Source organism: Porphyromonas crevioricanis (genome assembly GCF_900167225.1).
Lineage (GTDB): Bacteria > Bacteroidota > Bacteroidia > Bacteroidales > Porphyromonadaceae > Porphyromonas > Porphyromonas crevioricanis.
In genome coordinates this window covers 1-57671 of the sequence record NZ_FUXH01000009.1, presented here as the reverse complement: position 1 = coordinate 57671, position 57671 = coordinate 1, and the positions used below count along the sequence as shown (strand labels likewise).

52 protein-coding genes and 1 tRNA gene (1 of these 53 running past the window's edge) are annotated in these 57671 nt (G+C 44.6%); 15 read left to right on the top strand and 38 right to left on the bottom strand.

The genetic code is table 11. The features are described from left to right. Together yidC and B5D48_RS06100 are read right to left on the bottom strand one after the other, a co-directional pair. Nucleotides 1-682: the beginning of a membrane protein insertase YidC gene (yidC, locus tag B5D48_RS06105; RefSeq protein ID WP_023937561.1), read on the bottom strand. 1205 nt of this gene lie to the left of the window's left edge; only the first 682 of its 1887 coding nucleotides appear in the window; its start codon is at nt 680-682; its stop codon lies beyond the left edge, outside the window. A gap of 20 nt (nt 683-702) precedes the next feature. Beyond that, nucleotides 703-2307 (bottom strand): CTP synthase, encoded by a 1605-nt coding sequence (locus B5D48_RS06100; RefSeq protein ID WP_042120295.1) that lies wholly within the window; start codon nt 2305-2307, stop codon nt 703-705. Between the two features lie 1094 nt (nt 2308-3401). Between B5D48_RS06100 and B5D48_RS06085 the strand changes: the two genes are divergently transcribed. Then, nucleotides 3402-3917, top strand: a complete 516-nt coding sequence (locus B5D48_RS06085; protein ID WP_023937566.1) for a glycoside hydrolase family 108 protein — start codon at nt 3402-3404, stop codon at nt 3915-3917. Nucleotides 3918-4055: 138 nt separating this feature from the next. Here B5D48_RS06085 and B5D48_RS06080 read toward each other — a convergent pair whose 3' ends face one another. Beyond that, complete coding sequence (locus B5D48_RS06080; protein WP_023937567.1) at nt 4056-5141, bottom strand: glycosyltransferase family 2 protein; 1086 nt, start codon at nt 5139-5141, stop codon at nt 4056-4058. A gap of 404 nt (nt 5142-5545) precedes the next feature. Between B5D48_RS06080 and B5D48_RS06075 the strand changes: the two genes are divergently transcribed. Beyond that, nucleotides 5546-7348, top strand: coding sequence for a leucine-rich repeat domain-containing protein (locus tag B5D48_RS06075; protein ID WP_023937569.1), 1803 nt, complete (start codon nt 5546-5548; stop codon nt 7346-7348). A gap of 166 nt (nt 7349-7514) precedes the next feature. Here B5D48_RS06075 and B5D48_RS06070 read toward each other — a convergent pair whose 3' ends face one another. From B5D48_RS06070 to prmC, 4 genes are all read right to left on the bottom strand, one after another. Continuing rightward, entirely contained in the window at nt 7515-8561 is a 1047-nt protein-coding gene (locus tag B5D48_RS06070) for a cation diffusion facilitator family transporter (RefSeq protein ID WP_234985405.1), read from the bottom strand. Nucleotides 8562-8708: 147 nt separating this feature from the next. Beyond that, on the bottom strand, nt 8709-9437 hold the full coding sequence (locus B5D48_RS06065) for a ComF family protein (protein WP_036888683.1): 729 nt from the start codon (nt 9435-9437) through the stop codon (nt 8709-8711). Then, nucleotides 9406-9918, bottom strand: a complete 513-nt coding sequence (locus B5D48_RS06060) for a regulatory protein RecX (protein ID WP_023937577.1) — start codon at nt 9916-9918, stop codon at nt 9406-9408. Before B5D48_RS06060 ends, B5D48_RS06065 begins: the two co-directional genes overlap by 32 nt. 22 nt (nt 9919-9940) lie before the next feature. Beyond that, nucleotides 9941-10816, bottom strand: coding sequence for a peptide chain release factor N(5)-glutamine methyltransferase (gene prmC, locus B5D48_RS06055; RefSeq protein ID WP_023937579.1), 876 nt, complete (start codon nt 10814-10816; stop codon nt 9941-9943). Nucleotides 10817-10836: 20 nt separating this feature from the next. On the opposite strand from prmC, the gene ribD reads away from it, so the two are divergent. Next, nucleotides 10837-11865: a bifunctional diaminohydroxyphosphoribosylaminopyrimidine deaminase/5-amino-6-(5-phosphoribosylamino)uracil reductase RibD gene (gene ribD, locus B5D48_RS06050; protein WP_023937581.1), complete on the top strand. Its 1029-nt coding sequence runs from the start codon at nt 10837-10839 to the stop codon at nt 11863-11865. 357 nt (nt 11866-12222) lie between these two features. Here ribD and B5D48_RS06045 read toward each other — a convergent pair. Then, nucleotides 12223-12295: transfer RNA gene (locus tag B5D48_RS06045), tRNA-Lys, on the bottom strand. Nucleotides 12296-12447: 152 nt separating this feature from the next. Further along, nucleotides 12448-13863 (bottom strand): ATP-dependent DNA helicase, encoded by a 1416-nt coding sequence (locus B5D48_RS06040; protein WP_023937587.1) that lies wholly within the window; start codon nt 13861-13863, stop codon nt 12448-12450. A 94-nt stretch (nt 13864-13957) separates the two neighbouring features. Here B5D48_RS06040 and B5D48_RS06035 point away from each other — a divergent pair, with 94 nt between their 5' ends. Genes B5D48_RS06035 through mnmA form a run of 5 tightly spaced genes read left to right on the top strand, consistent with a single transcriptional unit; the run spans nt 13958 to nt 18935 of the window. Then, nucleotides 13958-14596 carry a hypothetical protein gene (locus B5D48_RS06035; protein ID WP_023937588.1) on the top strand — a complete coding sequence of 213 codons (639 nt, stop codon included), beginning with the start codon at nt 13958-13960 and terminating at the stop codon, nt 14594-14596. After that, nucleotides 14596-15393, top strand: a complete 798-nt coding sequence (locus tag B5D48_RS06030) for a DUF3822 family protein (RefSeq protein ID WP_023937589.1) — start codon at nt 14596-14598, stop codon at nt 15391-15393. Before B5D48_RS06035 ends, B5D48_RS06030 begins: the two co-directional genes overlap by 1 nt. 3 nt (nt 15394-15396) lie before the next feature. Further along, on the top strand, nt 15397-15954 hold the full coding sequence (locus B5D48_RS06025) for an RsmD family RNA methyltransferase (RefSeq protein WP_036888690.1): 558 nt from the start codon (nt 15397-15399) through the stop codon (nt 15952-15954). Nucleotides 15955-15968: 14 nt separating this feature from the next. After that, the gene (gene argS / locus B5D48_RS06020) at nt 15969-17765 is read left to right on the top strand and encodes an arginine--tRNA ligase (RefSeq protein WP_234985406.1); all 1797 of its coding nucleotides are present in this window, start codon (nt 15969-15971) and stop codon (nt 17763-17765) included. A 6-nt stretch (nt 17766-17771) separates the two neighbouring features. Continuing rightward, the gene (gene mnmA / locus B5D48_RS06015; protein ID WP_023937592.1) at nt 17772-18935 is read left to right on the top strand and encodes a tRNA 2-thiouridine(34) synthase MnmA; all 1164 of its coding nucleotides are present in this window, start codon (nt 17772-17774) and stop codon (nt 18933-18935) included. 96 nt (nt 18936-19031) lie between these two features. On the opposite strand, the gene B5D48_RS06010 is transcribed toward mnmA, so the two are convergent. From B5D48_RS06010 to kal, 15 genes are all read right to left on the bottom strand, one after another. Then, a complete protein-coding gene (locus B5D48_RS06010; RefSeq protein ID WP_023937593.1) occupies nt 19032-19946 on the bottom strand; it encodes an outer membrane beta-barrel protein in 915 nt (304 codons plus the stop codon). Nucleotides 19947-19989: 43 nt separating this feature from the next. Next, nucleotides 19990-20349, bottom strand: coding sequence for a DUF6108 family protein (locus B5D48_RS06005; RefSeq protein WP_143742817.1), 360 nt, complete (start codon nt 20347-20349; stop codon nt 19990-19992). Between the two features lie 180 nt (nt 20350-20529). Beyond that, nucleotides 20530-21036: a hypothetical protein gene (locus tag B5D48_RS06000; protein ID WP_023937595.1), complete on the bottom strand. Its 507-nt coding sequence runs from the start codon at nt 21034-21036 to the stop codon at nt 20530-20532. A gap of 20 nt (nt 21037-21056) precedes the next feature. Beyond that, entirely contained in the window at nt 21057-21557 is a 501-nt protein-coding gene (locus B5D48_RS05995; protein WP_023937596.1) for an RNA polymerase sigma factor, read from the bottom strand. Nucleotides 21558-22391: 834 nt separating this feature from the next. Continuing rightward, on the bottom strand, nt 22392-23930 hold the full coding sequence (locus B5D48_RS05990; RefSeq protein ID WP_023937600.1) for a YifB family Mg chelatase-like AAA ATPase: 1539 nt from the start codon (nt 23928-23930) through the stop codon (nt 22392-22394). Nucleotides 23931-23950: 20 nt separating this feature from the next. Continuing rightward, a complete protein-coding gene (locus B5D48_RS05985; protein WP_159445546.1) occupies nt 23951-24652 on the bottom strand; it encodes a hypothetical protein in 702 nt (233 codons plus the stop codon). A 104-nt stretch (nt 24653-24756) separates the two neighbouring features. Beyond that, complete coding sequence (locus B5D48_RS05980; RefSeq protein WP_052115635.1) at nt 24757-25338, bottom strand: M15 family metallopeptidase; 582 nt, start codon at nt 25336-25338, stop codon at nt 24757-24759. Nucleotides 25339-25510: 172 nt separating this feature from the next. After that, nucleotides 25511-25774 (bottom strand): DUF4834 family protein, encoded by a 264-nt coding sequence (locus B5D48_RS05975; protein ID WP_042120273.1) that lies wholly within the window; start codon nt 25772-25774, stop codon nt 25511-25513. Between the two features lie 10 nt (nt 25775-25784). Further along, nucleotides 25785-26558 (bottom strand): CDP-alcohol phosphatidyltransferase family protein, encoded by a 774-nt coding sequence (locus B5D48_RS05970; protein WP_023937606.1) that lies wholly within the window; start codon nt 26556-26558, stop codon nt 25785-25787. Between the two features lie 34 nt (nt 26559-26592). Further along, nucleotides 26593-27267 carry a phosphatidylserine decarboxylase family protein gene (locus tag B5D48_RS05965; protein ID WP_023937608.1) on the bottom strand — a complete coding sequence of 225 codons (675 nt, stop codon included), beginning with the start codon at nt 27265-27267 and terminating at the stop codon, nt 26593-26595. 186 nt (nt 27268-27453) lie between these two features. Further along, complete coding sequence (locus B5D48_RS05960) at nt 27454-29304, bottom strand: AMP-dependent synthetase/ligase (protein ID WP_036888846.1); 1851 nt, start codon at nt 29302-29304, stop codon at nt 27454-27456. Nucleotides 29305-29512: 208 nt separating this feature from the next. Further along, nucleotides 29513-30751 (bottom strand): lysine 2,3-aminomutase, encoded by a 1239-nt coding sequence (gene kamA / locus B5D48_RS05955; RefSeq protein ID WP_023937612.1) that lies wholly within the window; start codon nt 30749-30751, stop codon nt 29513-29515. A 220-nt stretch (nt 30752-30971) separates the two neighbouring features. Next, entirely contained in the window at nt 30972-32012 is a 1041-nt protein-coding gene (gene kdd, locus B5D48_RS05950; RefSeq protein WP_023937615.1) for an L-erythro-3,5-diaminohexanoate dehydrogenase, read from the bottom strand. 53 nt (nt 32013-32065) lie between these two features. Then, nucleotides 32066-32893, bottom strand: a complete 828-nt coding sequence (gene kce, locus B5D48_RS05945; RefSeq protein ID WP_023937616.1) for a 3-keto-5-aminohexanoate cleavage enzyme — start codon at nt 32891-32893, stop codon at nt 32066-32068. 23 nt (nt 32894-32916) lie between these two features. Next, entirely contained in the window at nt 32917-33309 is a 393-nt protein-coding gene (gene kal, locus B5D48_RS05940; protein ID WP_036888699.1) for a 3-aminobutyryl-CoA ammonia lyase, read from the bottom strand. A gap of 496 nt (nt 33310-33805) precedes the next feature. Here kal and kdsA point away from each other — a divergent pair, with 496 nt between their 5' ends. Then, entirely contained in the window at nt 33806-34663 is an 858-nt protein-coding gene (kdsA, locus tag B5D48_RS05935; protein WP_078801697.1) for a 3-deoxy-8-phosphooctulonate synthase, read from the top strand. Nucleotides 34664-34722: 59 nt separating this feature from the next. Here the strand turns inward: kdsA and B5D48_RS05930 are convergent, their stop codons facing one another. The 14 genes from B5D48_RS05930 to B5D48_RS05865 form a co-directional block, all read right to left on the bottom strand. Beyond that, a complete protein-coding gene (locus B5D48_RS05930; RefSeq protein WP_023937619.1) occupies nt 34723-35103 on the bottom strand; it encodes a RidA family protein in 381 nt (126 codons plus the stop codon). A gap of 48 nt (nt 35104-35151) precedes the next feature. Continuing rightward, nucleotides 35152-35892: a 23S rRNA (guanosine(2251)-2'-O)-methyltransferase RlmB gene (rlmB, locus tag B5D48_RS05925; protein WP_023937620.1), complete on the bottom strand. Its 741-nt coding sequence runs from the start codon at nt 35890-35892 to the stop codon at nt 35152-35154. Between the two features lie 17 nt (nt 35893-35909). After that, the gene (gene recN / locus B5D48_RS05920; RefSeq protein WP_023937622.1) at nt 35910-37592 is read right to left on the bottom strand and encodes a DNA repair protein RecN; all 1683 of its coding nucleotides are present in this window, start codon (nt 37590-37592) and stop codon (nt 35910-35912) included. Nucleotides 37593-37604: 12 nt separating this feature from the next. Continuing rightward, a complete protein-coding gene (gene porD, locus B5D48_RS05915) occupies nt 37605-38519 on the bottom strand; it encodes a type IX secretion system protein PorD (RefSeq protein WP_023937624.1) in 915 nt (304 codons plus the stop codon). Then, complete coding sequence (gene coaBC / locus B5D48_RS05910; RefSeq protein WP_023937626.1) at nt 38516-39760, bottom strand: bifunctional phosphopantothenoylcysteine decarboxylase/phosphopantothenate--cysteine ligase CoaBC; 1245 nt, start codon at nt 39758-39760, stop codon at nt 38516-38518. The genes porD and coaBC overlap by 4 nt, the downstream gene beginning before the upstream one ends. A gap of 50 nt (nt 39761-39810) precedes the next feature. Further along, on the bottom strand, nt 39811-40581 hold the full coding sequence (locus B5D48_RS05905; RefSeq protein ID WP_023937628.1) for a 3'-5' exonuclease: 771 nt from the start codon (nt 40579-40581) through the stop codon (nt 39811-39813). Continuing rightward, a complete protein-coding gene (gene dnaN / locus B5D48_RS05900; protein WP_023937630.1) occupies nt 40578-41720 on the bottom strand; it encodes a DNA polymerase III subunit beta in 1143 nt (380 codons plus the stop codon). Before dnaN ends, B5D48_RS05905 begins: the two co-directional genes overlap by 4 nt. 232 nt (nt 41721-41952) lie before the next feature. Further along, nucleotides 41953-42780: a GIY-YIG nuclease family protein gene (locus B5D48_RS05895; protein WP_023937632.1), complete on the bottom strand. Its 828-nt coding sequence runs from the start codon at nt 42778-42780 to the stop codon at nt 41953-41955. A 36-nt stretch (nt 42781-42816) separates the two neighbouring features. Beyond that, nucleotides 42817-43728: a tRNA modification radical SAM protein MnmL/YtqA gene (locus tag B5D48_RS05890; RefSeq protein ID WP_023937633.1), complete on the bottom strand. Its 912-nt coding sequence runs from the start codon at nt 43726-43728 to the stop codon at nt 42817-42819. Nucleotides 43729-43777: 49 nt separating this feature from the next. Continuing rightward, nucleotides 43778-44530 (bottom strand): shikimate dehydrogenase family protein, encoded by a 753-nt coding sequence (locus B5D48_RS05885; RefSeq protein ID WP_023937634.1) that lies wholly within the window; start codon nt 44528-44530, stop codon nt 43778-43780. Continuing rightward, on the bottom strand, nt 44527-45249 hold the full coding sequence (gene ubiE / locus B5D48_RS05880) for a bifunctional demethylmenaquinone methyltransferase/2-methoxy-6-polyprenyl-1,4-benzoquinol methylase UbiE (protein ID WP_023937635.1): 723 nt from the start codon (nt 45247-45249) through the stop codon (nt 44527-44529). Before ubiE ends, B5D48_RS05885 begins: the two co-directional genes overlap by 4 nt. Before the next feature lie 111 nt (nt 45250-45360). Beyond that, nucleotides 45361-46308 (bottom strand): phosphoribosylaminoimidazolesuccinocarboxamide synthase, encoded by a 948-nt coding sequence (locus B5D48_RS05875; RefSeq protein WP_023937636.1) that lies wholly within the window; start codon nt 46306-46308, stop codon nt 45361-45363. Nucleotides 46309-46423: 115 nt separating this feature from the next. Further along, a complete protein-coding gene (locus tag B5D48_RS05870; RefSeq protein WP_023937637.1) occupies nt 46424-47458 on the bottom strand; it encodes a PhoH family protein in 1035 nt (344 codons plus the stop codon). Beyond that, entirely contained in the window at nt 47459-47989 is a 531-nt protein-coding gene (locus B5D48_RS05865; protein WP_143742816.1) for a hypothetical protein, read from the bottom strand. Between the two features lie 310 nt (nt 47990-48299). On the opposite strand from B5D48_RS05865, the gene B5D48_RS05860 reads away from it, so the two are divergent. The 6 genes from B5D48_RS05860 to B5D48_RS05835 all read left to right on the top strand — a co-directional run bounded on the left by B5D48_RS05860 (nt 48300) and on the right by B5D48_RS05835 (nt 57299). Next, complete coding sequence (locus B5D48_RS05860; RefSeq protein ID WP_023937640.1) at nt 48300-50015, top strand: S41 family peptidase; 1716 nt, start codon at nt 48300-48302, stop codon at nt 50013-50015. Further along, nucleotides 50012-50560, top strand: a complete 549-nt coding sequence (locus tag B5D48_RS05855; RefSeq protein WP_023937642.1) for an FHA domain-containing protein — start codon at nt 50012-50014, stop codon at nt 50558-50560. The genes B5D48_RS05860 and B5D48_RS05855 overlap by 4 nt, the downstream gene beginning before the upstream one ends. Before the next feature lie 31 nt (nt 50561-50591). Further along, complete coding sequence (gene gmd / locus B5D48_RS05850; protein ID WP_023937644.1) at nt 50592-51752, top strand: GDP-mannose 4,6-dehydratase; 1161 nt, start codon at nt 50592-50594, stop codon at nt 51750-51752. 3 nt (nt 51753-51755) lie between these two features. Continuing rightward, nucleotides 51756-52838: a GDP-L-fucose synthase family protein gene (locus B5D48_RS05845; RefSeq protein ID WP_023937646.1), complete on the top strand. Its 1083-nt coding sequence runs from the start codon at nt 51756-51758 to the stop codon at nt 52836-52838. A 48-nt stretch (nt 52839-52886) separates the two neighbouring features. Beyond that, nucleotides 52887-54224, top strand: a complete 1338-nt coding sequence (locus tag B5D48_RS05840; RefSeq protein ID WP_023937648.1) for an L-cysteine desulfidase family protein — start codon at nt 52887-52889, stop codon at nt 54222-54224. Between the two features lie 117 nt (nt 54225-54341). Continuing rightward, nucleotides 54342-57299, top strand: a complete 2958-nt coding sequence (locus B5D48_RS05835) for a T9SS type A sorting domain-containing protein (RefSeq protein ID WP_023937650.1) — start codon at nt 54342-54344, stop codon at nt 57297-57299. Nucleotides 57300-57671: the final 372 nt, after the last annotated feature.

The window sequence follows — 57671 nt, the reverse complement described above, 5'->3', positions numbered from 1 at the left end:
TGTACTGGTTTTCAAATTTCCATGACTTCTCCTGGGTGCGCATTTTTTGAGTCCATTCAAGATCTTGGAAACTCATATTTGCAGGCAGAAGCCTATTCAGCCCCTCTCCCCTGATAGAGATACCCAATCTGTAATCATTGCGAGGCAGTGTGTAGGTGATATCCATATGGGATAGACTGTCCACTGGCAGACGCATCGTGAGACTGGTATCGGAGGCATTGAGCACAGAGAAATAAAGATCCTCGGTATTTACCAATCTGTTATCTATGGTCAGAAGGGGAAGATTAACTCTTATATCCTCCTTGGCAAAGAGGTATAGAGGTTTGTCTTCCTGTGCCTTATATTGTAGCAGTTCGGCCTGTACGGGGGATCCCCCCTTTGTGTCGAAGGCAATGCTCAAAAGTTCATTTTTGAGAGTTATCTGACGAGATTCTCCAACAGAAACACCGGATAGGACTCCATACTTTTGCATTGAGGAGGACAGAAGTACGGAGTCAGCCGAGAGGCTATCCATCGGCAGAGTTGTGGCTGGCGTCTGTTGTGCTTTTTGTGAAAGAGCAATGGTATCGCTCTGTGGAATGTTGTCTATTACCGGGGAAGTCTCTTCCGGTTTGTTCAGAATGCTGAAACCGATGATGATAGCACCGATCAGCAGCATTCCCCAAAGGGTATTCTTATCCATCGAGTGGGGTTGTTTGTTTTTTATTTGCTTTTGATAGCTGCCTTTATGAAGCTCAGGAATAATGGATTGGGATTAACCACCGTGCTATTGTATTCCGGATGGAATTGCACACCTATATAAAAGGGATGATCTTCCAACTCTACTGCCTCTACGAGACTGGTCTCCGGATTTTCCCCCACACAGGGCATTCCATTTTCCTCAAAGAGGTTGCGGTATTTGCTGTTGAACTCGAAACGGTGACGATGACGCTCACTGATGAAATCCTTGCCATAAGCTTGAGCGATCTTGGATCCCTTACGCAAGACACAGTCATAAGCTCCCAGTCTCATGGAGCCTCCTAAGTCCGAAATCGTCTTTTGTTCCTCCATCAAGTCAATTACCTTGTCCTTGCAGTTGGGAGACATCTCGGAGCTGTGAGCTTCGGTAAGGCCTAATACATTGTGGGCAAACTCAATCACCATACATTGCATACCCAGACAAATCCCCAGAGTTGGGATCTTGTTGGTGCGAGTATACTTGAGAGCGGAGAGTTTCCCTTCGATGCCCCTTCCTCCGAAGCCCGGGGCAATGAGTACGCCATCCATGCCATGCAGCAACTCAGCTGCATTATCATCGTTGATTTTTTCGCTGTGTATAGAGACCAAATTGAGTTTGCGATTGTTGTATATGGCAGCCTGCAAAAGACTTTCATCGATAGATTTATAGGCATCCTGCAATTCCACATACTTGCCAACCAATGCAATATTGACAACCTCGGTAGCCGCATTTCTCAAAGACAAGAAGTCTTTCCAGCGTTTCAAGTCCGACGTTGTCCCTCCATTGAGTTTCATTTTACGTAATACGGTCTCATCCATTTTCTGTCTTTGCAGCATCAAGGGGACTTCGTAGATTGTCGGAACATCCACACTTTGAACAACGGAGTCCTCCGATACATTACAGAAGAGAGCTACTTTTTTCAGGACTTCCTCCCCCAGCACATGCTCTGTTCGTAAAACCAGAATATCGGGTTGGATACCGACCTCTTGCAGCTGTTTTACAGAGTGCTGAGTCGGTTTGGTCTTCACTTCCCCTGCTGCAGCTATAAAAGGGACATAGGTCAAGTGTACACAAAGACAATTTGTGCCCAATTCCCATTTAAGCTGACGCATACTCTCCAAGAAGGGGAGTGATTCGATGTCCCCCACTGTGCCTCCGATCTCGGTGATCACAAAGTCTACTTGTTGCTTTTGTGCCAGAAGTTTTACGTTGCGTTTAATCTCATCCGTAATATGTGGCACTACTTGCACTGTTTTGCCCAAATAATCTCCTTTGCGTTCCTTGCGGATAACGTTCTGATATATTCTACCGGTGGTGATGTTGTTGGCGCGGGTCATGGAGACATTGAGAAATCTCTCATAGTGTCCCAAGTCAAGATCCGCCTCATGCCCATCGCAAGTTACATAGCACTCTCCGTGTTCGTAAGGGTTGAGGGTTCCTGGATCGATATTGATGTATGGATCGAATTTTTGGATAGTCACCTTAAATCCTCTGGATTGCAACAGTTTACCCAAAGATGCAGCTATGATCCCTTTGCCAAGCGACGAGACGACGCCACCTGTTACGAATATGTGCTTTGTTTCTGCCACGGCTTTTATTCTTTCGATTATCTGTTTGGATGAAAATTCAAAAGGAGAACTGTACATCCACTGATTGGGTGCAAAGGTAATGAATATCCACCGATTTTTAGAGGAATTTCCTCTCGGATCGACACCTATACTCCCTATAATGGAGAGACCGTTGTAGGAGGTTTCAGAAAGGGGATATGAAAGAAGTCTTTGGGAGGCTTTACAGAGTAGAAAGTGTATATGATAGAGGTATATCAAAGCAGATAATCAAACTCAAATATTGGAGACAAGATAGTAAGGATTCTGCTTATAAGAATCTTGAAAGTCCTTGTTTCTCTCTGTCAAATCTGATGTGTTTTGTAAATTTTATACCCATGGAAAAACCGGAAAAATAGACGAAAAAGAGTCTCCAAAAATAAGTGGACGTAACCCTCTTTTGTGGGCTTTATGGTGACCTCCCAGAATGCCGATGAATAGGGCATTCTGAGAGGGTCAAAATTCTCTCCTGTGAGAAATTTTGCTAACACGGGAGAAAAAGTTTGCTCTCACAGGAGAGAATTTTGCTCTCTCCCGTGTTAGCAAAAAATGTCTCCTATCAGGATCAAAAAAGAGAGAAAATACATCCCAAACAGCTCTTGATCTGCGTACAAAAAATACTTCAAAAACAAAATATAAAAACATATAGATAAATGTAAATATACATTTTGGCGTTGCCTATTAAGAGAGGATTGTCTTGGGAGTATTGGTGGAGACTCTCATTTTCTATGGTTCGATAAATGTCGAAGCATACAGAATAACCCTTTTGATCTTGCTGATCCTAATTACTGTGTTTACGATCTATTGCACTATTATTTTCTTCTCCAAATTATGCAATGCTCTTGCTTGTAGTTTCTTCCGAAGGATTTCTCTCTTTTTTTGTGTACACTCCACAGTTGTTTTCTTTCTTATTTGTTTTACATAGTAAAACGAATTTAGATGGATGTTTGAGTTGAATTAACTATATTCGCCTACAAGCAATCTTACTCCGAACCCTTTTGGGAGGATAACGATGTGTCTGTTATTCAAAAAATTGAGGGAGGAGAAAATTATGAACTTTATTTGGAAGGAATAAGAAAATGGCAGATTACAAAGAACTGAAGCCTTTTATTCTTAAGTGGGAAGGAGGCTATGTGAATCATCCTAATGATCCCGGGGGGCATACGAATATGGGAGTGACACTTGCGACTTACGAGTATTACTGTAGACTGAAAAAATATCCGAAACCCACGGTCGAGCAGCTGAAAAAGATGGATGAAAGTACTTGGGATGATATTTTCAAAACTCTTTACTGGGATCGTTGGCGTGCTGATCAAATCAAAGACCAGCGTATCGCAAATATCCTGGTCGATTGGGTCTGGGCCAGTGGTTTGTATGGGATTAAAATTCCTCAGCGTTTGATTGGGGTAACGCCTGACGGGAAGGTCGGCCCGGTCACCATTGCCAGACTCAATAAGCTAATTGATGAGGATAAGAGAGAATTGGCCAATCAATTACTTTTGGAGAGAGTCCGGTTTGTTGATAGGATAATCGCTCGTAATCCTCGTTTGATGGTTTTCCGAAAAGGATGGCTCAACAGGATTAATGGACTCTGAGTTTGTGTCATATTGGGAGAGGGGGAATGGGCACTTTGTTGTCTCTTCGTGATCATTCCTTTGTCTCTCTGAAGAGGCTACAGCTTGGGAATACAAAGGTGGTTGTGAGGTGTTTCTATCATATCTCTGGAATAGTTGCTAACGAGAAGGAGATATGATGGAAGAACCTCGTCCTCTTTGTAAGTGGAAGGTGTGTCCTCTACCTGACAATTTTTTCATATACCCCAGAAGTTCATCGTAGCTGATTTCTGTAGTATCAACCAGTAGATCCAAGTTCGATTTACTACAATATGTCTCGATGTTATTCCTGTCAAAACTTGTATAGGCACAAAGAGGCTTCTTTTTTTCTTCCCCCTTTCCCACAGCGAGACGACACATTCGTATGATCTTGGCTAAAGAGGTGTGCAAAAAAATAGCCAGTGAGACAAAGCCACGGGAGACTCTGCTCATATGGCTGTAGTATTTGTCGAAAAAAAGCTGCATCGCTCCGTAAAAGGATTGTAGATACTTTAGATCTGTGACAGATGCACTCTCTCCTTTATAGTGGAGGATGGGCACAGGTAGGTAGTAGCATTTGTATCCTCCCAAACGGATACGATGAGAGAGGTCTATGTCTTCGCCATACATGAAGAAGCGTTCGTCCAAAAGCCCTACTTTGTCCAAGACCTCTTTGCGCATTAACATGAAGGCTCCTGCCAAAACCTCAATTTCTGCAGCCTGAGTGTCGGGTAACCATCCCATATAGTAACGCCCCATTTTCTTTGAGCTTGGATTGATCTTGTAGAGCTTGCTCAATTTGAAGAAAGAGGCCGAAGGTGTTGGAAATCCACGTTTGCTTTCGGGTAAAAAATCCCCATGCGCATTTATCATTCTCACTCCCAATCCTCCTATTCGAGGATCTTTCTCCATGGCTTCTATCACTTCGATTAGAGTAGTCTCTCCTATCACAGTATCTGGGTTGAGCAGCAGGATGTATTTTCCTTGCGCCGATCTCATGGCTTGATTGTTGGCCTTTGCAAAGCCCAGATTTTCACTGTTTTCTTGATAGTGAAAGTGGGGAAAATTTTTGCGACTCAAGTTCAGTGAACCATCTCCCGAGGCGTTGTCTACTACAAAAACTTCTGTTTCGGCATTTAATCTAGTCAAAGCCTTGTCTACACTATGCAGACATTGCTCCAACATCAGGGGCACACGGTAGTTTACGATGACAATGGATAGCAACATATGTAGGTTCTCGAATGAGGTCTTCGCAAAGATAAGGTATATGCAGTAGAGACTATGCAATGGCTTTTGGTCGATGATTAGGGAAATGTTGCCAACTTTAGCCGTTTATGCTCAATAAACTCACATCGGTCTCTTTCTTCAAGCCTTGCCCTACACCTATTTTGCCTGGTCTAAGCTGATATTTCGATAAATCTGCAAAGCAGTTGTCCCTTGTAGCGGGCTCTGTTCGGAAGATTTTTCGATCTCTTGGGGATATGTACTATACCTACTAAGCGAGAGAGCCGACAGGAAAGGGTATATCACAATATTTGCTTAAATTCAGCAACTAAGAACTTGACAGTATGAACTTTTGAGCAAAAAAAGTGGTAGCATATTTTTATAATTCACCAAAAATAAAAATCATTATGAACATTAACAATCGGTATTTGCTACTTATCTGTGCCTTTTTCTTGTCTTTTTCGATATGGGCACAGGATGGAGGAGATGGTGAGAATCCCTTTTTGGAAGTGGAATTTCTATCCGACAAGCCTTTTGACTATGGCATTCGCCTTTTTGGCGTTGAGGATGGAAAAATGACTGTCGAGTGGGGTAGCGAACAGGAAGTGTTAGATCTGAAAAAGAGTGGTACGTTATTGAAGGGTAAAAGCAAGGGAAAGCTGTTGAAGATCTATGGTAAGGTGGCCATTATCGAGTGCTCTAATGCACCTGTCATGGCCATACGTGTAGATAAGATGCCTTCGTTGCGTGAGTATATCACGAGACGTACAAGCATCGGAGAGGTGGATTTCTCTCAAAATCCCGAGTTGCGTTTGGTCATTATCGAGAATACTAATCTTAGTACAATCGATCTCTCTGCGAACAGCAAAATAGACAGTCTAATAGTGCCATCCAACAAACTGAAATCAATTAAACTGCCTTTGCGATCAGAACTCACCCATCTCAATTGCATGTCCAATGGACATTTGGTAGAGATGAACGTAGAGTCTGCCAATAAGTTGGAACGATTGATTGCAGTACAGACTCAGCTATCCAAATTTGACTTAAGTAAGATGAGTCAATTACGTTTCCTGCATCTGGGGCTGGGTATGAAGTCTATTAGTGAACTCAAACTCCCCATAGAAAGCCAACTCGATACACTCATGATCCCTATGGCAGGGCTGCAACAGATTGATCTTACTCATAGTACAAAGCTTCGTGCTCTATCCGTAGACAACAATTTTATGCTTAGCCAATTGGATATATCCAACGCTCCGGAACTTGTATCCTTGGAGGCTGAAGGGTGTGCTCTTAGAGAATTGAATACGGATAACAATCGCAAGTTGGAAAGTCTCAAGTGCAACAATAATCAGATTTCTCGGCTCAGTTTGAAGAATAACTCCGAATTACTCTATTTGACTTGTTTCGTCAATTTGCTAAGTGAACTTGATCTGAAAGGTTGTCCAAAGCTATTGGAACTCGACTGCTCACAGAATGAAGAACTTACCAAGCTAGATCTTCCGACCACTCTCTATTCGGTGGATTGCAGTGGCTGCAAACTGAGTGTTTTGGAGATAAAGACTCTTGAAGGCCTGGCAACACTCTCTTGCTCAAATAATGGTATTAAAAAGTTGGATTTTGGTAAACATGAAGAACTAACAGCTCTCAATGCGGACAATAATGCTATAGAGCTTATTGATTTGAGTAAACTGCCTGCCCTGCTCAACGTGAATTTATCCAATAACCCGATTAAGGAGTTGAACGTGGAGGCAGCCAAGAACCTTTCCTATCTCTCTATCAATGCTACACAGCTTGATGCCTGTGCTCTCGATAAGCTCTACCGCTCACTCCGAGAAGTAAATGAGACCAATGCGGGGAATCCTCAGATGGAAAATGCTGTGGATGCGGCTTCTGGGAGCAAAACTTCTATCGCTACAGATAAGGGCTGGGTTCTGACTGTGGCAGGTGACGGCAGCGGATGTAAAGAAACGGCGATCTCCTCTCTGGAGAATGTCTCTATTACACTATTTGAGCGAGCAGATGGATTTGTGATTAGTGGATTGGAAGGCAAATCCTATATGGTGTATGTCTGTGATATAAACGGCCTTTGTGTGGCAAAGCAGAGAGTGAGTGCTGACAATGCTTTTGTGTATCTAAGCAATCCGGGTCAATACTTGATCAGTATTGACGGAGTGAAGAATATCAACTGCCTTAAGCACCAAATCAGGTAGATGAGCATTGCTCAACATTGCAGCAAGAGCTGTATTGTGTGCAATAGTTTTGTTTGGAATATCCGCAAAGAAGAGAGGGTGTGCCGAAATCATCTTCGGCACACCCTTTTCTTCTGAAGCCTCGTTCAAGAATTCTTTTTTTCTGAGCTTTTTGTTTGACTCGAATTTAGCAATTCTCCAAACCACAAGAGTGGCCCGGGTAGTCTATCTCTATCGTTGCATGATCTATTCCATAATGTTTGCAACATGCTCGGACGGACTCCTTGAGCTTTGATTCTCTCTCTACATGCGACGTTGAGACTTGGCTGGAACATACCAGATGGACTGTGAGTACATGCCTTTCACCATCCAATGTCCAAGCATGGAGGTCGTGTACAGAGCTAACTCCATCGATGCCGGTAAGTTCGCTTTCCAGAGCTTTCATATCCACCTCCTCCGGAGAGCCCTGTAGCAGTACCCTGAGTGTAGAACGCAGATTACGATAGACATTGTATAATATCCATATCGTAATGGCAATGGAGAGTAGAGGGTCCAGAATGGGCAGATAGACGAAATGCATTACGATACTCACCACCAATACGGCAGCCCAACCCAATACATCCTCCAGCATATGAAGCATTACGGCTCTCTCATTCAAGCTTTCTCCTTTACTCAAACGAATAGCTGCAATGCCATTGATAACTAACCCGAGGATAGCCAGGATTAGCATCCCGGTTTCATTAACATGATCTGTAGGGGTGATAATCCTTTCTATTGCTGCATGTAGAACGAAGAAAGACCCGACAAGCAGAATAACCGATATCAATAGAGCTCCCAACAGAGAAAAGCGTTTGTACCCGTAAGTAAAGTAGGCCGTCCGCTTTTTCTCAGACAAACGCTGCAGTCTCCAGGCAACACCGAGGGAGATACTATCCCCAAAATCATGTAGGGCATCCGATAGGATGGCCACAGAATTAGTCCATAGGCCTCCTATTAGTTCGATGATGGCAAAGAGAAGATTGAGAACAAAGGCTAACAAGAGGTTACCCTCTCCATGGTGGTGATGCCCATGGTGATGCCCATGATGATGGGAGTGGTGGTGTTTGCTTTCACAATGCTCATGGGTGTGCTCCGCAGAGCAGCAAGAGTGTTCGTGATGTTCATGCTTTTGTTCGTGTCCCTCGGAGCAGCAAGAATGCTCATGGTGTTCGTGATGATCTATCATAGGATTCATATTTATTTTAGCTATCACTGGCTGGCTTCGGTGTGGAGAATGAGGAAAGAAAATCCCTACACTACGAAGCCTCTACCTCAAAGGTAGGGACTTTGAGGTAAAGAATGTCATTGTGGGACCCTAAAATACCTACAAAAGGTTAAGGGCCTACAGGGATACGGCTATGGTGAAAGCTTCAATATAAGAGCAGCCGGCTTTGCTCAATATACCTGCAACTTCACTTAGAGTAGCTCCTGTTGTAAGCACATCGTCTACAAGTAAAACACGTTTTGAATGTAATTGATCGGGTTCGACACAATAGAACGCATCTGAAATAGCTGCTTGACGCTCCTCTGCGGAGCGAGAAGTCTGGCTATGGCCATGTCTTTTTCTCTTTATGAGCAGATCCGTAGCTGGTATGCCGCTCTCTTGGCTGATCCCCGATGCAATAGACATCGACTGGTTGTATCCTCGGATAGCTCTATGTTCCGGACTGATTGGAACGGGGATGATGAGGTCTATATTTTCCTTGGACCAGCCAAATCTTCTGGCTGCAATTCGTCCCATTTCAAGCCCGATCCTTCTACGCTTTTTGTATTTGAGCGAATGAATGAGTTGTCTGGTTGTATTGCCTTGGCTGAATGAAAATAACGCATGGAAAGAGACTATGTAGCCATTTCCCTCTATGCGAATTGTGCGATAATCCTCAGAGGTATACCACAGAGGAAGTGCCAGAAAGCAAGGAGGACATATTTCTCTCTCAGAAGAACTGAGCTTGCGCCCACAGACAGCACAGACAGAGGGGTAGAACAGTTCGGAAAAGGCATGCCCAGCACTCTTCAGCCAGTGGAAAGTCGTGTTGATTTTACTCCGGGTATTCATCCAAAACACTTTCATTCGTCTTGGTTATTCTCCTTACTATTTGCTCAGTTTCTTCATATGTGAATCCTTTGCTCAACGCCCAACGCATTAGTCGCACGTATCGCTTTTCTGTGGGGAGAGAGGTCGGTATGGACTGGAGTTTTTTATACAGCAGCTTGACCAATTTATTTTCTCCGTTGGCTTTTTGCTTTGTCCTCTCTCTTTCTAACTCGGCTATAACTTGGGCAATTATGCTACTGTTTATTTGTTTTGCTCTGAGAGCTTGTGCGATTTTAATTGGTCCCCAGTTGTTGAAGCGGTATTTTTCACGGCAAAAGCATTCTGCATATCGCTGATCATCCACAAATCCCTCATCTTTCAATTTGCTCAATATTCTTTGCTGCTCCTCGAGGGACAAGGTTGTAGCCATAAGCTTGCGATTTATTTCGGAGCTGCAATGTTCGGCTTTGCTGCAGTAGTTTGCCAGTTTTTTTAGAGTTGATTCGTAGAGATTCATTGTGGTTGAGAACCGGAGCTAACTAAGAATTGATGCAGTTTACATATACAAATCGCTCTTTTTCTCGCCAGTCTCTCTGAACTTCTGCTGTAAGTTTTAGCTCGTCTTGCATTAGTTGGGCTACCTCTTGTGCCAGAGCTTCGTTTACCTCCAAGTATATTCTCCCTCGAGCTGTCAAATGTTTTTGAGAAAACCGAGCTATATGGCGATAGAAGTACAAAGGATCTTTTGGGGGGGCAAATAGGGCTTGATGTGGTTCGTATTGAAGTACATTGGGGCGCATATGTTGAGACTCTTCAGGACGGATATAAGGAGGATTGCTCACAATCAGGTCGAACTGTAGACCGAGAAGCTGCCGAGAGGGTTGGGATTGGGTGATGTCTCCCTGAAGTAGATGGATATTTTGGTTCGCCACCAACCGACCTGCATTTCGTTGACCAATGATAAGTGCTTCTGAAGACATTTCTAAGCCCCAAACTTCGGCTTTGTGGAGCTTGTTGGCTAAGGTTATAGCAATGCAACCGCTACCACAGCCGATATCCAGAATGCGTAGCCCGGTTTGTCGGTGTTCTTTGCGAATAATTTCATCGCAGAGTAACTCCGTCTCTGGCCGGGGGATGAGCACTCCGGGTGCTACCTCGAAGTCGTAGTCATGGAAATAGGCTTTACCCAAAACATACTGTATTGGTTCATGGGTTTCCAAGCGTTGGAGAGCTGTCACCAGGTGCTCATGTTCGGCAAGGGTCAAAACTCTATCTTTGTCGGTGAGCAACATTTCGGTGTAGCTCAAGCCTAATATTTCGCTCAATAACAAGCGAACAAGTCCGGTCAGTTCGGCCGACTCGTACAATATGCTAAGGCGATTGTAACAAAGATCAGTAGCTGTGCGAATATTCATCGAAAGACAAAAGTAGCAATATGAGTACAAAACAGCAGTTTATGCGTCGAGCACTGGATTTGGCTCGGTTAGCTGAGGGTTGTACTGCTCCCAATCCGATGGTGGGAGCTGTGGTAGTGGATGAGAGAGATGGTCGGATATTAGGTGAAGGGTACCATCACCGAGCCGGAGAACCGCATGCTGAGATTTTGGCAATTCGTGCTGCTTCCGGAAAAGATTTGACACATAGTACTTTATATGTTACTCTGGAGCCATGTTCGCACTATGGAAAAACTCCACCTTGTGCCGATTTGATTATTGAGCAGGGAATTCCGAGGGTGATTATTGCCATGCAAGATCCTTTCCCAAAGGTCTCCGGACGAGGAATAGAAAAGTTGCGTCGGGCAGGGATCGAGGTAGAGATTGGTTTGATGCAAAAAGAAGCAGAGAGCCTCAATCGGGCTTTTCTAACAGCTGTATGCAAGCAGCGCCCTTACATCACTCTCAAGTGGGCCGAGACAGCTGATGGGTACATAGATCGGTTGCGCTATCAACCTGATGAACCCGCCTTGCAAATCAGTAGCCCGTGGAGGCAACGGATGGTGCATAAGTTGCGGTCACAGCATGATGCTATTTTGGTAGGAGGGAATACATTGAGGATGGATAATCCTAAACTGAATAACCGTCTTTGGTGGGGGCCTTCTCCACAAGCTATCGTATTGTCTCGGTCGGCTCGTATCCCCATAGACTGCTTTTTAAGGGAGCAGTCTCGCCTGGCAACTTCATCTCATAAGCCTCTCATAGCTATTTGCTCTGCTCAGGCAGATCAGCAGGATTTGCTTTCCCTTGAAAAAGATAGAGTAGACTTGATCCTGTATGGAGACTCAAACTTACCTCTGGCTGATATTTTGAGACAGTTATGTGAGCGAGGCATTCACAGCCTTTTGGTAGAAGGAGGACGCCAAGTTCTTGACCTATTTATTAAGGAAAGGTTATTTGATCGAATTGAGAGAGAAAAAGGGAGGGAATACCTCGGTCAAGAAGGGATCAAAGCTCCGAATTTGCCTTAGTGTAGTGCGCTTCTCTCAGAAAGAGATCATTGCACAAAGCAGTACTTGTTGTGTCGTTAATTGGCCTTCGGGTCTGGTTGCATGCCCGAAGGCATACTTCTTTTGCCGTTCATTGTCTATGTTTGTCATTACGGGGTTCTGCAGGTTTGACTCAAAGTTTGCCGAAACAGTCTCTTTGTAGCTTGTGCAGAGGTTTCAGGATGTGATTAGTGATTGTTGTCTCATCACAAAATAGATTCATTTGGACGAGTCTCCAAAGAGAAAGGAGAGCAGAGAAGAGAGGAATGATTGTGTAATAGCGTCGGGAGAGGATTTGAGTAACAAAAAAAGGGGCGACAAGCCCCTTCACTCTGTCTGTGAACCGCCTGGGGTTCGAACCCAGGACCCCATCCTTAAAAGGGATGTGCTCTACCTACTGAGCTAGCGATTCAACCAAAAGCCGTGTGAGATAACGTGCCTTCCCAGGTCGATATTGCTCTCACAAGCGGTGCAAAGGTAAGTGAATATTTTGAATATGCAAATCTTGCACTTTGCACATTCCAGTATCAAGTGAAAAAACGGGATTCGGAGAAGTATTGTGTTTTAAGAATGAGAAATCATAGACTCCGGCGTGTTCACGAAAAAAACTTCTTGTGTAGCTCTTGTCAATGCCGTATATAGCCAGCGCAACAGGCTGTTGTCTCTCTCCATTAAGCTTACGAGTCCCATATCAATAAAGATACATGGCCATTGTCCTCCTTGGGCTTTGTGACAGGTGAGTGCATAGGCATATTTCACCTCAAGAGCTTGCCAGTAAGGATTTTTGCGTACCAACTCTCGGCATTTGACCACAGAGGCTTCTTCTTGATAGTCGGCCAAGACGTTTTGGTAGAACGCTTCTCGCTCTCCCTGTGTCATATGTGCACTTTCGGTAGCAAGGGTATCGAGTAGTAGCATTACAGTCAGTTCACTGTCTCTATCCTCCAGATAGATATCTGCTTCTACAAATCTTTTTTCGTACAGTTCGTGATATTTCCCCAGTCGTCGGATTTCTACGATTTCTCCATTCGCTAAAAAATCAGTCTTGTCTCGGTTTTGAGCGTATGCATAATTATTCCGCACGACAACCAATCTATCTCCTCTCACAAGTTCTTCTTCAAGATCCAGTACCTGAGCACGAATACCCAGATTGTAGGCTAAAGCTCGTTTGTTGGAATAACAAACAACGAGTACGTCTTCTCGTCCGTATCGCCGATAGGCCGAATCGATCGACTCTATTAGCTCAGCTCCTCCGATGAAGTGAGTGTCTGCATAGCAGTTGTGCAGCAGTATTTGTTCTCCATTATCTAGTAGATCCCTCAGTAACGTGGCATTGGCTAAGATCCCGGACTCTTGCTTTTGCCGAATTACATCGGTGAGAGAGGCACTGTAGATGTGTAATCCGTATCGATCTGTCAGAAGGTTTGTGTCAAGAGCCGGTGATATATTGGAGCCAACGGGAGGCAACTGTGCTGTGTCTCCCACCAGAATCAGTTTGGCTGTATCAGTTCCGATTACGTATGCCAGCAGATCAGTCAATAAGTCTCCACTTCCAAAAAGCCCCGAGTTACTTCCTTCTTGTCCTATCATGGAAGCTTCATCTACCACATAGAGGCTACCGGAACGCCCTTCTTTAACTAGAGAGAAAGATCCTCCTTCCTCAAGCATGGCAGCAGAAGATTTGTATATGATCCTATGAATCGTATAAGCATCGCGTTTTGCTCTTGTGCTCAAGATCTTGGCCGCACGACCGGTGGGTGCCATTAAGCAAATAGCAATACCGGATATAGAGAGGGTCTGTACAATGCTGGAGACCAAACTTGTCTTACCCGTACCAGCATAGCCGGAAAGCACGAAAACCGAGTAAGGAGATGGGTCGGCAAGAAAGTGAGTAAAGATATCTATAGCGGAGAGTTGCGACACCGTGGGAGTGAAAGGCATATTTCCAACGATTTGTTCGGACAGAGAATGCGCTATCATACTAAAATCATATATTTGCAGTTGCTAAGTTAGTCTTATCTCAAGAATAGGGCTACCCCAGCCATAGACAGAAATAATCAATCAAAGATAACCAATGAACAAGCTGATCAAAGTATTAGTAGGTATCGCAGCCTTGGTAATGATTTACCTCACTGTAATGAGCATCCTTACCCCGGTGCAATTTGACAAGAAGCAGAAAGAGCGTGAAGTACTTATCCAAAAGCAATTGAAGGGTATTGCCACTTTGCAACAGGCTTATGAGGGTATATTTGGAAAGTATGCCGATGCTGCACATTTGCGTTGGTTCTTCCAAGAAGGCCGTATCTACTATATCAACGCCGAAGGTGAGTACACCGATGATATGCGAGACAAAGGTCTGAGTGAGCGTGAGGCTGCACGGCAGGGTCTGCTGCGCCGTGATACAGTCTGGGTACCTGTGATAGATACGTTGCTCGTAGGTAGTGGCATTACTCCTGACAATTTGCTTGATGTACCGGGTTCTTCGGACAAGAAAATTACTATTGAGACCGGTAGTATCAATCAAGAAGTAGGGAATGATACAATCGCTGTTCCTGTATATAGAGCTTATGTGAAGTTTGTAGATTACTTGGGAGATATGGATCATGTAATCCTCCAGCAGAAGATTCGCGCTTCGGAAGAGCGAGTGAAAGGCTTTCCCGGATTGGTTATAGGTTCTCTCGAAGAAGTCAAGAATACGGGTAACTGGGAATAATGTCCCTACTTGCTCGTTTCCCATCTCTGCTCAGAGCCGAGACGGCAGAGCAATATAGTGTGTCCATCCGCTTAAGAGTGGGTGGACTCGCTTTTGTGTTATATAGCAGGGATACCGGAGAGCAGGTCTATTCCGATGAATACTCTCTGCAGTCAGGATTCCCAAGCTATAAATCGGCAGTGGAGGACCTGTATTTTCGTTATCCTTTCTTGAGCTATCCTTATCATTCAGTTCGGGTTTTGTATGAGCCATTGGTTTATACCCTTGTGCCGGCCGACCTCTATCAGGAGGGTAGTGCTGCTCTGTGGCTACGGCCCATTGCTGATGAATATTCGGTAGGTAGGGCTGAGGATTGGGAAGTGTATACCAGTGAACTCCCTGATAAGCAGAAATTGCTGGTTTCTGCTGCCGATAAATCCCTATTGCAGTTTCTTCGTCGCTCCATGCTTGTTGTGGAGCCCGAGGCTTTTCTTTCTCCTTTTATCTCTGAACAGGGACTTTTGGCACGCAAATATGGGCGAAAATTATTGAGTATGATTTTGCGCCCGACAGCTCTGGACTGCCTTCTATTTGAAGAGGGAGAGTTGATCTTTGCCAATTCATTCCCTCTCTCTTTGAGCTTGACAGAATCGGCCGAAGAGTTGCTTTATTATGTGATGTTGCTGTGGCGTAATTATAATTGCAGTCAAAGTGAGGACCGATTGTTCATTCATCCGGATGAGCAAGCTTTACAGGCGACAGCCTGCCGCTTGGAGCAATTATTGGAGAAGTTTATCAGCAAGATTAACTTGGGCTGACTTATGCGTATTATCTCGGGTTTATACAAACATCGCCGGTTTGATGTGCCAAATACATTTAAAGCTAGGCCGACTACTGATTTTGCCAAAGAGAATTTGTTCAATGTGTTATCTAATACCGTTGATTTTGAGGGTATAACAGCTTTGGATCTTTTTAGCGGAACGGGAAGTATTGCTTTTGAACTCATTTCTCGTGGGGCAGATCGGGTGGTTGCGATTGAAGAACGGAAAGAGCATGCCCGATTTATAGCTTCTGTAGCCGAAAAACTAAATTGTCGGGACCAACTCAAATTGGTTGTGGGTGATGCTTTGCGATACATCTCTAAGCGATCCTTTTCAGAGGTTTTCGACTTGATATTTGCTGATCCTCCTTATGCTTTGGAGCAATTACCTTCTATCCCGATCAAGATATTTGAGGCCGGTCTCTTGAAGCCGGATGGGGTGCTGGTTTTAGAACATCCTGGCAACTATTCTTTTCGAGAAATGCCTCAGTTTACGGCTCATCGTAAATACGGATCAGTCAACTTTTCTTTCTTCTCTCCTTCAGTTATTTCAGATTAAATATTCGAACCATGATAAAGATCAATGATATTCTCATTTCCAAGATAAGTGATGCCGTAGAAGCTCTCTATGGTGTACGTCCGGCTGCTGATTTATTGCAGCTTCAAAAAACAAGACGAGAGTTTACTGGTCACCTCACTTTGGTTGCTTTCCCTCTTCTCAAGATTTCTCGTAAGAATCCTCAGCTGACAGCCGAAGAAATTGGCAGTTACCTTTTGAAGAATGCTTCGGATGTAGTTGTTGCCTGTGAGGTGGTGAAAGGCTTTCTAAATCTGACTATTGCATCTCGACTTTGGTTAGCTCTCCTATCCGATATTTTAGCTTCGGAGAGATACGGTCATAAGTGGGTTACAGACCAATCTCCTCTTGTAATGATCGAATACTCATCTCCCAACACAAACAAACCATTGCATCTGGGTCATGTAAGGAATAACTTGCTTGGGTATAGCTTATCTCGGATCCTTGAGGCAGCCGGTTATCGCGTTGTTAAGACCAATATAGTGAATGATAGAGGCATACATATTTGTAAGTCGATGTTGGCTTGGCAGAAGTGGGGTGAGGGTTGTACTCCGCAGTCTTCCGGTATCAAAGGGGATCATTTGGTCGGTGATTTCTATGTGCTGTTCGATAAGCATTACAAGGCCGAGGTTGCCACATTGATGGAGCAAGGTTTGACCAAAGAACAGGCCGAAGTAGAATCCCCTCTGATGCAGGAGGCTCGTCAAATGTTGCGCTTGTGGGAAGCTGGCAATACCGAGGTGAGAGCTCTTTGGGAGAAAATGAACAACTGGGTGTATACGGGCTTCAATGAAACTTATAAAAGATTAGGGGTCGATTTCGACAAGATTTATTACGAGAGTGATACCTACTTGCGAGGAAAAGAAGAAGTATTGAGAGGTTTGGCCGAGAATCTTTTTGTGAAAGATCCTGATGGATCCGTTTGGGCAGATCTCACATGTGATGGCCTCGATCGAAAGATCTTGTTGCGAGCAGATGGAACCTCCGTCTACATGACTCAGGATATAGGTACAGCCAAGATGCGTTTTGCGGATTACCCTATCGACAAGATGATATATGTGGTGGGCAATGAACAAGACTATCACTTCAAGGTCTTGAGTATCCTTTTGGACAAATTGGGCTTTGCTTTTGGCAAGGGGCTAGTGCATTTTAGCTATGGTATGGTAGAACTTCCAGAAGGGAAGATGAAGAGTCGTGAGGGTACTGTGGTGGATGCTGACGATCTTATGGATGAAATGGTTGCAGCTGCAGCCTCTATTGCACAAGAGATGGGCAAAGGGGCTGAGATGGAACCCAAAGAAGCCGCCGAGGTAGCACGTCGTGTTGGTTTGGGGGCCTTGAAATATTTTATTCTCAAGGTTGACCCACGTAAGAATATGACTTTTAACCCTAAAGAAAGCATCGACTTTAACGGCAATACAGCCTCGTTTATCCAATATGCGTACGCACGTGTCCGCTCACTCACAGTCAAAGCCAAAGAACAGGGCTTGGCTGTAGAAGGTCCCCTTCCTGCAGATCTTATTCTTTCGCCTAAGGAAGAGAGTTTGATACAAATGCTTAGTGAATATCCAGAAGTCTTGTCTGAGGCAGCCAAGAACTATAGCCCTGCTCTCATTGCGAATTATTGCTACGATTTGGTGAAAGAATACAATCAGTTCTATCACGACTCTCCGGTACTCAAGGAGGAAAACCCTCAATTGCGTTTCCTACGCTTGGAGTTAAGTCGCTCATTTGCCTCTATCCTCAAGCAGGCAATGGGATTGCTTGGTATTGAGATGCCAGAACGTATGTAGGAAGTTATGACTGATTTGCAGGAAATACTCGCACGGCACCAAGGTCGTGTACCCTCTGTAGCCGCTTTGGTCAGCGGAGGGGTTGATAGCTCAGTGGTAGTTCATCGACTGGTAGAGGCTGGTTTCAAGCCCCATATCTTCTATATCCGTATTGGTATGCAGGACGAAGATGGCTTTGTCGATTGTCCTGCGGAGGAGGATATTGAGCTAACTACTCTGCTTGCTCGCAAGTATGGATTGCCTATGGATGTTGTTTCTCTGCATCAGGAGTACTGGGAGAAAGTCGTTTCCTATACGATAGATACAGTCAAAAGAGGGTTGACCCCCAACCCCGACGTCATGTGCAACAAACTGATCAAATTTGGTTGTTTCGAGGAAAAATGGGGGCATCATTTTGATTATATTGCCACCGGACACTATGCTACCACGACCTATATAGATGATTGCTGCTATCTCTCCACGGCTAAGGATCCCATTAAAGATCAAACAGATTTTTTGGCTCAGATCAACTTTGCCCAAGTCTCCAAACTACTTTTTCCCATTGGCCACTTGATGAAGTCAGAAGTACGAGATATAGCTGAGGCAGCTCGCATTCCATCGGCCAAGCGAAGGGATAGTCAAGGGATCTGTTTTTTAGGGAAGGTGAATTACAATGATTTCATTCGTCGCTATCTGGGAGAGAAACCTGGGCGTATTATTGATCGGGAGACAGGTAAGACAATAGGCACACACCGAGGTTATTGGTTTCATACTATAGGTCAGCGTAAAGGGTTGGGACTGAGTGGAGGCCCTTGGTTTGTCGTAAAAAAGGATACCAAGCGCAATATCATTTTGGTGAGTCGAGGATATGATCCAGCAGATCAGTATGGGCGAGAGATTGATATGGCTCAGTTCGATTTTATCAGCGGATCTGCAAACCTCTGGCCGGATTTTTCTATACAGCAACTTAGACAGGGTATTTTTTCTTCGTTGGCACCAGTGTGTATCAGTTTTAAGATTCGTCATACACCGGAGTTTATCGGGGGGACTCTATCCCCTTTGGGAGATCATGGCTTTCGCATTAAAAGCGATGAACCTGTGCAAGGCATAGCTCCCGGGCAATACGGAGTGGTGTATGACTTGGACCACAGACTCTGTCTTGGTAGTGGTATGATTACGGCTGGCAGGTAGGGGATATAGGAAGTAGACCTGCAAAAAAAGCCAAGAATTACCCTCAAATCGAGTAACCCTTGGCCGGAAAGCTATGAAAATTAAGGAGTTTTATTCTTATAGATTTAGGAAAGCTCCCACTGACAATATATTGTTGCTGGGACCATACCCATTCCTGAAGGTCGGTGTCAAATCATAGGTGCCGTAGAAGCCTATATTTCCGTGTGAAACTTGTGCTCTTAGACCCACGCCTACCGTGTTTAGGAATAAGTCTGATCCTAATTTGGTGTATCCGTTCTGGCCTCTATGCCAAACTTTGGAGCTGGAAGCTGTGCGAATTTTTAGTTCGGGACCAAAATCAATACCGAAATTCAGGTATTCTCCGGTACGATAGCGTATCATGATTGGGAAAGTAAGATAGGTGATATGTAGGCGGCTAGTTTTGTATTTTTCTCCTTCAGGAGCAGGAAGTAAGACTGTCTTATCTTGTTGCTGATGGTAGGCATAGTCCTTGTCCATGTGGATTGAGTTGAACTCGATGTTCGCCCCAGGTTTGAATACCCAGTGTTTGCTTAGAGGCATTGATATTGAAGCCAAACCTATGGTATAACGCAAGGATGCGGCATTGAGCAAATGCTCTTTCCCGTCTCCGAGTAAGATGGCAGCTCCCAAACCAAATCCTCCTGCCGAGAAAACTTTGCTCATGTAGCGAGGTTTTTCTTTTCTTTTTTTATGTCGTACCGGCTTTTCCAGAGAGATTCGTAATGTCCCCAGTATGGAGCTGGTATAGTGTTGTTCCATACTGCGTCCGTTCAGGTACACTCCTTTGAAGATCTGTTTGTTCTCAAAACTTTTTCCAGATGGATCTGTCGAGAACATTTGCACGTTGATATTTTTTTTGTCCTCCTTGACCACAATAGTACGATTGCCCATCCGGAGCGTATCGACAGAAGATTGAGCTTCAGCCGAAACACCCGAGACGGACAGAAGTAAGCTCAAGGAAAGCGATGAAAGTACTGGTTTAGTTTTCATGATGATATTATTTTTCTTTGGTGTTTGGTTTGTCTTCTTTAGTTCATTCTTCGGCTCTAGATCTTAGTTGCTCTGCCAATTCATCACTTCCTTGTTTGCCAGATAAGGTGATGAGATAGACAGACTGATCTGTACGGAAGACATAGATAAGAAAGCTCTTAAAGCCTTGGCGGTCGATTTCGTATTCATAGTAGCCAGATACCAATCGCCCCTTATCTATTACTTCTTTCACGACTTTTGCTTCTTCTCTGTCGGTGGCAACTGCCTTCTCAATCTTTTTCAGTTGTGAGAGTTTCACCGGACGCAGAGTCAATGTGCGGCAATATCGTGCTCCATACTCGCTCAAAGCAGTCTCTCCTACTTGTACGAAAGTGGCATTTGAGCTTTTACGATATTTCCACATTATTGCTTCAGAAGCTTGTGGGCTCGTTTGCTGTGCAGAAGCGAGTCCAGACCCCAATAGTAGAGCTGTCAATAGAAGAAACAAACTGCAGAAGGCTTGTCTATTCACGGCCTTTTTATGTCTCAATAAGCCGTCGAATAAGGGTTTTATAAGAATCGTGTGCATTGTACTTGTATAGATTTATTTAGGTTGGGTTGGCTTGTTAGGCAAAAGAAAGTCCACAATATCCTGATGTTGAGTAGTTTGAGTTGCGTCAAGGGCTTCAAGAGCCATATGTTCGGCCAAAATGGAGTTGTCTATGTGTTCTCCAGCTACGATCACATAACTGTGACCAAAATCATTGAAAGAGTGTTGATTCTTATATTGTGTGATCCCTAATGTGAGGGCGAAAGCTACTACCGCTGCCACCGATGTCCATGAGGCGATTCTTCTAAAAGAAAACAAGTTACGACTTTCGGGGGGAGAGGGTAGAGATTCTGCCAGATCTGTAGCTTCTACTTCTTGAGCTACCAAGGTGGGAGCTAGTGTAAATAAAGTACTAAGATATTGATGCCTCGGATCTACCGAATCAGAAGAGAAATAGAGTCTCAATCGATCTTCTTCCTTCTTGTTGGTACGTCCCTCGAGATATTTCTCAATTAAGGGTTGCATCTCCGAATACTGGATATGAGCTATATTTTTTTGCATCCTAGTTTCTTTATCTTCTTTTAATTGTTTACACCTGCACGCAATAAATTCTCCTTTAATTTCCTTCTGGCTCGGGAAAGATTGTTGTAGACGGTCTCTACACCAGATCCTATGATTTGGGCAATCTCTTCGGCTTCGTACCCTTGTACTTCTTTCAGAAAGAAGGTCATTCGCTGCAGTTTGGGTAGCATTGCGATTGCCTGACGAAGCTGTTGCCCCAGTTCATTTTGTTCTAAAGCTGTTTCTGTTGTAGTTGGACTTACTAAGTCTGACATATCATCGCAGATGCTTATTCTCTGTTGCTTACGCAGGCTATCTATGGCTTTATTCTTGATCATGACTGATGCCAAAGCTTCTATATTGTTGTAATGTGCCAGTCTTTCTTTGCTGAGCCAAAGTCGAAGCAATACCTCCTGTACCAGATCTTTGGCCTCGTCTTCATCTCCAGCTATGGACCGGGCTATACGCTCCAGTTTTGAGGAGAGACAGACCACTTTGTCTATGAATTCTTGCTTCTGCATACACTCATAAGACGATTATTTCTCGCAAATCTATCATCTCTCAAGATTTTATTTGATGCATTCTCTTCAGACTCTACCTTAGCGTGAGTTGTGTGGCTTGTTTTTTCTCAGGTAACCTATTCTCTATCAGCCTATTTCAATAACGAAAGATCTGTCCATGACGAAAGAAACTCCAAAAGCCATTGAGCAATCGATCAAAAGCTTTATTGCTTTTGTCCGAAAGCTTAGTTGCTTTTGCCTGAAAGCTTAGTTGCTTTTGTCCGAAAGCTTAGTTGCTTTTGCCTAAAAGCTTAGTTGCTTTTTATCGAAAGCTTAGTTGCTTTTGCCCGAAAGCTTAGTTGCTTTTGCCTAAAAGCTTTATTGCTTTTGTCCGAAAGCTTAATTGCTTTTCGGAGAAAGCTTAGCTGCTTTTTTGAGAAAGCTTTATTGCTTTTGCCCGAAAGCTTAGTTGCTTTTGTCCGAAAGCTTAGTTGCTTTTGCCTGAAAGCTTAGCTGCTTTCGATGTGCTCATTAGATGCTTCCTGGAAAAGATGCTGAGCGATCGACAAAAAAGATACCGAGTAATCGAGAGAATTGAGTGCTTATCGAAATAATAAGCGAGGCACCATTTGCCAATACTTTCTTGCTTAAATGCCTCTTTAAGGGGTGAGTAAATAGATAAGAGAACTATTTTACTTATATCCAGCCTTGTACGTAGTATCCAAATGCTATACAAGGCTTTTTCAATGAGAAGATTTCTTTTGACCTATTGGATAATGGGTAGAGTAAAAGTGTTTGGTTATATCAATTCAAAAAGAGAGAGGATGATGAGAGTTGAGTGAGTAGTAAGTGTAATTATTGTCCCCAATTTGAACGGTCTAAATTTCTGTATCCTATGGCCTCGGCAATATGTGCAGATTTTACTTCATTGGAATTTTCTAAGTCGGCTATTGTCCGGGCTACTCGTAAGATACGATCATAGGCTCTGGCTGATAGACCAAAGCGCTCCATTACCAGCTTTAGTTTCTGTAGACTTTCACTGTCTAGCTGAACATACTTGCGTACTTGAGAAGAACTCATTTGGGCATTGCAATAAGTGTCGGGGATTTTCTCAAAACGTTCCTCTTGTCTTTTGCGGGCATTTAATACTCGATCTCGGATGTTTTCACTTGTTTCTGCCGGTTGGTTATTGGAGATTTCTTCGAATGGCACAGGTACGATTTCTACTTGTATATCGATCCTATCCAGCAATGGACCTGAGATACGTCCCAAATAGCGTTGGATAGCATGGGGCGAGCAGGAGCATTCTCTTGAGGGATGATTGTAATAGCCACAAGGGCAAGGATTCATTGCGGCGACCAGCATGAAAGAGGCTGGGTATTCCACCGTATATTTAGCTCTGGCAATGGTGATATTACGATCCTCCAAAGGTTGGCGCATGACTTCCAATACGGCCCTATTATATTCTGCCAATTCATCGAGGAAAAGGACCCCATTGTGTGCTAAACTGATCTCTCCGGGTTGCGGGTTGCTCCCCCCACCTACGAGTGCTACAGGGGAAATAGTATGGTGCGGAGCTCTGAACGGACGCATAGTCATTAGTGTAGTGTTGGCTTCCAATTTCCCTGATACACTGTAGATCATCGTTGTCTCCAATGACTCGGACAAATTCAAAGGGGGGAGTATACTGGGTATGCGTTTGGCCATCATTGACTTGCCACTACCAGGACTGCCAACCATAAGTACATTGTGCCCGCCTGCTGCAGCGACTTCCAGAGCTCTTTTTACATGAGCTTGTCCTCGAACATCCGCGAAGTCTATATCATATTTTCTTTGTCCTTTGTAGAATTCTTTTCTCGTATCTACTTCGACTAACTCCAGCCCTTCTCCTTCGGAGACAAAACGGCATACGTCTTTCAAGCTGTCAGCTGCATACACTTTTAGCTTATTTACAACAGCTGCTTCTTGTGCATTGGCTCGAGGTACAATCAGGTGTCGATAACCCTCCTTACGTGCTAATAAGGCAATTGGTAGAGCTCCTTTAATGGGTTTGAGAGTACCATCCAAACCTAATTCTCCCATCAACATCATATGTGATAAACCTTCTCCGGGAAGTTGCTCAGAAGCGGCAAGGATACCTATTGCCAGAGGGAGATCGTAGGCGGCTCCTTCTTTGCGAAGATCAGCCGGACTCATGTTGACTATGACATTTTCATCCGTAAATCTGTATCCGGAGGTTTCTATTGCACTTTTGATCCGCTCATGACTCTCTCGCACAGCTGTATCAGGCAGCCCAACGAGTTGAAACCATGATCCTCTGGTAATATTAACCTCTATTGTGACAGTGGCAGCATGTATACTTTGTAGTGCAGCAGCATAGGTTTTGATCAACATAATAGTCTGAAAATAGATTGTTACAAGTATATACGCCGAGCTTTATTTGTGGTGTCGATACTTACTAAAGCCGGTAAATGCCTGATCTCGAAACGTTGGATTATACGCATTGTTTGATCCTTAATGTCGGAGCAAACGGATCCTTTGTCTAATGCCCACTTTTTGACCGAAGCTTTTGCAATACTATCAGAGGGAGTAAGGATACAGGAGAGAAAATAATCTGGTTTCTTCAAGAGAGCCTGTTTTTCTTGTAGCCGTTTGAGTTGTATTGAGTCAAAGACCTGATCAGGTAGACTGACAAGAATTTCTAGGGCCAAACTGTCTGTTTTTATGTATTGTCCTCCTAATGTCCGTACACTCAGATCCAAGGAATCGATTTCAAGGACATCATGATTGATACCTGCTTCATTGGTTATGGTCTGTTCTTGCCAAGAGGTCTGTGGATAGAAGTTGTATAGGCGAAATTGCTGTCCGTGGTTATAGGAAACTACGAGAGAACGAAAGATAGAAGTATCAGGTTTAGTTTCCCAATCCAGTTTGCCATCTTTGGCATACAGACTGTCGGTATGAGTAGTGGAATTCCCATGCCAACGAAGAACTACCAAACTATCAGTGAGTTGATCTATGGAGAGATGCAGACAGTTGGAGTGACGGTGGCAAGAGATGTGCAATACACAGAGTAATAAGCCTGACAAACACCAGGACAATAAAGTCTTTCTCATCATGCTAAACGATTCTGATTCGGGAAGATATTGATCTTGTATGGATTTTGTGCTGAGTTGTTTTTGTAGATGGAGGCATCTGGAGGGGAATCTATTTGGGAAGATTAGAAGTCAAGTAATCTATATCTCATTCTTACTTCTTTCATTGAAATCCGTTCTTCGTAGTGCCACCATTCTCTTTTGTAAGGGCGTAAGCCTACTTGTTCCATTATTCGCTTGAGTAGAGCCCTATTTCTGACAGCTTCAGCTGAAATCAACCCCTTCCTGCTTAGAAAAACTTCCCGTCCTACATGGGCTTCTATTCCGAAGTGATCAAAAGAGGTACCCATGTCGATAGGCTGACCTTGCGCGTTGGCTATGGTCAGATCTACAGCTACACCATAGTTGTGCCGACCTCCACGTTTACCATTGGCCACATAGACCTTGAGTGGAGTGTCTGCCACCAGACTGTACATATACTTTTGGACACTAAGAGGTCGAGCTGCATCGTAGATGAGCAGGTGAAATCCAGGTTTTGATCGAGAAAGTAGGGCTTGAGCTTTAGCAATTCGTCGTGCGAATCCAGGCTCAAGGTACGCTTTGCCTATTGACCCATACATATTGGTTTTTGCAAAGTTGTCGCAGCTGGCATATTTTAAGTCGACTAATATCCTACTATCTAGCTGTTGGACATCAATTAAGCCCATTTGTTGCATCCGAATGGATAGGCTATCATCAATACTGATCTCCGACTCCTTTTTAGCAATTTTTTGAGGAGATTCGGTCGCCCTCAGCACAGCTGGGAACAAAGAAAACAATAGTACCAGAAGTACGGTCAATAGAGTTCTTAAATGGAAAGAGACTTGTATTGAGTCTCGGTTATTTGACATCTTCGAAATCGACATACTCACCTTCTCCTTTGTCGAATCGTTTTTTGTCTATTTCTTTGAGATCTACCTTCTTCTTAATCGTAGATCCAGACATTTCACTCTGTTTTTTTCCTTTCCTTTCTTGTTGCGCTTGTTGTTGCCCAAACATATTGTTCAGATGTTTTATGGCTCGCCCAGAGAGCCATCTCCAGATTAAGGGCCTCAGTAGATAGAGGAAGAAAAAAAGGACAATAGCAACAAGAAGAAATTCCATTTTGAGGGTATCAACAGTTAGAAGACATTTTCTTGCTTAGCTTGTGATAAGCCAAAGAGAGCAGGATATAGCAAATAATCGCAAGGGAAAGCCCTCCAATTCCAAGGATCCCGATCAGCAGAAGGGATATGATTACGAGAGAGTATCGATACTCATTATCTTTCCATCTCAGATGTTTAACCTTGAATGAGAACATTGGTATTTTGGATACCATTAGGTAGGACATAAGGATGAGTAGTAGATAAAGAAAGACTGGCATTAGGTCGGGAAGGAATGCGGTGATGTGATATTGATTGCTGTCCAATGCAATAAACCCAATCCAGAATAGGGCATTGGCTGGTACAGGTAACCCTATAAAAGAGCTGTGTTGCCTTTTGTCATTGTTGAACTTAGCCAACCTGATGGCTGCAAATACAGCCAGCAAGAAAGCAGGAGAAGCTAATGCGACAGCAATTGCGGGGTGAGCCACAATATCGAATAATCCTAGATCCTTGCCTTGTAGATCCACACTTGTGTGTAGCGAAAAGTGCGCGAAGACGTGTACCGCAGGGGCTAAGCCGAAGCTAATCACATCAGCCAGAGAGTCCAAATCTGCTCCAATTGCAGAACTTGCGTGCAGTAGCCGAGCTGCCATACCGTCCAGCAGATCAAAAAGAGCAGCTAGTGCAATGAATACCACTGCCCAGCCGGGAGAGGCATAGACCAAATCTGCTATGATGGCTGCACAACCTGATAGCAGATTTAAGCAAGTAATGCTGTTAGGGATATGCTTGATGATATTCATGAACTCGGAAAATGTATATCAAAGAAATATCTAATTAGGCATTTTGGGGTAGATAAGCAATGACAGTCTGATTCCCTACCACTGGCTGATCCATTTGCACCTTCACTTGGGAGCCTAGTGGCAGATAGAGGTCTACGCGAGACCCGAATTTGATAAATCCTAAGTGTTGATCAGGATTGCAGTTGTCTCCTGGTTCCCCATATGTGACAATACGTCTGGCCAATGCTCCAGCTATTTGCCGTACCAATAGGCGGTAGTTGCCATGAAGAGTACGGATTACAACACTTGAACGTTCATTCTCAGTACTGCTTTTCGGTAGATAGGCGGCCATAAAGCGACCTTCGTGGTGAGAGACGTACTCTACGATGCCGTGGCAAGGAAACCAGTTTGCATGCACATTGAAAACAGACATGAATATGGAAACCTGCAAACGACGTTCTCCCAATATTTCTACCTCCTCCACTTCTTCTATGGCCACGATGCGACCATCTGCAGGAGCTATGATTGCATGCTGATCAGCAATACAAGGGCAGACTCGCTTAGGTTGCCGGAAGAAGTTCAGCACCAGTAGATAAAACAATACACAAAAAACAAGCACGATCCCAAAGAGCCATCCCGCTCCAGTGAAACTGTACATACTTATGTTGATGGCCAACAGTACGACTCCGAGAGCTGACAGCAGACCAATTCCTTCCTTATTTACTTTCATGATTCAGTACACAAACACGTGTTACTCGGTAAATCTGAAACCCTAATACAAGCGCAAAATTACTTCTTTTTTACTGATGTCCGATACCACATATATCGCTAACCCGGAGCCTATTGGCAATCATTGCTAAGCCCCTCCTGATTAGGTAAGAGAAATCACAAAGGATTTTGTCTTACATATACAAATCTAATACGGGCGACCATCTGGTCCTACAATGGGAGCATCTACATACATTGCCGCAATTTCTTTGGCAAAATGTTCTAACACAACTTTTCTCTTAAGCTTGAGCGTGTTGGTCAATTCTCCCCGTTCTATTGAGAATGGTTCTTCAAGAAGGGTAATTCGTTTTACTTTTTCAAATTGGGCCAGAGATGATTGTACACTCTCTATGTGAGACATTACAATACGCTGCACTTCATGTTCCTCCTTAAGTTCAGCATTAGTCTTGCCATCTACCTCCATTCCTCTCTTTCGCACTTCTTCTCTCAACTTATCCCAATTGGGGTAAATGAGGGCACTTACGAATTTGTAACAGTCTCCTATGATTGCGACTTGTTCTACTATGGGGTGAGTAGCAAGTAGTCCTTCAATTGCTTGTGGTGCAATGTACTTTCCATTGGCTGTTTTGTATAGATCTTTGATACGTTCTTCGAAGAAGAGAGTGCGACCTTCCAGCCTTCCAGCATCCCCGGTGCGAAACCAACCGTCTTCTGTAAAGGCTTCTGCATTAGCCTTTGGATTGTTGTAATACCCTTTAGTAACGGCATGACCTTTCAGAAGTATTTCTCTTGTTTCTGGGTCTATTTTTACATCCATGCCAGGTATTACCTCACCAATGGATTCCAGAACAAATCCTTTTTCTGGATAGCATGATACGGTGGCGCAACTCTCACTCAAGCCATAGCCCACTATAATGGGGAAACCTACTGACTGCAAAAAGCGATTTACTTCCAATGAAAGAGGTGCTCCGGCCGTGGGGCAGAGACGGATTCGTTGCAGTCCAACTTTGGTTCGTAACAGCTTGTAGAGGGTGTGACTGTAGAATTGGTAAGCCAACGATAGAAGGACTGGTGGCTTCTTTTTGAGGTTTGTTGTATAGTCAAGCTTGTAGCGTTTCCCGATCAATATGGCGTGCCGGAATATTCGCTGCATCATGACTGGTGAAGAAGCGATTTTCTCATTTACTCCTTGATAAATCTTTTCCCAAAAACGAGGAACATTACACATCAGTGTTGGTCGGATTTGAGGCAGTGCTGTAAGTATCTTTTTGGGATCGGAAAGAATGGCGACTCTGGCTTGTATAGAGAGACAGAAATAGGTCCATGCCTTTTCGAATATATGGCTTAATGGAAGGAAGCTGATACTCGTATCCTTGTGTCCGAGTGTTGGGAAAATTTCTTGATGTACTCTAACTTGCCACATGATAGCCGAATGGGCTATTGTCACTCCCTTAGGATTGCCTGTAGTCCCACTTGTGTATATAATTGTCGCCAAGTCCGATTCGAGAGCTTGGGCACTGCGTACTTTAGCTACTGTTTCGTTGGGCATCGAGTCACCTCGTCTGACAAATTCATCGAAGTACAAAGAGCTACTGTCTGCCGGATTCTTTGCCACATTCCTGTCGAAGATAACAATCATACGAATGCCGGCTCCAGACTGTTGTACTTTGAATGCGTTGTTGTATTGAAACTGTTCGCCTACAAACAAGAGTTCTATACCAGCATCTCTCACTACAAAGTCTATTTGTTCTGGAGAGGAGGTTGCATAAAGAGGTACACTGATGGCACGCATCATGAAGATACCCAACTCAGCCCAGAGGTAGTAACGCATATTTTGGGAGTAAATCCCAACCCTGGCGTGTTCCTCTATTCCCACTTCGGCTAAGGCTTTGGCAACACCGAGTGTCATATCACTCATTTTTTGCCAATTCACTTTTTGCCATTGATCAGATTCTGCATCGTGATATAATAAGGCAGTGCGTGTTGGATTTTTTTCAGCTAAGCGAAGGGGTAGTTCTGCTAAATGGTATATCTCCATAGTTAAGCTATTTTTCGATCGGGCATAAAGATAACACTTTGCTGGAGGATTCGTTTCTCCGTTTCTTTTTTCGATGAAGAATTGATGCAAAGAGATACTGTGTGTAGATGGTTGGATGTTCTTTTCACGAAAATGCCTCACAAATCGTATTGATCGACTTGTGAGGCTGTTTTCTTTTCTTCTCCTGCATTCAGGGAAAGAGAGGGGATTATTTGTTTCGTTCGTGACGTGCAAGTTCTTTGGGTTCAATTGCCAATTTTTGACCGGCAAGTAAAGCTGCAACCCCTTCTTTTTGCTTTTGTTTACAATCAGGGCAGTGACATTCTTCCTTGTAGTCCTCTGGCTCAGTGTAGGTGGTGATCACTCCTTCGTAATTGCGCAGTACAACTCTGTGTGGCCCTTGAGATACAACATAGTTTGGCATTACGGGGATCTTTCCTCCTCCTCCCGGTGCATCTACAACAAAAGTGGGTACTGCGTACCCGGAGGTATGTCCTCTGAGATTTTCAATGATCTCAATACCTTTCGACACCGGAGTGCGGAAGTGTCCGATACCTTGCGAAAGGTCACATACATAAATGTAGTAGGGACGTACACGTATTTTCACCAGCTCGTGAACAAGCCTTTTCATCACGGTTGTGCAGTCATTGATGCCACGAAGCAGCACCGACTGATTGCCCAATGGAACACCGGCGTTGGCGAGTCTTTCGCAGGCAGCTTTACTCTCCGGAGTAACTTCGTTGGGATGGTTGAAGTGCGTGTTGAGCCATATAGGGTGGTATTTAGACAGCATTTGCACCAATTCCGGGGTGATACGCTGAGGCAATACCACCGGAGTACGCGAACCTATTCGTATGATCTCTACGTGAGGAATTTCCCTAAGTCTGGAAATGATGTACTCCAATCTTTTATCGCTCACAAGCAATGCATCGCCACCGGAGAGCAAGACATCTCTCACTTGTGGAGTGCGAGCGATGTACTCTATACATTTATCTATGCGTTCTGTGGGTGAAGCATCGTCTTTTTGCCCAGCAAAGCGTCTGCGAGTACAGTGACGGCAGTACATCGAACACATGTCCGTGATCAAGAAGAGCACTCTATCTGGGTAACGATGGGTTAGTCCTGGTACGGGTGAGTCTTCGTCTTCATGTAAGGGGTCAAGAAGGTCTGCCTCAGAGCGAATTAGTTCTTGTGCTGTAGGAACGGCCTGTTTTCGCACAGGGTCGTGCGGATCTTCAGGGTCGATGAGGCTGAGGTAATATGGAGTGATAGCCATGCGGAGAGTCTTGAGGGACTCACGCACACCGTCTTCTTCTTCAGGAGTCAGACAAACATACTTTTTCAGTTCGTCCAGTGTCTCTATACGATTGCGTACTTGCCAGTGCCAGTCATTCCAGTCTTCTTCTGACACGTGGGGGAAATAGTACTGCTTTCTACTTTCGGTCATGAGTAAGTTGATTTTATTTATGATAAATCAAGTGAGTTATCCCGGAGGCAGAGTCAGTGAGAGCCCGGCCGAGATATTTCGTTTGAGCCCGGCTCTTCTCTGCACAAACATACGATGTATCCGACTTGCAGTCGGATACATCGTGCTATTCATATAAAGAGAGTTGAGCATAATTCTCGATTGAAATATTCTTTCTGAATTTCTTTACTGGAGGTACGCCTCAAGCATAAAGGTCAGTAAATATTTTACGCAGCTTTTCGCTCTCACGAAGTTCTTGCAGAGTAATTTCTGCATGTCCCTTGGTGTAACCGTTACCGATAAGCATCTTCACATCGCTACCGACACCCTCGGCTCCAAGCGCAGCTTTGGTAAAGCTCGTAGCCATAGAGAAAAAGTATACGAGCCCGGTATCCTTAGTACAAAGAATACTGGTCATCTCTGTGTCAGGAATGTTCACGTTGTTGATGCAGATGTCACACATTTCTCCGTTGGTGATTTCAGAGATTTTCTCCATCACAGGTACAGGTTGGGTAGCATCAGCAGAGAATACAACATCGGCAAAACCCAGTTCCTGCAGACGCTTGGTGCTGCGTTCGCTATGGCAGAGACCGATCACCTTACCGGTAACGCCAGCACGCTTTTGAGCTTCATAGCAGCAGAGCATGCCACTTTTTCCTCCGGCACCGATCACGAGCACTGTATCTCCAGGCTTTACGAGTTTGGCTGTCTGTGCAGGAGCTCCGGCTACGTCCAATGCAGAAAGAGCAAGGTTTTCGGGCAAATCTTCAGGAATTTTGGCATAGATGCCACTCTCAAAGAGGATTGCTTTGCCATCAATATCTACTTGATCGATGTCAGGACGTATGTCCTTTATTTTATCAATACGTAGGGGGGTCAAGGAGAGAGAAACCAGAGTAGCGATCTTGTCTCCTACTTTTAGGTCTGTTTTGCCAATGAGAGCATCACCGATTTTTTCTACCACACCCAGTAGCATTCCTCCGGATCCAGTTACAGGATTACGATGCTTGCCTTGTTTAGCTACGATGTCCAGCATAATCTCGGCAATCTTGGCTTTGTCGCCACCGGCCTGTTCTTCGATTTGAGTAAAGCTAGCAGAGTCGATATTGAGTGTTTTTACATCGATGAGGATCTCGTTGTCGTAGATCTCATCCATGTTGTTGTCAATCTTATTTGCTGGTTGAGGCAATACGCCTTTTGGTTCGAGTACACGATGTGTACCGTACTTGTTTCCTTTTTTCATTTTTGATCTATGGAATAATTGAGTTGCAATTTTTTCTTTTTACATCTACCGAGTCATGCCAAAGGTTTAAGACCCAATATTTTTCGAGCTTCAGCGGGGGTTGCGACCTCGCGACCCAACTCTTTAGCCAAGCGTACTACTTTTTCCACCAATTCCCCATTGGATTTGGCAAGCACGCCTTTCGATATGTACAGATTGTCCTCGAAACCTACACGCACGTGACCACCCATCACAATTGTCGGAGCTGCCAGTGTAAAGGCGTGACGACCGATACCAGTAGCTGTCCAAGTTGATCCTGCCGGTATTTTGTTCACAAGCCATACAAGGTTCTCTACTGTAGCTGGAGTACAGCCGGGGACTCCTAGTACAAAATTGAATTGCATCGGAGCTCCTGGTACTTCTCCCTTAGAAGCCATACGTACTACGGTGTCGAGATGTCCCATTTCGAAACATTCATACTCAGGCTTGATATTGTTTTCGATCATGCGTTTTCCGAAAGCACGCATCATGGGCATTGTATTTTCAAATACTTCGTCACCGAAGTTACAGGTACCGCAGTCCAATGTTGCCATTTCCGGAAACAACTCTGTCGGTTGCAGACGTTCTTCAGCAGTCATCCCTACTGCTCCTCCGGTGGAAGGAATCAGGATAACATCCGGGCAAGCTTTGCGAATGGCATCCAAGCAGACGCGGAAACGCTCTCTACTCTGTGTCGGAGTCCCATCATCTTCGCGTACATGCACATGTACTACCGCAGCTCCGGCATCATAAGCGGATTTGGCCTCTCGCACAATTTCCTCTACCGTATAGGGTACGGCAGGGTTTTGTTCCTTCGTCACCTCTGCTCCACAGATGGCAGCGGTGATAATTAGTTTTTCCATACTGTATTAAGTGTTTGGTTTTGTTAGTGCTCGATACGTTGGCATTTCTTGGGTACTACACAAGTACCGGAAGCCCGGCAAACAACGATTGGTTCAGCCAATACATCAGCAGCTGAGTCAGAGATGTCAGGACGAGGCTTGATGACTTTGCGGGCTTCAAATTCCATTTTACGTGAAGAATTGCCTACAGAGGTAATACGACCTACTGCTTCGATATAGTCACCGGCATATACCGGAGCTAAGAACTCCACGTTGTCGTATGCACAGAACAGGCCCTCATCGCCATCATGCATAATCAATAACTCTGTTGCCACGTCTCCAAAAAGAGCGAGCATATGAGCACCATCCACCAAATTGCCACCGTAGTGAGCATCCTGCGAAGACATCCGCAGTCTAATCATCGATTCCATGTTCATCTTTAATATGTATTTGTTGACTTGGTAACTATCTCAATTCTTTCACCTCCCTCTGTCATGGGTTCATTAGAGGAAATGGCCTCCCAGACGTCACTAGGAGCAGGAATTAAGAGGAAACACTCAATAATCGCTTTGTTTTTTATAAAATCACACCCACAATTGCCATCCGAAAAGGGGAGGGATGGCAAACGCTCCCACAAAGATAAAACGAATAAGTGAAATCGCTAGGTCTACGAAATCTCCGATTGTACTTCACAAAAAGGGTGGAAAAGCCCCTCTCCTTGGGGCGATTAACTTCTGATTTTCTCATTGGTCTGCTACAAATAGTCTCGCTTGACTAATTTGGTTATGGCTCTAGACCAAGGATAAGCTTGATTGTAGATGTGAGAAGAAAGGTAGTCGAGTTTTTAGAGTCTTGAGGCGAAGATAGATTCGGGTTTGCACATTAACTTTGTGGCAAAACAAAAAATTTCAAACGATGAATGCTATAATCGGAATGACGGCTCTCAGTAACTCTGAAGAGCTTTTTTCTCTCCTGAGTTCTCCTCGAAAGGATAGAGATAATCTACCACAAGGACCTTTCTTTTTGATGGCAGGTCCCTGTGCCGTGGAAAATGAACAAACGACAATGCAAACAGCCGATTATTTGTCTCAATTGACAGCTCATTTGGGAGTGCCTTTTATTTTCAAGTCTTCGTATCGCAAGGCAAACCGTTCTCGGTTGGATAGTTTTCGAGGAATAGGCGATGTTGCTGCCCTACAAATTTTATCTAAGGTAAAGGCCCAATTGGGTCTGCCAATAGTGACTGATATTCATGAAACTTCCGAAGCCAATATGGCTGCAGAGGTAGCTGATATACTGCAAATACCGGCTTTTCTTTGCCGCCAAACGGATCTCCTTGTAGCCGCTGCCCAGACGGGGAAAATAGTAAACATTAAGAAAGGTCAGTTCCTTTCACCGCAGGCAATGGCCTTTGCTGCAGCCAAGTGCGAAGACTCCGGCAATTCCAAGATCATACTCACCGAACGTGGAAATAGCTTTGGTTATACCGACCTTATTGTTGATTATCGTGGAATTCCACAGATGCGTAGGTTGGGTTATCCGGTCGTGATGGATGTGACACATTCTCTGCAGCAACCTAACCAAAGCAGCGGTGTGACTGGAGGATTACCTTCTCTAATAGAGACAATAGCTAAGGCTGCGATAGCAGTGGGGGCAGATGGTATTTTCATTGAGACTCATCCTGATCCGACAAAGGCTCTTAGCGATGGAGCTAATATGCTTCCTCTACACATGATGAAACCTTTGCTGGAAAAACTTATCCGCCTGCGTCAAGCCGTGATAGAGGCTTGAAACAGGCGGACGGAGGTAGATCTTGGGAAAGATAGGGGGATTTCTATCTCCTGACAGTATTAGTCCTTGATGGCGATAATTTCTATTTCTACCAAACCGTTTTTGGGAAGAGTTTTTACTGCAACGGCCGAGCGAGCAGGGAATGCTCCATCGAACTGACGTGCATAAACTTCGTTCATTGCTGTAAAATCTCCCATATCGGCAAGGAAGCAGGTTGTTTTCACTACGTTGCTCATATCCATACCTGCTTCGGACAGGATAGCACGAATGTTTTTGAAGGCTTGCTCTGTCTGAGCCGGTACTCCTCCCTCCACGAAATCTCCGGTTTGAGGATCCAAACCAAGTTGTCCTGAAGCGTAGAGTATATTATTTACTAATACTGCTTGGCTATAGGGGCCGATGGCGGCTGGAGCATTGGGGGTACTGATTACTTTTTTCATAGGAATTGTTGTTTATTTGCGAGACTCCGTGAGGAGTCTCTTGGTAAGTTAGAACTTTGATTGTTGTCTTAGGACCTCATATAGGATGACACCGGCGGCTACCGATACATTGAGAGAACCGATATCCCCAATTTGAGGAATGCTGATCATAGAGTCAGAGCGTTTGATCGTTTCTTCGGAAGGACCGACATCTTCTGCTCCCATTACAATTGCCAACGGTAACTCAAGTTTCTCTTCCGTGTAGGAGCATGTGGCTTTTTCACTCGCTGTCACTATGCGTATACCGGAGGATTGAAGTAAGTCAAGGGCTTGGCTAATAGAAGGTTCTCGGCAGACCGTTATGCGATGAAGAGCCCCTGCTGATGCTTTGATTGCATCACCACTGACAGATACCGATCCTCGAGCTGGTATTACAATCGCATCAACTCCAGTACATTCGGCTGTACGAGCTATAGCTCCGAAGTTTCTCACATCGGTGATACCATCCAACACCAAAATCAGAGGTAATTGACCTTGCTCAAATTTCATGCTGATCACTTCTGATAGAGGCATGTATTCTATTGTCGACAGTATCGCCACTATCCCCTGATGATTCTTGCTCGTCATGCGATCGAGTTTTTCTACCGGCACCGAGAGCACGGGGATGCTGCGCTTGTGAGCAAGAGTTTTGATGCGGTTGATTTCTTCGCTGCGCATAGCTCGCTTTATGTATATTCGATCGAGTTCATTTCCGGCCAATAATCCCTCGAGGACAGGATGAATACCGAATACGAGTTTGTCTTTTGCCATATGTCAGAGTCTTGATTTTAATCCGGTAGAATACCTATTTCAGTGCTATTGAGCAGCAGCTCTTCTGCTGCAGCTAATCCTATTTGAGTAAACAAGTTTCCACTTTGCATACGAGCGATTTCCCGAATCCGCTCCTCTCTATTGAGGCGACGGATAGAAGTCTTTGAGCTTATCTCATCGGACTGCTTGTAGACGAAATAGTGATTTTTACCGTATGCTGCTATCTGAGGTAGGTGGGTGATGGCGATCACTTGCATATGCTGTCCCATATGTCTGAGCATTTCGGCCATGCGACTTGCCACATCACCGGAGATCCCAGTATCAACTTCGTCGAAAATGATAGAGGGAAGTTCCCTCCTTTTTGCTATTACTGATTTGATTATCAGCATTAAACGTGAAATTTCACCCCCTGATGCGACTTCGGATACATCCTGAGGTTTTTGCTGTGCGTTGGCCGAAAAGAGGAAAGTAACCCGATCTCTTCCCTGTATGGACAAGGTGGCTGGTCGTATATCTACTTCAAATTTTGCCTGAGGAATGCCAAGATGAGGCAGTTTGCCCTTTAATTCTTTTTCAAAGACACCGGCAGCAGATAGACGTTTACCATGGAGTTCGTCTGCCAATTTGTTTGTTTCCGATAAAATTCGCTCTACGACTTCTTGTTCTTGCTTTAAATCTTCTTCCGAATGATCTATTCTATTCAGTTTGTTTTTCAGCTCTTCCCTAATGTCAAGCAGTCCCTCTATGGTTGAGGCTTTGTGTTTGTGCATGAGGGTGTTTAGCAAATCCCATCTGTCCTCTACCTGTGCAAGTCGCGTGGGATCTGTAGATAGAAGCTCTGCCTCTTGTGACAATGAATTGGCAATGTCTTGCAATTCAATACGCAAGGATTGCAATCGTTCTCGGTAGGAAGAAAAAGTCGAAGAGTAAGCTGTGATGCGAGATAGGGATTCTATAGCAGAGTGAATTGCAGAAAGGGCTGCAGTGTCATTTTCAGAAAGAGCCGAAAGTGCTATTCCCACCCCTTGTGCTATTTCAGAGGCATGGGAGAGAGTTCGAAGTTCTTCTTCCAATTTCTTTTCCTCGCCTTCTTTGAGAGAGGCATCTTGTAACTCGCTGTATCTAAACCGCAAGAAGTCGATCTCCTGTGTGTCTCTTTCTATCGTGGCTTGCAACTCCTCAAGCGTTTTCCGATGATCAATGTAGGTTCGATACTTTTCTTGGTAGTGTGCCAGTAGCAAATCGATATCGGCTATGGCATCAAGAGAACTAAGCTGAAAGAAGGGATCACCCAACAGAAGATTTTGGTGTTGCGAATGTATGTCAATCAGAGAGCCAGCAACACTCTTTAGTGTGCTAAGAGAAACGGGGGTGTCGTTGATGAAAGCCCGACTCTTTCCCTTGACGGATATTTCTCTCCTGAGGATGCATTCTTCGGGATCGAAATCCAGATCTTGTCCGAGTAGGAGTTGTTCTGTTTGCTTTGATAGTTTTTGAAATACTCCTTCTACCACACATTTGTCTGCTCCGGGGGCAATTTCGGAGGAGTCTGCTCTTTTGCCTAAAAGGAGAGACAAAGCTCCCAAAAGAATACTTTTGCCGGCTCCCGTTTCGCCAGATATGACAGAGAAACCCTCCGAGAAGTCTATCTGTAGCTCTTCTATGAGGACGTATTTGGTAATATGCAGCGAGGCCAACATAGTGGAGGTGGGTTATTTTTTTAGGCGATCTATCTTGTTCTGTTCTGTAGGAAAGAGCTTGAGCAGGCGTTTACTCAAGTCTTGTTTTTCTGAAGTAGAAGCCTTGGAGAGGATGGAGACAAGCTCTTCGAGCTTTGTCATCGCAAAGATGTTCAAGAGGGGAGATACCGGTTTTTCCTTGTGCACTGTTTCCAGTAGCTCAATAGTGGAAATAATGTTGCTCCGTCCTCGATTAGCATTCCCCACCATTTCGTCCAAACCTTTGCGATGAAATATGTACCAGGCTTTTCGTACAGGTTCTTGTACCGGATCATTAAGAGCTTCAGCCAAGGCATATCTATTTCTATCACTTTTGAATGCATCCCAACCATTCCAATCCTGCTTGGTTTGGGCTGCAGCAACCAACTGTCTCATTTCCGATCGGTATGGATTTCCTCCTAAGGGAGCAAAACTATCGAAGTCGTATGTCAGTATTGCATAGGTGTAGAAGATGAGTGTTGCAAGCAGATTACTCTCTATGTTAGCCGGATTCCACTCTATCGGGGTGTAAGGATCATAGAGGAAGTTTAGTTCTCGGTCTCGGTATACGAAAAGCGGGCTTACATACGATGCGTTGAAAACTGGTCGTCGGGCCGTTACGGACAAGTCGGCCGTGTATTTGGTCTCGTCTGTTCGGGTTAAGATATTTAAGCTGAAATTACACTCGATTCGTTCTGCAGGGGAGAAAGTGCCATGTGTCCAGCGTGTATTGTTGAGCAATTCAGAGAGTTTCCTCTCCAGTTCTTCGTATTGACTACGCTCCACACTACCCCCCAAAGCATCTGTATTGATGCTGACTTTAGCATTCAATTCCTGTGACAACCCTTGTAGAGGCAAGAGTAGGAAAAGTATAAAGGAGAGCCAGTAGCCTGAAACGGATATTTTCATAGGTTGAGTTTTAACGCAATGAAATCGGCAATATCTTTTGCTACGGATTCTTTACTCTTCAGAGGGTATGATCGAATGGAGCCATCTCTATCTATGATCGTTACCTTATTCGTTTCTCCTCCAAATCCGGCCCCCTTATCTTGTAAACTGTTCAAGATAATAGTATCCAGATTTTTGTTTTGGATTTTTTTCTTGGCTTCAGTTATTCCTTCTCCTGTCTCGAGAGCAAAGCCAACAAGCAGTTGAGAAGGATTTTTGAGTTCGCCGAGGGTTGCAGCAATATCCGGATTGGCAACCAATTTGATCTCCATACTTTGTTTGTCTTCTCTTTTGATCTTTTGCTTAGCGACCTCTTTCGGTCTGTAATCTGCCACTGCTGCCGTCATGATCGCAATGTCCGTCGAAGGGAAAAGTTGTAGACAGCAGTCCCGCATCTCTATTGCAGAGGTGATGTGCCGGACATTGACTCTGTGGTGGGATGGTAGCAGGGCGGATGGTCCTAAAACAAGATTGACCTCTGCTCCCTGCGTAGCTAATGTATCAGCCAAGGCGATCCCCATACGACCGGTTGAGTGGTTTCCGATGAAGCGCACCGGATCTATTGCTTCATGTGTGGGACCGGCTGTTATGAGGATTCGTTTGTTCCGATAGGGTAGTAGGTGAGCCGGAGCATTGTCCGATTGTGTGGCAAAAAACTCAGCCAACACCTGAACCAATATCTCTGGTTCTTCCATGCGCCCCTTGCCAATCAAGTGGCTGGCTAATTCTCCTTCCTTGGCTTCTATCACCCTATTCCCAAATTTTTTGAGTCGCTCTATGTTGGCGCAGGTAGAAGGATGCTTATACATATCCAAATCCATGGCTGGGGCCACGAATATGGGAGCCTTACAGGAGAGATAGGTCGTGATAAGCATATTATCCGCTACACCATTTGCCATTTTTCCTATCGTTGCAGCAGAAGCTGGGGCAACTAACATCGCATCGGCCCATAATCCTAAATCGACATGGCTGTGCCATGAGCCGTCTTTGCGGGAGAAAAACTCACTTATGACAGGTTTGGACGTGATTGTGGAGAGGGTTAGGGGTGTGATAAACTCCTTGCCCGATGGCGTTATTACAACTTGCACCTCAGCACCGGCCTTTATGAGCAGCCGGCAGAGCTGTACGGATTTGTAGGCAGCGATGCTGCCGGTTATGCCTACTATGATATGTTTGCCGGCAAGAGAAGAGAGATCTGTCATGTGGGTAAGTATGGCAAATGGGGTGACGGGGAAGAGTGGTTTATCGGGTTTCAGTTGTTACTGCTTGCCAGACGAATACGTGTAAATGCATTTTTCGTGTCAAGAGGGAAATCGGACTGCATGATCCAACCATAGTATCCGGGATCTTTGGCGAGGACTTCGGTTGCTTTACATCCCTTGTACTTGCCGAAATTGATGACTGCTTCTCCTGCATCGTTGTACACCATGCGACCGGCGAAATCTACATTTCGGTTATGTGCCGAAAATTCAGCCAAAAACGGAATATCGTTTTGCAATTCTTCTGGATAACGATCCAGCTGTGCCATAAGTACTTCGTAGGTCGCTCTTGTGTCTGCTTCTGCCGAATGAGCATTCTCCAGATCTTTGCCACAATAGAATTTATAGGCAGCCGAGAGGGTTCGACGCTCCAATTTGTGATAGATAGTCTGCACGTCTACAAAGTGGCGGTTGTGAAATTCTTCACTGAAACCGCAACGTAGGAATTCCTCTACAAGCATTGGAACATCGAAGCGGTTACTATTGAACCCGGCTATGTCGCAACCCTTAATGATTTCCAATAGGCTTTTGGCTACCTGCCCAAAAGTCGGACAGTCCTTGACATCTTCATCGCTAATTCCATGCAAAGCAGTGGATGCTTCCGGGATATGCATTTCGGGGTTGATCCGGCGTGTACGGCAGAACTCCTCCCCATTAGGGGATATCTTGAGTAGAGAGATTTCTACTATCCTGTCTCGCGAAACATCTACCCCCGTCGTTTCCAGGTCGAAAAAAACGATGGGTTTTTTGAGATTTAATTTCATTCTCCTATCAGTCTCATGGGAAGGATCAAGCTAGCTTGGTCTATGCTTTCTTCACTGTCACACGGCACGATCACGCAAGCTCTCACCTGATCTGTGAGACAGAGTTTGACTTCTGAGCTGTTAATCGCTTGGAGAGTTGCCTGTAGAACGGTTGACTCAAAACCCATTTTGAGGTCTATATCAGCTGGGCAGTCTGCTTTGACCATTTCCTCTGCTGAAACAGAAAAATCGAAATCGTTGGCAGATAGTTTGATGCCCTCGGGAGAAAACTCAAAGCGTAGCATATTGGCACTTTCGCTGGCGAACACCGATACTCGTTTGGCAGCAGAGAGGAGCAAGAGCCTGTCTACTACCACCTCTAACGGCCACTGTGTGGGAATGACACTATTATAGTTTGGGTATCGTCCTTCCAATAAGCGTCCTGAGAGTGTGTATGATGGAAGACGTAGTTGGATGAATTTTTCTGAATAAATCATTTCAATCATATCATCGTTGTCTTCGTGTTGCAGTAGCGAACGACTGATAAGAGTGGCAACCTTTTTTGGTAGGCAGAAACCCATTTTTTCCGTGGCCTTTACTTCATAGTTTTGCTGGCGAACAAGCATTTTCCCATCTGAACCTACAAAGACGATCTTATCTTGGAAAATATCCATGTACACCCCCGTCATGATGGGACGTCTGTCATCATTGCTCGTAGCAAAGAGGGTCGCATTGATTCCCTTGAGCAGATTGCCCACGGAGATGTGCAGGCTTTGCTTGGTCTCATCATCGTCCAGAGGGCGAGGGTAGGTATCAGCCTCTTTTACTACAAAAGTGTATTGGCCACTGTTGTAATTGATTTGGGCGTTGAGAGTTTTCAGATCCACATCGAAAGTTATCGGCTGTTCGGGCATTTCCTTGATTGGGTCAAGTAGTACTCGTTGCAAGATGGCGAAGGAACCATCCTCCCCTGTCAGGTTGTTGACCTCCAATTCCCCTTCGAGTCTGGTGCCGGGATCTGCTCCTGTCAGTCGGAGAGTGTTGCCTTTGAGTTCAAAGAGGACACACTCCAGTACTGGAATGTTCACCCGTGGGGTTATCACACGCGAAACCGCCTGCAAGAGTTGCTGCATCTTGCTGCTGGAAACTTCAAACTTCATTGTATTGTGTTTTTGTTATTCTTTCAATGAGCAAATATAAGAAATAAGCATACAATGGGGGAGGAGCTTGTAGACAGCTTGTTTTGCAGAGGAAAATAGCTCTCTTTAGTGCGATTGTAAAGTTGAGGAGGCACTGCAATTCGGAGTTCGTAAGACAGCTTTGCCCGATATGCGATAAGGTCCGAAAGTAGCTGCCAAAAAGATTCTCAAAAGACTTTTCTTAATCAAACCTTTATTCCAGCTGCTTTCGGTATACGGCATCCAGTGTTCGTCCTTCTTTATCTTTCCACTGTTCCCAACCATTAGCACTTCGGCCGAGGCAAAAAGATGCAGCAGAGCTTGGACTGGAGAATGTGAGGTCTGAAGTTAGGATGCAGGAATCTCCTTTTTCCAAACCATTCTCTCTCAGTTTTTTCTCTCTCAGCTCCTTCCTTTGGAAGGATGGGGCTGTTTTCCTCGAGATAGAACTGTCTGTCAATACAGTGAATCCGGAAGATCCATAGATCCCTTTCGCCCAACAATCTTTTCCTCGGATATAAAACAAGTGTTCCTCTCTGGGCTGAAGAGTCTCAAAGATATTGCACCCAACGAATGAAGAAAGAAATTTGACATCATCAAAAAACTCATCCATTGTATCTTGTTGATATTCAGGTAAGTTAGGTGCTTTGGGGATCTGTTTGTTTTCCTTTAGCTCGAACGAGTTCGCTTTAGTGGCCTCCGCTACAGCTCTATGCTCCAAATATTGTACATCGACTTTAGTCATGTCAGCATCCTTGGAGACGAAAATGAGAGCTTTCTGCCAGAATCCTTTTTTGTTGTCATGATCTCTTACTCGCTCACGGAAGTTTTCTGTTTCCCCTATATATGCCTGTGGGTTTTCCATGTTGTCCTCTCCAATGAGAATATAGAGAGCCGGTTTTTGTAACTTCTGCTGTTCGCTCAGGTAAGATAGATTTGATCGAGGAACTACAAATACCTGACAAATCTTGTTGCTGACGAATGCATATTGTGTTCCCTTGGGATCTCCATCAACTAAGAATGTTGTCACAGTCTTGCCCATAATATTTCCTATTCTATTTGGTTTTGAGTTTTTATTTCAATTGTTGAGACCCCTGTTTTCATTGAGTTTTCGACGGATAAGTTCTACAAACTGGTAGTTCTTTTTGCCCCAATGTGGAGCCAAAATGAGTTGAGGAGGAGAGGATGAGACAAAGCGTTCGAGTACAATATCCGGTCTGAGGCGTTGTATAAAATCGACACATAGTTCTACATATTCATCCTCTGTCATGAAATGGTATTTCTCCGGATGAATGGTATAGTCATGCGCCATAAGGCTGCCTTTGATAATTTGTAATTGGTGCAATTTGAGTGTGTCGATAGGTAGAGTTGAGAGCCGATCGGCATGAGAAAGCATTTCCTCCCTTGTTTCATCGGGAAGTCCTAATATCAGATGAGCTCCCACGAGCAAGCCTGCTTGATGAGTCCGGTGAATTGTTTCTGCACTGCAGGCAAAATTATGTCCACGTTGTATGAGAGCCAATGTTTTGTCCAAGGTCGATTCTACTCCATATTCAATCAATACGAAACACCGTTTGGACAGATCGGATAGATAGCTCAGCAGGCTGTCGGACATACAGTCCGGCCTGGTGCCGATTACCAAACCCACAACCCCCGGATAGAGCACGGCCTCCTCATATTTACTTATTAAATCTTGCTCCTCTCCATAGGTCGCTGTATAAGCCTGGAAGTATGCCAGATAGACCATTGTGGGGTATTTGTGGGAGAAGAATGCGATCCCTTCAGAGAGCTGCTCGCTAATAGATTTGTTTGCTGATGCGTAGGCCGGACTGAAACTTGCGTTATTGCAGTAGGTACAGCCTCCTTTTCCCAATTTTCCATCTCTAGTTGGGCATTTCTGGGAAGCATTGACAGATATTTTTTGCACTTTTTGGCCCGGAAAGTAATGGGAAAGGAAAGTGGCAAAGTCTATGTAACTGTTTCTTGGCATACTTGAGACTGACAAATGGAAGTTTAGGATTGCTTTCGATTATTTTCTGTTACCTGGACCAGATATGATAGGCGGCCTCGGCCTGAGCTTCCAGCATTTCTCTCCCATTGACATACATAGCACCTTGGCTTTCGGCTCTTTGTAGAAAAAGAGTCTTAGGAGGATTGTAGATAAGATCGTAGCAAAGATGTCTGTCGCTTAGCCTACTATAGTCTATCCGAGGACATTCATCTTCATGAGGAGGCATCCCCAAAGGAGTGGCATTGATCACGATACTGAAGTCTTGAAGTCTCTCCCAATCGAAGTCTTGATAGGGAAGCAAACCTATGTTTTCTGTGGAGCAATGACGACTGAGAGTTAGGTGTTCTATTTGTAGCTGATCCAGAGCTTTACGGACAGCTTTGGATGCTCCACCATTTCCCAAAATGAGAGCTGCCCCATGCCCGAACCTTTTGAGGTGAGGTATGAGGCTTTGCCGGAAACCAACGACGTCTGTATTGTATCCTTTGAGAGAGTACGAAGATGTGCTGCGCTCTATCCGTATTGTATTGACAGCTCCCACATCATGAGCCAGAGGATCCAGCTCATCAAGGTAGTCGATTACGGCTATTTTGTGCGGACTGGTCACATTAAGGCCACACAGGAAAGGATGAGAGGCCAAAAACGATGGGAATTCCGATATGTTTGGTAGAGGGAATAGCCGATAATGGGCTTTTATACCCAATCGATGAAATTTATCGTTGAAATAGGATGCCGAAGCCGAATGTTCCAGAGGAAAACCTATGAGACCATACTCTGTCATTTCATGCCTAAGTATATGGTAACGACTCCTGGTGAAATAGACCGAAAGAAAGTCTCTACAAAGCCTGTCTTTTCCATTATGCTTACCAAGTCTTTGCGTTGAGGAACAGCTCCGATAGACTCTGGTAGATATTTGTACGCTTGCTTGTCAAGAGAAAGAGTCCGCCCCAATAAGGGGAGGATTTTATGTGCATAAAATTTATAACCGGCTCGCAAAAAACCGTTGGTTGGTTCCGATAGCTCTAAAATAAGCATGGGTGCGCCGGGTTTGAGAATTCGATAGGCTTCAGCCAATGCTACATCTATCCGGTCTACATTTCGTAGCCCGAAGGCTATTGTGACTGCATCGAATTCATTATCCTCGAAGGGGAGTTCGGTTGCATCTGCTTTCTTCAATTCAATCAAATGTTCCAATCCTTCCACCCGTATTTTCTCGGCAGCTATTCGGAGCATTTCATCCGAAATATCTATCCCATCAATATGTTTTAGGTTGGGGAGTTGTGTGGCTATGTTGATGGCAAAGTCGGCTGTTCCGGTCGCAATATCGAGTATTCTCTCCGGATGGTATGGTTGTAGCAATTCAATGGCTTTGTTGCGCCAATATCTGTCCATCCCCCAGGATATTAAGTGGTTGATACGGTCGTATCCCGATGCTATATGATTGAACATCCGGCGTACCTGCTCGCTTTTTTCTTCTTTGTCGTTGTAGGGAGTAACCATACGCGATTTTAAGGAGTTGGAGGAGTAAAACAAAAAGAGAAAGGACAATTCGGAGGTAGAGGAATGGGAGATAATATCTCCGGACCTACCGAATTGTCCTGTGAAACTTTCTTAGAGGTTCTTGAGAGCCTCCACTATATTGCTGTGTATGCGCTCTGTGATATTTTCGCTTGGGCAGCGTTCAAAAGTCTTTCCGGTAACTTTTTCGTACAGCTCTATGTATCGGTCTGACACGGAACGGCAGTATTCAGGTGTCATTTCTGGAATTTTTTGTCCGGCTTTTCCCTCAAATCCGTTTTCGATGAGCCATTGCCTTACAAATTCTTTGGAGAGTTGTTTCTGAGCCTCTCCCTTTTCAAATCGTTCTTCATACCCATCGGCATAGAAATATCGGCTGGAGTCAGGTGTATGTATCTCGTCTATGAGATATATTCTCCCGTCTTTTTTTCCGAATTCGTATTTGGTGTCTACCAATATGAGACCACGCTCCGCTGCCATGCGTTGCCCACGCTCAAAGAGAGCGTAGGTATAACGTTCGATTTGTGCGTAATCCTCCTCAGATACCAGCCCTTGTGCAATGATTTCTTCTCGACTGATATTTTCATCGTGCCCTTCGTCGGCTTTTGTGGTTGGAGTAATGATTGGTTTGTCGAAGCGTTGATTTTCTTTCAGACCTTCCGGCAGTTCTATGCCACAAATGCAGCGTTCTCCTTGTTTGTATGCACGCCAGGCTGATCCGGTGATGTAGCCACGGATCACCATTTCCACCTTGAATGGTTCGCAGCGGTGCCCTATTGTTACCATTGGATCGGGGGTGCTGATTTTCCAGTTCGGAACAATGTCGGATGTTGCATCCAGAAAATAGGCTGCGATTTGGTTCAGAACTTGTCCCTTGAAAGGTATACCGGCAGGCAGGATTACATCGAAAGCAGAGATTCTGTCTGTGGCAAGCATTGCAATATAGTCTTTGCCGAAAAAGTATACATCGCGTACTTTGCCATGATATACGTCTGTCTGACCTTCAAATCGAAAGTCGGATTTTACGAGCGTTTGGTTCATAAGATTGTCTTTGTGAGTATTTATTGGGTGATATGTTTGCCAATTACTACTTGTTGTCTTGTTTTGATTTGGGATTGACATCCTTGTCTTCTATCTAATTGTGTGCCAATTTTGGTTACACTAAGGGTCTATCCGTTTCGAGCCTTTCTGCCGTTTGTGTTTCTGTCGGTGTTTTTTCTTCTTCTTCTTCTTCTTCTTCTCCTTCTTCTCTTGGCCGAGCTGCTTCGTAGGCGGCTACTATACGTTCCACCAGAGGATGACGTACAATGTCGGATTTATTTAGCTGTATGGTACTAATTCCTTCTGTGTGTTCGAGAATTTTAAGAGCACGAATTAGACCGGATGACACTCCTCTTGGCAGGTCTATTTGGGTCGTGTCTCCTGTGATGATCATTTTGCCCCTCTGTCCCAAACGGGTGAGAAACATCTTCATTTGGTGCAGGGTTGTATTCTGAGCCTCATCGAGAATGACCACAGCATCACTAAGGGTACGCCCTCTCATGTAAGCCAAGGGAGCGATCTGTATAGTGCCATTTTCTATGTAGTCTTTGAGCTTGGCTTGTGGTATCATTTCTCCGAGAGCATCATATAGAGGCTGCAGATATGGATCCAGTTTGTCCTTCATCTCTCCTGGCAAAAAGCCTAACTTTTCCCCTGCTTCGACTGCTGGGCGCGAGAGAATGATTCGTTTTACTTGTCTGGTCTTGAGGGCACGCACGGCCAGACTGATGGCTATGAATGTTTTCCCCGAACCTGCAGGACCTATGGCAAACACCATATCATTTCGGTCGAATGCTTCCACCAATCTCTCCTGATTTCGTCCTTTGGCTGCAATAGCCTTACCATTTACACCATATAGTATATGGTGCTTGGAGGTTGTTGATTCCTCTTTTTCACTTTCACCTCGTGTCAACCGGATAACATCCTCCTCTGTCAGTCGATTGTATTTGTTGCAGTGTTTTTCCAGCTTGTCAAGGATATACATCATCATGTCTGTTTCGTGCATTTCGCCAAGAACTTTCACCACGTTGCCATGCGCTACAATTCGCAGCTTGGGGTATAGGTTTGTAAGCAGCACGATATTAGCCTTATTAGCACCAACAAAAATTTGAGGATCAGCATCCTCAAGGATGTACAACCGCTCTGTCATTTATCGCTTTTCGTGAATGTGTTCAAATCTTTGATTCTTAGGAGAGAGACCTTTTTGCCTTTTTCCGAACCCTACAATAGCTGCAAATGTACGGTATTTCAATGTTAGATTGATTTTTACAACAAGAGGAGACTGTCGCAAGGTCCCAAGAAGCTTTTTCATTGGCCTTTTTGCCGGAGTTTGCAGCGTATGTTGATTTTGAGACAATCGAGGAAGAGAGAAAAAGCATACTTCAGGACATAACTCATTTCGAATACCGATAATAACACATTGAGTACTATCCCCAATTAACAATAATGCGATGCAATTAGGGCGGGAACACTCTTTTGTTAGCTCTGCCACATCTTCTCTTTTTTTGCCACTGAGGTTCAAAGAAAAATTCTCTCCTGAGAAAAAAATTGTTCTCTCCTGTGTTAGCAAAATTTTTCTCAGGAGATATTTTTGACCCTCTCGAAACGCCCTGTTCATCGGTGTTTTGAGTGAGGCTAAAAAGTCCCCAAAAGCTGCCTTTTCTACTGTCTTCGACCACATTCTCCTATGTTGCTTAATAGGACGACATCGTTCCAATTGAAAGAGAGGGGAAGCTTGTATTGTCTTGCCTTCTCTTTGAGTGCATTGTATGGGGATCTTCCAAGAGTTGTTGAAACAGTCTTTTGTCCGAACTTTTTTTTGAAATGCGTGGTCACAACGGATCATAGAGATAGAGTGTGTATGCCCGTAGGTGTACATGACCAAACCCAAGAGTGGTCTCATTAGCACTTTCTATGTCTTACCCATGAAGGAAAGTTGTTGCCCATAAAGATGTCTGTATGATAGAGGCTAATTCGCTACCTTTGCCGACATGAAAAATAGAGCAGTATTTGCCCTGTGTGGGCTTCTTTTTCTGTCTGTTGCGTATCCGTCTTCTAATTTGAAAGCTCAGCTCGTATCAGGGGATACTGGGCAGTTTACTTCGGAAGATCCTTATATGGAATACGTGAAAGGGGTGGAAACTTTTGGCAACCTGATAAGAGACCTCAAACTGTACTACATAGATTCTCTTTCCACACAAGATTTGTATAAAAATGGGATTCGTGGCATCCTTTCCGGCTTAGACCCCTATTGTGAGTATTACTCTGCTCAAGAGGAGGAAGCTTTGCGACTAATCACTACCGGAGAATACGGTGGAGTGGGGGCTGTGGTTATGCCCGGAGCCGATAGTTCCGTGATGGTAGCCAGAGTTTTCAAGGGGAAGCCTGCTCAGTTGGCCGGTGTAAGACCGGGAGATGTAATAATGAAAATCGATGGGAAAGATTTTTCTAAATCCGATGTCCAGAGTGTAAGTGAGGCTTTGAAAGGGAATCCGGAGAAACAGATCTCTCTTGAATTGCTTCGTAGAGGAGAGAGTAAGCCTGTTTCCCTGAAATTTTTACGCAAACGGATACAGATAGAGCCCATCACCTATTTTGATGTGAGACCTCACTCTCGGATAGGTTATATAAGTATAGATACATTCAATGATAAGACTGTGTCTGCTTTCGATGCTGCACTCAGCGAACTGAAGCAAAAGACCGAACTTGAGGGTTTGATTATTGATTTGCGAGGAAATGGAGGAGGACTGATGGCTCAGGCTGTTGGGATACTCAATCATTTTCTGCCCAATGGTACTGAGATTGCGAGCCTGCGAGGTCGGAACAACCGCGTCAGCAGTGTCTATCGCACCAATGCCGAGCCTACGGACCTCCACTTGCCGGTCGTTGTCTTAATCAACTCAGAGACGGCCTCTACTTCGGAGTTGTTGGCCGGAGCTTTACAAGATCATGACAGGGCAGTTATCGTAGGAAGGAAAAGTTTTGGTAAAGGGATCGTACAGATGACTTCTGAAATGCCTTATGGAGGCAAATTGAAATTTACTGTATCCCGCTACCATATTCCCAGCGGCAGATGTGTGCAACGGATAGACTACAGTACGAGATCTGCTGATGGTAGAGAAATGAAGACTCAAAAACAACAACCGGATAGCTTACATCGGGCTTTTTATACCAAATCGGGACGGATTCAACATGAAGCCGGAGGGATCAGTCCGGATTTGGAGGTAGAAGCTGATAGTGCAAAGGCCATATCTTATTTTGTCGCAGGCAGCTACTTGTTGCAAGACTATGCGACCGACTATCATAGAAAGCACAAGACTATAGCCCAACCTCATTTATTTACTCTCTCAGACCAAGAATATGAAGAACTTGTGCAACGCTTGTCTGTACCCGAGTTCAAATACGAATTGCGCTCTCCTGTCTATTTAGAGCGTCTACGGGAATGGGCCGAGAGCGAAGGCTTTTTACCCGAAGCATCCGGAGCTTTTGACTCTCTCTCTCAACTTTTGAAGCCGGACAAAGAGCGAGATCTCAGGCGTTATAAAGACCAGGTGAAAGAGTCTGTGGAGGAGGCTATTATAAGTAGGTACTATTTCGAGGACGGATTGATACAACATCGATTGAGACGCGACAAAGATGTAGAGACAGCTATGCGCCTGCTTGTCAATCCCGAGCAATATCGCAATTTGTTGCACCCTGCCAAATGAAACGGATCCGTTGCCCTTATTGCGACCAGCTTATCGTTCTCTCCAACGAGCGAATTAAGGTAGCTCTTTCTCAGGAGGGTCGCCTCTCGTTGGTTTGCTCAGGTTGCAAAAAACAGATAAAAGCTCGAATCCGACCTGTGAGTGCGGAAAAACTTCCGGAGAGTTCCGAGCCGGAAGGGCTGTTGGCTCCGGCTGCCATTTTTGTTGTGGAAAATGCTTTTGCCTATAAGCAGACACTCAAGTTTGGCCCGGGAGTTCATTCTATTGGGCGAAAAAACAAGGATACGCAGATAGACCTGCCGATACAGACTTCTGATCCCAGCATGGATAGACATCACTGCCTACTCAAAGTACAGGTAGACTCTGATGGGAATTGGAGCTATGCTATCAAAGATGATGAGAGCCGAGTTGGGACTTTTATTGCAGGACGCTGTCTATCCGATCGAGAATGGTTCTGCCTAAACGAGACTACTGTAATCACTTTGGGGGCAACTTCCCTTATCTTTGAACCCCATCCCGACGAAAACGATCAAACAGCTCAGTAGCGCAGATACAAAAAGAAGAAAATACAATCTCATGAATACAAAGAAGAAAGTAGCTCTTATTACCGGTATCACAGGGCAAGATGGTGCCTATCTGGCCGAATATTTATTGAAAAAAGGATACGAAGTGCATGGTTTGAAACGTCGCTCTTCTCTATTCAATACAGAGCGTGTAGACCATTTGTACCAAGACCCTCATACCGAGAGTCGCAACTTCTTTTTGCACTATGGAGACCTTTCCGACTCAATGAATATTACAGCCTTGATCCGGCAGGTACTCCCGGATGAGATTTACAACCTGGGGGCAATGAGTCATGTGAAGGTCAGCTTTGAAAGCCCGGAATACACAGCTAATGTAGATGGCTTAGGGACTTTGAGGATATTGGAAGCTGTGCGTTTGCTTGGATTGGAAAAGAAAACTCGTATCTATCAGGCTTCTACGAGCGAATTGTTTGGTTTGGTTCAGACTGTTCCTCAGAATGAACAGACTCCGTTTTATCCGCGTAGCCCCTATGCCTGTGCCAAACTCTATGCCTACTGGATCACTATCAACTATAGAGAGGCCTATGGAATGCATTGCAGCAACGGCGTCCTTTTTAATCATGAGTCTCCGCTTCGTGGAGAGACTTTTGTAACACGGAAGATTACTCGCTCCGTCAGTCGTATCGCTACAGGATTGCAGCAGAGGGTATACTTGGGCAATTTGTCTGCAACTCGAGATTGGGGGCATGCCAAGGATTATGTTCGTTCCATGCATATGATTTTACAGCAGGATCAACCCGGAGATTACGTCGTGGCTACAGGTATCACGACCTCTGTTCGAGATTTTGCCCAAATGAGCTTTGCTTATGTTGGAATGAAGCTCCGATTCGAAGGAGAAGGGGTGGATGAACGAGGTGTATTGTCTGCAATAGACGAAGAGGTATTCAAGCAACGAGTCGGAGATATTTATTTGCCTGGAGTAAGGAATCTTTTGGGGCAAACACTTCTTTCTGTGGATCCTAATTATTTCCGTCCGACGGAGGTGCAGGCTCTTATCGGAGATGCTGCCAGAGCCCGTAAGATCCTAGGTTGGGAGCCTGAATATACTTTGCAGGATATTATTCGTGACATGATGGACTATGATATTCGTTTGATGCACAAAGAGGCATATCTGAAAGAAGGTGGATATCAGATACTCAACTATTTCGAATAAGCAATGGAGCTGAATGACAAAATATATGTAGCAGGTCACCGAGGCTTGGTTGGCTCTGCTATTGTGCGGGCTCTTAGACTCAAGGGGTATACTCGGGTTGTCGGTAGGACACACGAGGAATTGGATTTGCTCGATCCGGTTGCTGTAGAGAACTTCTTCGATCAGGAAAAGCCTGACTATGTATTTCTGGCTGCTGCCCATGTGGGTGGCATCATGGCCAACAACACTTGTAGAGCGGACTTTATATATCGCAACCTGGGGATTCAGCAGCATGTGATTGGAGCTTCTTTTAGACACAAAGTCAAGAAATTACTCTTTCTTGGGTCTACTTGCATTTACCCTAAAGAAGCTCCCCAGCCCATGAAAGAAGATGTTCTTCTTACCTCTCCTTTGGAGTATACCAATGAGCCTTATGCAATAGCCAAGATAGCCGGACTCAAGATGTGTGAGTCGTTCAATTTGCAGTACGGTACCAATTATTTGGCTGTGATGCCCACGAATCTCTATGGCCCTAATGATAACTTCGATTTGATCTCCGCACATGTTCTTCCTGCCATGATTCGCAAGATGTGGCTGGCCGATTTGTTGATGAGAAAAGACTATGATGCGATACGCCGGGATATTACTCGCCGCCCATTGCCCGATTTAGCCCCATCAAGCCCTGCCTCTGTGATAGAATCTGCTCTGTCTCGATATGGGATATTTCCGGATAGACTGGAGCTTTGGGGGAGTGGTCGCCCTCTCAGAGAATTTCTCTGGAGTGAGGAAATGGCTGAAGCCTGTGTCTATGTTATGGAGCATGTTGACTTCTCTGATCTTTGTAAGTCGGATAAAGGAGAAATACGCAACTGCCATATCAATATAGGGACAGGTAAGGAAGTTTCTATATCAGATTTGGCCTCTTTGGTCGCTCAGGCAGTAGGCTATCATGGCCAGATTCTTTTTGACAGCAGTAGGCCAGATGGCTGCATGCGCAAACTTACCGATCCGTCCCTGATACAAAGTCTGGGATGGCATCATAACATAGAATTGCAGCAAGGTGTACCGATGCTTTACGACTGGTATAAAACTTCTATTGGCTTGTGAAATAAACCTCAACTTGTTTAGATAAAAAATCATAGAATTAGAATAGTGATGGATGTAAAGACCCAAGACAGAATCATGACTCTTATCAAAAAGGAGGTTGTGCCAGCTACCGGATGTACGGAACCCGTGGCAGTTGCGTTGGCAGTTGCTCATGCAGCAGCAACCTTACCTACACCTCTTATGGAACCTTCTCGAATCGAAGTTCTGCTGTCTGCTAATATGCTTAAGAATGCAATGGGGGTCGGCATTCCCGGGACTGGCATGATTGGATTGCCAATCGCAATAGCTTTGGGCTATGTGATAGCCAAGCCGGAGAAGGGACTTTCTATCTTGAATGACTTTTCTCCAGAAGAATTGGAGCGAGCAAAAGGAATTGTGGCTCGAGGAAATGTGATTGCCATAGATCTTAAGCCGGGAGATGTCGATAATCTTTATATCGAGGTCAATCTGCAAGCTACTCCTCATCAGAGTACATCTGTCATAGAGCGGACACACACCGGGCTTACAACCTTGCTGCTGGATGGAAAAGTCCTTCCCACACATTCATCGGCACAAACATCTGAACATCCACAGGATGGTGATGTTAGCAGTACGGACGTAGCAGAGGAAGATATTGAACTAAATTTTGATACTGTATACCGTTTTGCTACTGAAGCTCCCTTGGAGAAGATTGCATTCATAGAGGAAGCCGCCAAGTTGAATTCGGCGGTGAGTGCTTCATCCTTGCAGAGAGAGTATGGCCATTCAGTCGGGCGGATGATACAAGGCCCTCTCGGAAAGAAATACCTGGGAGACAGTGTGTTGAGTAAGATGCTATCATATACCAGTGCTGCTTGTGATGCTCGAATGGATGGAGCTCCTATGGCAGTCATGTCAAATAGTGGAAGTGGTAATCAGGGCATTACGGCTACTTTGCCTGTTGTCTCTTTTGCTCAGGATGAAGGAGCAGACCATGAGAAGACAATCAGAGCTTTGATGCTGAGTAATCTTATGGTTGTTTATATAAAACAAAAATTAGGACGCCTCTCTGCTCTATGCGGATGTGTCGTTGCAGCTACGGGATCTGCCTGTGGTATCACCTATCTGATGGGCGGCAGCAAGCAGCAGATAGGTTTTGCAATCAAAAATATGGTCGGCAACATCACCGGAATGCTGTGTGACGGAGCGAAACCCAGCTGTGCCCTCAAGGTGACGAGTGGCGTTAGTTCGGCCATGTTGTCAGCCATATTGGCCATGGATAGCAAAGTGGTTACTGCCTCCGAAGGGATTGTCGATGATGATGTAGATCGCACTGTAGACAATCTTACTTCTATTGGACGTGAAGCCATGCGCGAGACAGACAAACATGTACTCAACATTATGACACATAAACAAAAGTCTAAATAAACGAGATTGTGAACTTGTATTAACCTAATTATGTCAAGTCGGATTCTTGCGGTTGCCATCAATAATATGTACTGGTAGTAGTCGCACATTATCGGACTTTCCTAAACCACACAACGAATGAATAAGATTCCTTTAGGGCTAAAGGTAGCCCTCTTATCTCTCCTATCTGTCTCTCTATCTGCCCAGCAGGAGTTTGGAGGAGAGCCTCTGAGCTTCTCGGCAAAGGCTTTGAAAAACACCTCTTCTTATTTGACATCTCTTCCAAAGGCCATTGATGTGCCTATGACGATGAATGTAGATGACTTGCTCATGGAAGACGAGTGGGGAGGAGATGTGCAATTGCGGCCATATCGTATGGCGGTGATATTGCCTCAAAAGATCAATTTTGCAGAGAAAGCCGATCGAATAGAATTGCAGAATGGGCATTCGGTTTATCGTCTTGCTCTACGATCCGAAGGGGCCAAAGCAATAGGCGTCTATTACGAAGCATTCGATCTTCCAGAAGGATCTCGGCTTTATATCTACGATCCGGGACGTACCCAACTGAAAGGAGCCTATACGAAAGCATCTCACCCAACTACAGGAGAGTTTGCCACATCTCCGATACTTGGAGATTGTGTAATTCTGGAATATGAAACCAACCAAGAAGGAGAGTTGCCGGATATTCGTATCTCCGGACTGGGACATTTTTACCGCGCACCATTTATTAGTCGCGATGAGCAGATAGATAGAGGGGAGGATTCGTCTCATCCTCATTGTCAAATCAATGTCAATTGCCCCGAAGGAGATGCTTGGCGCAAGCAGATTGCTGGAGTTTGCCAGATATACATGGTGTTGGAGGACAATGGTCGTCAGTTTGTTTCTTCTTGTACCGGTAATTTGCTCAATAACACAGCCAAGGATTTTGCTCCTTTGATTATTTCGGCAGCGCATTGTGCTGCTTTAGAAGGAAAATTTGCTCCCAAAGACGAATTGTTGGATAGGTGGATTTTCTCTTTCCATTATACGAAACCCGGGTGTAGCAATGCCACATCCGGCTACTCCTATCAATCAAAGAGTATGGTAGGGTGTCGTAAGTTGGCCTTTCTACCTCTCAATGGTATGTCGGATGGACTTCTCCTGAAACTTAAAGAAGAAATCCCTGCTCGTTATCGTGTATACTATAATGGTTGGGACAGGCGAGAGAAGTTATACAGCTCGGCTGTAGGTCTCCATCATCCTGCCGGAGATGCAATGAAAATCTCCGTGCATAAAGGTCAGCCCAAGGTAATTCGCGCTTTTGTGGGGCCGGACGAAGGAGCACAGGATGCGCATTTCTCCTTTCATTTTGATCAAGGGGATACCGAAGGCGGATCTTCAGGCTCTTCTCTTTTCAATCAGGATGGACTCGTTGTGGGGACACTCACAGGAGGAGGACCTGGCATTTGTCTTCCGAAATCTAAAGACTTGTATGGGCGTATGGCTTTCCACTGGGATAAGTTTGCCTCCTCTGGAGATGAACATCAAATGGCTAAGTTCCTTGACCCTGTGAATGGAGGAAAGGCCGAAACTTTAGAAGGAGCATTTCGTGAGGAAATGTATCCTATCAGTACTGTTCGCAGATTCGATGTGGCACTTAGTGCAGATAGAAGTAAAGTCTTACTGGCTTGGCAAGCTCCATACGGATCCGAGGAGTTTGGAACAAAGGGTTTGCGTTATTTCCTTTTTAGAGAGGGAGAAAAGATTGCCGATTTGGAAGCCGATGGAGCTAATTTGACCAAATATCAGGAGGATATACCTCAGAGTAGTGTCTCCCACGGTGTTTTGAATTACTCTCTGTGTGTTGCTTATCCTTATATGGGAGGAGAGCAGGGAGAGACGAAATACGAGCTCGGGCCGGAGATGAATGCCTCTGTTTTTGTTGGAGATCTGATCACGGAAATAACTCCTCAGAAAGAGTCATCCTCCGAAAATACTATTGTTCTGAGCTGGGAGCAGCCGGTTTATCATCAGTTATTGTCCAAGGTTGGCCTTGACAAAAAATTTGATTTGATTCCATATCAGACGGCTAATATCCCTCTTATTCCTGGGCGAATAGGCTCCGTCACGCATTGTAAGTATAGAGAGAAGTGGCCAATGAATAATCCTCTATATAGCGAAAAGGGGGGATTGCCCACTGATCCTTTGTATATCACACAGGTCAACATCATTCCCGACAAGGCTGGTGATGAGCTGTATGTGTTGGCAATGACCGATGAAGCTCTTCGCATAAAAGATCTTTTTCAGAAAGTTGTTGTGCCGGAGGATTATAAAAAAGGGACTTGGTTGAGAGTTCCACTGAAGACCCCATACGAGATCAATCGAGACCAGATGCTGTATGTTGGTTTTGGAGCTAAGAATAACGCCTCGACAGATCCGGGGAAAAAGCCTAACACCATACAGGAGTGGGCAGATAGTAATGGCTTACTGAATTACGAAGATCCTCATCCTCAAATTTATGTAGGTCGCTATGACTTTATTGGTATTGTTGAGCACTTATGGCTTCATCCGGAACGTTTGGAAGGCTTTCCCGGTGTACCAAGCTCAAGGAACCTATTGGCTATGCAAATCGTTGTCTCCAACAGTGATAAGCCGTTATCCAGTCCGATAGAAGAGACAAATTTTGGCGGACGTTATGCCGTGGATACTCCCATTCCCACACATTATATCATCAAGCGAGATGGTGCGGAGCTGGGTAGAGTAGAAGCGAAAAGAGGTCTCAATAGTTTCATAGATAAAACTAACTCGGATCCGAATAAGACATATACCGTAGAGGTCGTATATGCCGACTTGGGGCCGACTCTCGATGTAGAAGTTGTCGATTCGGAGCAAACTCCATCCGTTTATCCCTCTTTGTTTGATACCCACCTGAACTTGACGCAAATAGAGTTGATAAATCGTGCGAGACTTATTTCTATTGACGGACGTTCGGTTGCTGAATGGACATCCGATTCTCTTGGAGAGTATTTGGATGTGAGCCACATTCCTTCTGGCACGTATATCATAGTGTTGGATACGGAGAAAGGGGCTATCCATCAGAAATTGATCAAACAATGATTCTTTTTGCAGAGACTCGATAGGTCGGTAAATCTCACTCTATCGATTGTTTTTTCCTAATTTGAATCACAGCAAGGACATTGCCGCCTTGCTGTGATTTTTTTGTACCTCCTCTTTTTTGAAATAAGAGGCTATTACGCAGACTTTTCCCAGGAGACTATTGCGCAACACAGCAAGTTTTGTATCATATACTCACCCCTTAAAGAGGCATTTAAGCAAGAAAGTATTGGCAAATGGTGCCTCGCTTATTATTTTGGTAAGCACTCAATTCTCTCGATTACTCGGTATCTTTTTGTCGATCGCTCGGCATCTTTTCCGGGAAGCATCTAATGATCACATCAAAAGCAACTAAGCTTTCGGACAAAAGCAACT

Coding starts and splice junctions, on each gene's coding strand:
- B5D48_RS06085 (WP_023937566.1), top strand. CDS start 3,402: ATGGCAGATTACAAAGAACTGAAGCCTTTTATTCTTAAGTGGGAAGGA.
- B5D48_RS06080 (WP_023937567.1), bottom strand. CDS start 5,141: ATGTTGCTATCCATTGTCATCGTAAACTACCGTGTGCCCCTGATGTTG.
- B5D48_RS06075 (WP_023937569.1), top strand. CDS start 5,546: ATGAACATTAACAATCGGTATTTGCTACTTATCTGTGCCTTTTTCTTG.
- B5D48_RS06070 (WP_234985405.1), bottom strand. CDS start 8,561: ATGAATCCTATGATAGATCATCACGAACACCATGAGCATTCTTGCTGC.
- B5D48_RS06065 (WP_036888683.1), bottom strand. CDS start 9,437: ATGAAAGTGTTTTGGATGAATACCCGGAGTAAAATCAACACGACTTTC.
- B5D48_RS06060 (WP_023937577.1), bottom strand. CDS start 9,918: ATGAATCTCTACGAATCAACTCTAAAAAAACTGGCAAACTACTGCAGC.
- prmC (WP_023937579.1), bottom strand. CDS start 10,816: ATGAATATTCGCACAGCTACTGATCTTTGTTACAATCGCCTTAGCATA.
- ribD (WP_023937581.1), top strand. CDS start 10,837: ATGAGTACAAAACAGCAGTTTATGCGTCGAGCACTGGATTTGGCTCGG.
- B5D48_RS06040 (WP_023937587.1), bottom strand. CDS start 13,863: ATGATAGCGCATTCTCTGTCCGAACAAATCGTTGGAAATATGCCTTTC.
- B5D48_RS06035 (WP_023937588.1), top strand. CDS start 13,958: ATGAACAAGCTGATCAAAGTATTAGTAGGTATCGCAGCCTTGGTAATG.
- B5D48_RS06030 (WP_023937589.1), top strand. CDS start 14,596: ATGTCCCTACTTGCTCGTTTCCCATCTCTGCTCAGAGCCGAGACGGCA.
- B5D48_RS06025 (WP_036888690.1), top strand. CDS start 15,397: ATGCGTATTATCTCGGGTTTATACAAACATCGCCGGTTTGATGTGCCA.
- mnmA (WP_023937592.1), top strand. CDS start 17,772: ATGACTGATTTGCAGGAAATACTCGCACGGCACCAAGGTCGTGTACCC.
- B5D48_RS06010 (WP_023937593.1), bottom strand. CDS start 19,946: ATGAAAACTAAACCAGTACTTTCATCGCTTTCCTTGAGCTTACTTCTG.
- B5D48_RS06005 (WP_143742817.1), bottom strand. CDS start 20,349: ATGTGGAAATATCGTAAAAGCTCAAATGCCACTTTCGTACAAGTAGGA.
- B5D48_RS06000 (WP_023937595.1), bottom strand. CDS start 21,036: ATGCAAAAAAATATAGCTCATATCCAGTATTCGGAGATGCAACCCTTA.
- B5D48_RS05995 (WP_023937596.1), bottom strand. CDS start 21,557: ATGCAGAAGCAAGAATTCATAGACAAAGTGGTCTGTCTCTCCTCAAAA.
- B5D48_RS05990 (WP_023937600.1), bottom strand. CDS start 23,930: ATGTTGATCAAAACCTATGCTGCTGCACTACAAAGTATACATGCTGCC.
- B5D48_RS05985 (WP_159445546.1), bottom strand. CDS start 24,652: ATGAGAAAGACTTTATTGTCCTGGTGTTTGTCAGGCTTATTACTCTGT.
- B5D48_RS05980 (WP_052115635.1), bottom strand. CDS start 25,338: ATGGGCTTAATTGATGTCCAACAGCTAGATAGTAGGATATTAGTCGAC.
- B5D48_RS05975 (WP_042120273.1), bottom strand. CDS start 25,774: ATGGAATTTCTTCTTGTTGCTATTGTCCTTTTTTTCTTCCTCTATCTA.
- B5D48_RS05970 (WP_023937606.1), bottom strand. CDS start 26,558: ATGAATATCATCAAGCATATCCCTAACAGCATTACTTGCTTAAATCTG.
- B5D48_RS05965 (WP_023937608.1), bottom strand. CDS start 27,267: ATGAAAGTAAATAAGGAAGGAATTGGTCTGCTGTCAGCTCTCGGAGTC.
- B5D48_RS05960 (WP_036888846.1), bottom strand. CDS start 29,304: ATGGAGATATACCATTTAGCAGAACTACCCCTTCGCTTAGCTGAAAAA.
- kamA (WP_023937612.1), bottom strand. CDS start 30,751: ATGACCGAAAGTAGAAAGCAGTACTATTTCCCCCACGTGTCAGAAGAA.
- kdd (WP_023937615.1), bottom strand. CDS start 32,012: ATGAAAAAAGGAAACAAGTACGGTACACATCGTGTACTCGAACCAAAA.
- kce (WP_023937616.1), bottom strand. CDS start 32,893: ATGGAAAAACTAATTATCACCGCTGCCATCTGTGGAGCAGAGGTGACG.
- kal (WP_036888699.1), bottom strand. CDS start 33,309: ATGAACATGGAATCGATGATTAGACTGCGGATGTCTTCGCAGGATGCT.
- kdsA (WP_078801697.1), top strand. CDS start 33,806: ATGACGGCTCTCAGTAACTCTGAAGAGCTTTTTTCTCTCCTGAGTTCT.
- B5D48_RS05930 (WP_023937619.1), bottom strand. CDS start 35,103: ATGAAAAAAGTAATCAGTACCCCCAATGCTCCAGCCGCCATCGGCCCC.
- rlmB (WP_023937620.1), bottom strand. CDS start 35,892: ATGGCAAAAGACAAACTCGTATTCGGTATTCATCCTGTCCTCGAGGGA.
- recN (WP_023937622.1), bottom strand. CDS start 37,592: ATGTTGGCCTCGCTGCATATTACCAAATACGTCCTCATAGAAGAGCTA.
- porD (WP_023937624.1), bottom strand. CDS start 38,519: ATGAAAATATCCGTTTCAGGCTACTGGCTCTCCTTTATACTTTTCCTA.
- coaBC (WP_023937626.1), bottom strand. CDS start 39,760: ATGACAGATCTCTCTTCTCTTGCCGGCAAACATATCATAGTAGGCATA.
- B5D48_RS05905 (WP_023937628.1), bottom strand. CDS start 40,581: ATGAAATTAAATCTCAAAAAACCCATCGTTTTTTTCGACCTGGAAACG.
- dnaN (WP_023937630.1), bottom strand. CDS start 41,720: ATGAAGTTTGAAGTTTCCAGCAGCAAGATGCAGCAACTCTTGCAGGCG.
- B5D48_RS05895 (WP_023937632.1), bottom strand. CDS start 42,780: ATGGGCAAGACTGTGACAACATTCTTAGTTGATGGAGATCCCAAGGGA.
- B5D48_RS05890 (WP_023937633.1), bottom strand. CDS start 43,728: ATGCCAAGAAACAGTTACATAGACTTTGCCACTTTCCTTTCCCATTAC.
- B5D48_RS05885 (WP_023937634.1), bottom strand. CDS start 44,530: ATGACAGAGTATGGTCTCATAGGTTTTCCTCTGGAACATTCGGCTTCG.
- ubiE (WP_023937635.1), bottom strand. CDS start 45,249: ATGGTTACTCCCTACAACGACAAAGAAGAAAAAAGCGAGCAGGTACGC.
- B5D48_RS05875 (WP_023937636.1), bottom strand. CDS start 46,308: ATGAACCAAACGCTCGTAAAATCCGACTTTCGATTTGAAGGTCAGACA.
- B5D48_RS05870 (WP_023937637.1), bottom strand. CDS start 47,458: ATGACAGAGCGGTTGTACATCCTTGAGGATGCTGATCCTCAAATTTTT.
- B5D48_RS05865 (WP_143742816.1), bottom strand. CDS start 47,989: ATGTGGTCGAAGACAGTAGAAAAGGCAGCTTTTGGGGACTTTTTAGCC.
- B5D48_RS05860 (WP_023937640.1), top strand. CDS start 48,300: ATGAAAAATAGAGCAGTATTTGCCCTGTGTGGGCTTCTTTTTCTGTCT.
- B5D48_RS05855 (WP_023937642.1), top strand. CDS start 50,012: ATGAAACGGATCCGTTGCCCTTATTGCGACCAGCTTATCGTTCTCTCC.
- gmd (WP_023937644.1), top strand. CDS start 50,592: ATGAATACAAAGAAGAAAGTAGCTCTTATTACCGGTATCACAGGGCAA.
- B5D48_RS05845 (WP_023937646.1), top strand. CDS start 51,756: ATGGAGCTGAATGACAAAATATATGTAGCAGGTCACCGAGGCTTGGTT.
- B5D48_RS05840 (WP_023937648.1), top strand. CDS start 52,887: ATGGATGTAAAGACCCAAGACAGAATCATGACTCTTATCAAAAAGGAG.
- B5D48_RS05835 (WP_023937650.1), top strand. CDS start 54,342: ATGAATAAGATTCCTTTAGGGCTAAAGGTAGCCCTCTTATCTCTCCTA.